This window comes from uncultured Metabacillus sp., from assembly GCF_947503125.1.
Lineage (GTDB): Bacteria > Bacillota > Bacilli > Bacillales > Bacillaceae > Metabacillus.
The window spans coordinates 115,343-173,013 of record NZ_CANNCR010000004.1 but is presented as its reverse complement, the minus strand read 5'-3'; the positions used below and the strand labels follow the sequence as shown (position 1 = coordinate 173,013).

The 57,671-nt window shown below is 37.4% G+C and carries 46 protein-coding genes and 2 pseudogenes (1 of these 48 cut by a window edge); 33 read left to right on the top strand and 15 right to left on the bottom strand.

Annotated elements, in window-relative coordinates; genetic code table 11:
* The first annotated feature begins 20 nt into the window (after positions 1 to 20).
* Positions 21 to 491: a Cys-tRNA(Pro) deacylase gene (gene ybaK, locus Q1B07_RS05260; RefSeq protein ID WP_299089630.1), complete on the top strand. Its 471-nt coding sequence runs from the start codon at positions 21 to 23 to the stop codon at positions 489 to 491.
* 56 nt (positions 492 to 547) lie between these two features.
* Here ybaK and hprK read toward each other — a convergent pair whose 3' ends face one another.
* The gene (hprK, locus tag Q1B07_RS05255) at positions 548 to 1,468 is read right to left on the bottom strand and encodes an HPr(Ser) kinase/phosphatase (protein WP_299089631.1); all 921 of its coding nucleotides are present in this window, start codon (positions 1,466 to 1,468) and stop codon (positions 548 to 550) included.
* A 208-nt stretch (positions 1,469 to 1,676) separates the two neighbouring features.
* Here hprK and Q1B07_RS05250 point away from each other — a divergent pair, with 208 nt between their 5' ends.
* A complete protein-coding gene (locus Q1B07_RS05250; RefSeq protein WP_299089632.1) occupies positions 1,677 to 1,937 on the top strand; it encodes a phosphotransferase in 261 nt (86 codons plus the stop codon).
* Positions 1,927 to 2,691 carry a phosphotransferase gene (locus Q1B07_RS05245; RefSeq protein ID WP_299089633.1) on the top strand — a complete coding sequence of 255 codons (765 nt, stop codon included), beginning with the start codon at positions 1,927 to 1,929 and terminating at the stop codon, positions 2,689 to 2,691. The genes Q1B07_RS05250 and Q1B07_RS05245 overlap by 11 nt, the downstream gene beginning before the upstream one ends.
* A 186-nt stretch (positions 2,692 to 2,877) precedes the next feature.
* Here the strand turns inward: Q1B07_RS05245 and Q1B07_RS05240 are convergent, their stop codons facing one another.
* Positions 2,878 to 3,714 (bottom strand): helix-turn-helix domain-containing protein, encoded by an 837-nt coding sequence (locus Q1B07_RS05240; protein ID WP_299089635.1) that lies wholly within the window; start codon positions 3,712 to 3,714, stop codon positions 2,878 to 2,880.
* 125 nt (positions 3,715 to 3,839) lie between these two features.
* Between Q1B07_RS05240 and Q1B07_RS05235 the strand changes: the two genes are divergently transcribed.
* The 3 genes from Q1B07_RS05235 to Q1B07_RS05225 all read left to right on the top strand — a co-directional run bounded on the left by Q1B07_RS05235 (position 3,840) and on the right by Q1B07_RS05225 (position 7,432).
* Positions 3,840 to 4,835 carry a Gfo/Idh/MocA family oxidoreductase gene (locus Q1B07_RS05235; RefSeq protein WP_299089636.1) on the top strand — a complete coding sequence of 332 codons (996 nt, stop codon included), beginning with the start codon at positions 3,840 to 3,842 and terminating at the stop codon, positions 4,833 to 4,835.
* A gap of 20 nt (positions 4,836 to 4,855) precedes the next feature.
* The gene (locus Q1B07_RS05230) at positions 4,856 to 5,797 is read left to right on the top strand and encodes an aldo/keto reductase (RefSeq protein ID WP_299089637.1); all 942 of its coding nucleotides are present in this window, start codon (positions 4,856 to 4,858) and stop codon (positions 5,795 to 5,797) included.
* A gap of 219 nt (positions 5,798 to 6,016) precedes the next feature.
* On the top strand, positions 6,017 to 7,432 hold the full coding sequence (locus Q1B07_RS05225; RefSeq protein WP_299089639.1) for a HEAT repeat domain-containing protein: 1,416 nt from the start codon (positions 6,017 to 6,019) through the stop codon (positions 7,430 to 7,432).
* A 2-nt stretch (positions 7,433 to 7,434) separates the two neighbouring features.
* On the opposite strand, the gene Q1B07_RS05220 is transcribed toward Q1B07_RS05225, so the two are convergent.
* The 4 genes from Q1B07_RS05220 to Q1B07_RS05205 all read right to left on the bottom strand — a co-directional run bounded on the left by Q1B07_RS05220 (position 7,435) and on the right by Q1B07_RS05205 (position 9,926).
* Positions 7,435 to 8,277, bottom strand: coding sequence for an AraC family transcriptional regulator (locus Q1B07_RS05220; RefSeq protein WP_299089641.1), 843 nt, complete (start codon positions 8,275 to 8,277; stop codon positions 7,435 to 7,437).
* 156 nt (positions 8,278 to 8,433) lie between these two features.
* Positions 8,434 to 8,613 (bottom strand): hypothetical protein, encoded by a 180-nt coding sequence (locus tag Q1B07_RS05215; RefSeq protein ID WP_299089643.1) that lies wholly within the window; start codon positions 8,611 to 8,613, stop codon positions 8,434 to 8,436.
* A gap of 274 nt (positions 8,614 to 8,887) precedes the next feature.
* On the bottom strand, positions 8,888 to 9,439 hold the full coding sequence (locus Q1B07_RS05210) for a DJ-1/PfpI family protein (protein ID WP_299089646.1): 552 nt from the start codon (positions 9,437 to 9,439) through the stop codon (positions 8,888 to 8,890).
* 301 nt (positions 9,440 to 9,740) lie between these two features.
* Positions 9,741 to 9,926, bottom strand: coding sequence for a hypothetical protein (locus Q1B07_RS05205; RefSeq protein WP_299089648.1), 186 nt, complete (start codon positions 9,924 to 9,926; stop codon positions 9,741 to 9,743).
* Positions 9,927 to 10,209: 283 nt separating this feature from the next.
* Here Q1B07_RS05205 and Q1B07_RS05200 point away from each other — a divergent pair, with 283 nt between their 5' ends.
* The 8 genes from Q1B07_RS05200 (at position 10,210) to Q1B07_RS05165 (ending at position 24,279) form a co-directional block, all read left to right on the top strand.
* Positions 10,210 to 12,018: a sensor histidine kinase gene (locus Q1B07_RS05200; protein WP_299089650.1), complete on the top strand. Its 1,809-nt coding sequence runs from the start codon at positions 10,210 to 10,212 to the stop codon at positions 12,016 to 12,018.
* The gene (locus Q1B07_RS05195) at positions 11,993 to 13,591 is read left to right on the top strand and encodes a response regulator (protein WP_299089652.1); all 1,599 of its coding nucleotides are present in this window, start codon (positions 11,993 to 11,995) and stop codon (positions 13,589 to 13,591) included. The genes Q1B07_RS05200 and Q1B07_RS05195 overlap by 26 nt, the downstream gene beginning before the upstream one ends.
* 9 nt (positions 13,592 to 13,600) lie before the next feature.
* The gene (locus tag Q1B07_RS05190) at positions 13,601 to 14,932 is read left to right on the top strand and encodes a sugar ABC transporter substrate-binding protein (RefSeq protein WP_299089653.1); all 1,332 of its coding nucleotides are present in this window, start codon (positions 13,601 to 13,603) and stop codon (positions 14,930 to 14,932) included.
* A 328-nt stretch (positions 14,933 to 15,260) separates the two neighbouring features.
* Positions 15,261 to 16,145: a sugar ABC transporter permease gene (locus Q1B07_RS05185; protein WP_299089711.1), complete on the top strand. Its 885-nt coding sequence runs from the start codon at positions 15,261 to 15,263 to the stop codon at positions 16,143 to 16,145.
* A gap of 36 nt (positions 16,146 to 16,181) precedes the next feature.
* A complete protein-coding gene (locus tag Q1B07_RS05180) occupies positions 16,182 to 17,042 on the top strand; it encodes a carbohydrate ABC transporter permease (protein WP_299089713.1) in 861 nt (286 codons plus the stop codon).
* 57 nt (positions 17,043 to 17,099) lie between these two features.
* Positions 17,100 to 18,710 carry an ABC transporter substrate-binding protein gene (locus Q1B07_RS05175; protein ID WP_299089655.1) on the top strand — a complete coding sequence of 537 codons (1,611 nt, stop codon included), beginning with the start codon at positions 17,100 to 17,102 and terminating at the stop codon, positions 18,708 to 18,710.
* Positions 18,711 to 18,952: 242 nt separating this feature from the next.
* The gene (locus Q1B07_RS05170; RefSeq protein ID WP_299089657.1) at positions 18,953 to 20,425 is read left to right on the top strand and encodes a glycoside hydrolase family 32 protein; all 1,473 of its coding nucleotides are present in this window, start codon (positions 18,953 to 18,955) and stop codon (positions 20,423 to 20,425) included.
* 110 nt (positions 20,426 to 20,535) lie between these two features.
* Positions 20,536 to 24,279 carry a GH32 C-terminal domain-containing protein gene (locus Q1B07_RS05165; protein WP_299089659.1) on the top strand — a complete coding sequence of 1,248 codons (3,744 nt, stop codon included), beginning with the start codon at positions 20,536 to 20,538 and terminating at the stop codon, positions 24,277 to 24,279.
* A 146-nt stretch (positions 24,280 to 24,425) separates the two neighbouring features.
* On the opposite strand, the gene Q1B07_RS05160 is transcribed toward Q1B07_RS05165, so the two are convergent.
* Positions 24,426 to 25,391 (bottom strand): formylglycine-generating enzyme family protein, encoded by a 966-nt coding sequence (locus Q1B07_RS05160; protein WP_299089660.1) that lies wholly within the window; start codon positions 25,389 to 25,391, stop codon positions 24,426 to 24,428.
* 17 nt (positions 25,392 to 25,408) lie between these two features.
* Complete coding sequence (locus Q1B07_RS05155; RefSeq protein ID WP_299089662.1) at positions 25,409 to 26,290, bottom strand: LysR family transcriptional regulator; 882 nt, start codon at positions 26,288 to 26,290, stop codon at positions 25,409 to 25,411.
* Positions 26,291 to 26,517: 227 nt separating this feature from the next.
* On the opposite strand from Q1B07_RS05155, the gene Q1B07_RS05150 reads away from it, so the two are divergent.
* Both Q1B07_RS05150 and Q1B07_RS05145 read left to right on the top strand, forming a co-directional pair.
* The gene (locus tag Q1B07_RS05150) at positions 26,518 to 27,165 is read left to right on the top strand and encodes a chromate transporter (protein ID WP_299089663.1); all 648 of its coding nucleotides are present in this window, start codon (positions 26,518 to 26,520) and stop codon (positions 27,163 to 27,165) included.
* A gap of 11 nt (positions 27,166 to 27,176) precedes the next feature.
* Positions 27,177 to 27,716 carry a chromate transporter gene (locus Q1B07_RS05145; protein ID WP_299089665.1) on the top strand — a complete coding sequence of 180 codons (540 nt, stop codon included), beginning with the start codon at positions 27,177 to 27,179 and terminating at the stop codon, positions 27,714 to 27,716.
* Positions 27,717 to 27,887: 171 nt separating this feature from the next.
* On the opposite strand, the gene Q1B07_RS05140 is transcribed toward Q1B07_RS05145, so the two are convergent.
* The 3 genes from Q1B07_RS05140 to Q1B07_RS05130 form a co-directional block, all read right to left on the bottom strand.
* A complete protein-coding gene (locus Q1B07_RS05140) occupies positions 27,888 to 28,799 on the bottom strand; it encodes a DMT family transporter (protein ID WP_299089667.1) in 912 nt (303 codons plus the stop codon).
* Between the two features lie 469 nt (positions 28,800 to 29,268).
* On the bottom strand, positions 29,269 to 30,177 hold the full coding sequence (locus Q1B07_RS05135) for a hydroxymethylglutaryl-CoA lyase (protein ID WP_299089669.1): 909 nt from the start codon (positions 30,175 to 30,177) through the stop codon (positions 29,269 to 29,271).
* Positions 30,178 to 30,312: 135 nt separating this feature from the next.
* Positions 30,313 to 31,191 carry a LysR family transcriptional regulator gene (locus Q1B07_RS05130; RefSeq protein ID WP_299089671.1) on the bottom strand — a complete coding sequence of 293 codons (879 nt, stop codon included), beginning with the start codon at positions 31,189 to 31,191 and terminating at the stop codon, positions 30,313 to 30,315.
* 150 nt (positions 31,192 to 31,341) lie between these two features.
* On the opposite strand from Q1B07_RS05130, the gene Q1B07_RS05125 reads away from it, so the two are divergent.
* Positions 31,342 to 32,043, top strand: a complete 702-nt coding sequence (locus tag Q1B07_RS05125) for a CoA transferase subunit A (protein WP_299089672.1) — start codon at positions 31,342 to 31,344, stop codon at positions 32,041 to 32,043.
* A gap of 20 nt (positions 32,044 to 32,063) precedes the next feature.
* Positions 32,064 to 32,717 (top strand): 3-oxoacid CoA-transferase subunit B, encoded by a 654-nt coding sequence (locus tag Q1B07_RS05120; protein ID WP_299089673.1) that lies wholly within the window; start codon positions 32,064 to 32,066, stop codon positions 32,715 to 32,717.
* A gap of 168 nt (positions 32,718 to 32,885) precedes the next feature.
* Here Q1B07_RS05120 and Q1B07_RS05115 read toward each other — a convergent pair whose 3' ends face one another.
* On the bottom strand, positions 32,886 to 33,779 hold the full coding sequence (locus Q1B07_RS05115) for an AraC family transcriptional regulator (RefSeq protein WP_299089675.1): 894 nt from the start codon (positions 33,777 to 33,779) through the stop codon (positions 32,886 to 32,888).
* A 633-nt stretch (positions 33,780 to 34,412) separates the two neighbouring features.
* Between Q1B07_RS05115 and Q1B07_RS05110 the strand changes: the two genes are divergently transcribed.
* Together Q1B07_RS05110 and Q1B07_RS05105 are read left to right on the top strand one after the other, a co-directional pair.
* A complete protein-coding gene (locus Q1B07_RS05110) occupies positions 34,413 to 35,528 on the top strand; it encodes a sulfatase-like hydrolase/transferase (RefSeq protein WP_299089677.1) in 1,116 nt (371 codons plus the stop codon).
* Between the two features lie 32 nt (positions 35,529 to 35,560).
* A complete protein-coding gene (locus Q1B07_RS05105; RefSeq protein WP_299089678.1) occupies positions 35,561 to 35,965 on the top strand; it encodes a sulfatase/phosphatase domain-containing protein in 405 nt (134 codons plus the stop codon).
* A gap of 255 nt (positions 35,966 to 36,220) precedes the next feature.
* Here the strand turns inward: Q1B07_RS05105 and Q1B07_RS05100 are convergent, their stop codons facing one another.
* Positions 36,221 to 37,405 carry an MFS transporter gene (locus tag Q1B07_RS05100; RefSeq protein ID WP_299089680.1) on the bottom strand — a complete coding sequence of 395 codons (1,185 nt, stop codon included), beginning with the start codon at positions 37,403 to 37,405 and terminating at the stop codon, positions 36,221 to 36,223.
* 80 nt (positions 37,406 to 37,485) lie between these two features.
* On the opposite strand from Q1B07_RS05100, the gene yeiL reads away from it, so the two are divergent.
* From yeiL to Q1B07_RS05035, 13 genes and pseudogenes are all read left to right on the top strand, one after another.
* Complete coding sequence (yeiL, locus tag Q1B07_RS05095; RefSeq protein ID WP_299089681.1) at positions 37,486 to 38,157, top strand: transcriptional regulator YeiL; 672 nt, start codon at positions 37,486 to 37,488, stop codon at positions 38,155 to 38,157.
* Positions 38,158 to 38,635: 478 nt separating this feature from the next.
* Positions 38,636 to 39,772, top strand: a complete 1,137-nt coding sequence (locus Q1B07_RS05090) for a GntR family transcriptional regulator (protein ID WP_299089682.1) — start codon at positions 38,636 to 38,638, stop codon at positions 39,770 to 39,772.
* 570 nt (positions 39,773 to 40,342) lie between these two features.
* On the top strand, positions 40,343 to 41,290 hold the full coding sequence (locus Q1B07_RS05085) for a carbohydrate ABC transporter permease (protein WP_299089683.1): 948 nt from the start codon (positions 40,343 to 40,345) through the stop codon (positions 41,288 to 41,290).
* Entirely contained in the window at positions 41,291 to 42,130 is an 840-nt protein-coding gene (locus Q1B07_RS05080; protein WP_299089685.1) for a carbohydrate ABC transporter permease, read from the top strand. It begins immediately after the preceding gene.
* Positions 42,131 to 42,163: 33 nt separating this feature from the next.
* The gene (locus tag Q1B07_RS05075) at positions 42,164 to 42,829 is read left to right on the top strand and encodes a YesL family protein (RefSeq protein WP_299089687.1); all 666 of its coding nucleotides are present in this window, start codon (positions 42,164 to 42,166) and stop codon (positions 42,827 to 42,829) included.
* 140 nt (positions 42,830 to 42,969) lie between these two features.
* The gene (locus tag Q1B07_RS05070) at positions 42,970 to 44,316 is read left to right on the top strand and encodes an ABC transporter substrate-binding protein (RefSeq protein WP_299089689.1); all 1,347 of its coding nucleotides are present in this window, start codon (positions 42,970 to 42,972) and stop codon (positions 44,314 to 44,316) included.
* Positions 44,317 to 44,419: 103 nt separating this feature from the next.
* On the top strand, positions 44,420 to 45,931 hold the full coding sequence (locus Q1B07_RS05065) for an alpha-N-arabinofuranosidase (protein WP_299089714.1): 1,512 nt from the start codon (positions 44,420 to 44,422) through the stop codon (positions 45,929 to 45,931).
* Between the two features lie 190 nt (positions 45,932 to 46,121).
* Complete coding sequence (locus tag Q1B07_RS05060) at positions 46,122 to 47,069, top strand: U32 family peptidase (RefSeq protein WP_299089691.1); 948 nt, start codon at positions 46,122 to 46,124, stop codon at positions 47,067 to 47,069.
* 106 nt (positions 47,070 to 47,175) lie between these two features.
* Positions 47,176 to 49,380, top strand: coding sequence for a dihydroxy-acid dehydratase (locus tag Q1B07_RS05055; RefSeq protein WP_299089693.1), 2,205 nt, complete (start codon positions 47,176 to 47,178; stop codon positions 49,378 to 49,380).
* A 344-nt stretch (positions 49,381 to 49,724) separates the two neighbouring features.
* Positions 49,725 to 50,642: pseudogene (locus tag Q1B07_RS05050) on the top strand (proline dehydrogenase).
* A 24-nt stretch (positions 50,643 to 50,666) separates the two neighbouring features.
* The gene (gene pruA, locus Q1B07_RS05045; protein ID WP_299089695.1) at positions 50,667 to 52,214 is read left to right on the top strand and encodes an L-glutamate gamma-semialdehyde dehydrogenase; all 1,548 of its coding nucleotides are present in this window, start codon (positions 50,667 to 50,669) and stop codon (positions 52,212 to 52,214) included.
* A gap of 164 nt (positions 52,215 to 52,378) precedes the next feature.
* Positions 52,379 to 53,792 (top strand): annotated as a pseudogene (gene putP / locus Q1B07_RS05040) (sodium/proline symporter PutP).
* A gap of 193 nt (positions 53,793 to 53,985) precedes the next feature.
* Positions 53,986 to 55,224 (top strand): helix-turn-helix domain-containing protein, encoded by a 1,239-nt coding sequence (locus Q1B07_RS05035; protein ID WP_299089696.1) that lies wholly within the window; start codon positions 53,986 to 53,988, stop codon positions 55,222 to 55,224.
* A 48-nt stretch (positions 55,225 to 55,272) separates the two neighbouring features.
* Here the strand turns inward: Q1B07_RS05035 and Q1B07_RS05030 are convergent, their stop codons facing one another.
* On the bottom strand, positions 55,273 to 55,671 hold the full coding sequence (locus Q1B07_RS05030; RefSeq protein ID WP_299089699.1) for a hypothetical protein: 399 nt from the start codon (positions 55,669 to 55,671) through the stop codon (positions 55,273 to 55,275).
* Positions 55,672 to 55,792: 121 nt separating this feature from the next.
* A protein-coding gene (locus Q1B07_RS05025; RefSeq protein ID WP_299089702.1) for a family 43 glycosylhydrolase crosses the window boundary here: on the bottom strand, positions 55,793 to 57,671 show its 3' portion. 1,592 nt of this gene lie beyond the right edge of the window; 1,879 of the gene's 3,471 nt are visible here — the last part of the coding sequence; its start codon lies off the right edge, out of view — the gene reads right to left on this strand; its stop codon occupies positions 55,793 to 55,795.

Sequence of the window (57,671 nt, the reverse complement as noted above, 5' to 3'; positions counted from 1 at the left end):
GAAAGGAAAAAGTGAACAAAATGAGCAGTAAAACGAATGCAATGAGAATTCTAGATGGGAAAAAAATAAAATACGATATTTTAACCTATGATGCACAAGATGGGTTAATACATGGAACGGCTGTCGCAGAAAAAATAAATAGAGCAATGGAAACGGTTTTTAAAACCTTAGTGGCTCATAGAGAAAAAAACCTCTACATCTTTGTTATTCCTGTAGCTGAGGAGCTTGATTTAAAAAAAGCTGCCAAAGCCGCAGGTGAAAAAAAGCTTGAAATGCTTCCAGTAAAGGAACTACAAAAATGGACGGGATATATTCGCGGCGGTTGTTCGCCTATCGGCATGAAAAAAAACTATCCGACATTTATTGATAGCAGTGCAAGCCAGGTAGATAAACTGATTGTAAGTGCAGGAAAGATAGGGATGCAAATCGAAATTGAACCTGAGCTTCTTGTCGATTGTGTAGGTGCAAAAATTGTAGAATTAACAAAATAATATCATGAAAAAAAGTTAATTCTCCTAATTATCAATATAAAAGAGGAAAAATGAGATCAGCTTGAATCAGATTCAAGCCGTCTCATAAACTCCTCTGCAGCACTGTATCCCTGCTGTTTTAGAAGCCAATTATTTGCAGCCGCTTCAATTAATCCCGCTACATCACGTCCTGGCTGGAGTTGAATTTCAATATGAGGAATTTGCACCCCCATATATTCTGTGAATTTTGGTTCGTGTTCTAATTCATTATTAAGCGAATTTTTTTGCCATTTTGTCAGTTCTATATCGAGTGCGATCCTTGTTTCATCCTGAAAAGCTTTTCTTCCATATAAACGGACCACATTCAACAAACCAATACTGCGCAGTGCAAGAAATTCTTTTGTTTTCCCATCATGGGTACCGAGTATGGTTCTTGGACTGAGCTTTTTCAACACGACAATATCATCTGCAATCAGCCTGTGACCTCTTCCTATCAAAGTGTGTGCCGTTTCGCTTTTCCCTACGCCAGATTTTCCTCGAAGTAAGATGCCAATTCCATATACATTGACACATACTCCGTGAATGGCGATTTCTGGGGCAAGTGTTTTGACCATATAAGCATCAAGCCTTGAAATAAACTCAGAAGTCGTTTGAGGCTCATTTGTGCATAACAAAGGAATTCTCTCTTCTTTACAGTATTGAGTTAAATACGTTAGCCCTTCTTGCCCGGCAGTCACGATAAAACATGGTGGGTGGTATTTGACGATATTTCCTATTCGCAGCTGACGTTCTTCAATGCTTAACTTATGTAAATAGGTAATTTCTTTTCTGCCAAGAATTTGAACCCGTTCAGTTGGAAAAAAGTCAAAGTGACCGACGAATTCCAAACCCGGACGATGTGACCGTGATTGTGTAATTGGTTGTTGGAGTTTATCTTCTCCAGCTAATACTTTTAATGAAAACGTTTTAACTAAATTTTCAACTGTTAATAATTTCACCTTTATGGAACTCTCCCTCGTTAATAACTTTCTAATTTTTACCAAAACATGGAAAAGGAGGATTTTATTTCGTTTAGATAGAATCTTTCATAAACTCCGGAAAAATTTGATAGTATAATCGTACTTTAACATCTGTATGATTTCTAGTAAATATCTTCCTTTGCATAAAAATTGAACAATTTTATCGTAAATAATTGGAGGCAAGAAAATGGAAGCAGCGGTTGAAAAAATATTTTCGAATAAAATGATAGAAATAGCCGGAAATTTTTTTGGAATCAATTCTAATCGTTTTAAAAAACTAGGTGAAGCAGAGAATTATGTATTTGAGGTTTATCGGGATGAGACACCTTATATTTTAAGAATGACACATCAATCACATCGACCAAAAGAACAGGTACTTGCTGAGTTAAAGTGGATCGAATACTTACAATACAATGGAATAAAGATTCCTAGAGTGATTGCTACGTGAAAATAATTTAGTTGAAATTGTAAAGGGGCTTGATGGGACAAACTTTTATTGTTGTTTGTTTGAAAAAGCTCCAGGTGTTCAGATAAAAATAAAAGATGAACAAGTAAACGAAGAGTTATTTTTTGCATGGGGAAAAACAATAGGAAAGCTGCATCAGAAAACAAAAAGCTACAAGCCAAACTCTGAATATAAAAGGCTTGATTGGTATGAAGAAGAATTATTACATGTAAAACAGTATCATATCGATGCTCCGGAACAGGTTGTTCGCCAACAGGAATTCATCCTAAAGCAATTGCAAGCCCTTCCTGTTCATCAGGATAATTTTGGTTTGATCCATTCTGATATTCATCACGGAAATTTTCATTATTATGAAGGAAAGATCTATGTTTTTGATTTTGATGATTGTTCATATCATTGGTTTGCTAGTGATTTGGCGATACCTTTGTATTATTTGATCTGGAGTTTAGAACGTGAAGGTGAAAAAGACCTTAAAGAATTTGCTGCGAGCTTTATGAGGGCTTTTCTAAAAGGGTATGAGACAGAAAATCAACTAACACTTCTTGATTATGAAACAATCCCGCTATTTTTAAAATTAAGGGATTTAACTTTATATAGCTTCTTTTATAAAAAATTGGATTTGAAGCGTGCAGATCCACAATTGATCAAAACCGTTCAAAACATTGAACGGAGAATAATAGAAAATCGTGCTATTGTTCATTTTGACTCGAAAATGATTTTAAGGGATAAGAGATGAACATTTTCAAAAAAAGTAGATAAAGTATTAATTCTTAGCTGCTATATCTTACCCGAGTATGTTCGGCCAGCATCTAGTTGCTCAGGACTTGATGATAGAGAACATCTTCTATTCCTGAGCAACAGCATTGCTCCTCGCGATTAGGGAGTTGCTATACTTTCTAGACATACATCCTACTCCAATGTCTTATGATGAAAAAAGCTTTCGATATTCAGTCGGTGTCATCCCTTCTTGTTCAAGAAACCGTTTATTAAAATAACTAATACTCGGATACCCCGCCTTATAAGCAATATCCTTAATTGTCATATCTTTGTGATCTAGCAGCCATTGCTTACTCATCTGAAGCCGGCATAACGTAATAAAAGCCATCGGTGTCATTTGCGTAGCCCGTTTAAATAAACGGCAGAAATAATAAGTACTCACACCTGCTTGCTCTGCCCAATAATCTAATTCAAATGGCTCGCAAGCCTTTCTTTGCATTAATGGAAGCAGAGGCTGAATCCGATCATCGAGCTCTTGTCTTCGATCAGAAGTTCTTGGCACCACGTTTGTAATGAATTCCATCAAAAACGTATAGGTAAGAGTGGACAAGCGAGACAGATGGAGAAAACTATTTTTCTCTGCTTCTAAAAGTAGTTTCTCGTGGGCATCTTCTACCGGTTTTATATGCTTCACATTCCAAAGTGAATAACGATGAAAACCTTTCTCCGATAAAAACTGATTAAGGATACTCCCATAAAAATGAACCCAGCGAATATTCCATGGATCATTCTTGCTGCTATAGTATCGCTGTTCTTGCATTGGAAAGTACAAAAAAGCGTCCCCCCGTTTTAATACATATTGCTTTCCATCGGCTTCCACAAACCCCGTTCCTGATAGAACAAAATGGATACTAAAATTATTCAATGTACCTACCTTACGATCGACATCATGCTCAGGTGCATCATAGTACCAGCCGATTGATTCAGGAAGAATCATATATTCATGGTCATTTAATGTAGGCAGTAAATATTGTCTATGCAAAGCGATCACTCTTTCATAGCAAAATTGTTTCATATATAGAGCAATAAGATTTTATTTTTATTTTAATCTTAGTCTTATATAATGACAATATAGTATTAACTAAGACTAAAAAGGAGAGGAACGGAATGAAAAAGATTCGTTGGGGGATCATGGGTTCAGCAAGTATTGCTAAGCGGGCCGTTATCCCTGGAATTCAACAGTCTGAAACAGGAGAAGTTTCTGCGATTGCTAGTCGCGGACTAGAAAAAGCACAACAAACTGCAGAAGAATTGAAGATACCAACAGCCTATGGAAGTTATGAAGAGTTACTTGCTGATCCAAATATTGATGGCGTTTACATTCCGCTGCCAAACCACTTACATAAAGAATGGACAATTCGTGCAGCTGAAGCAGGAAAACATGTATTATGTGAAAAACCATTAGCGATCAATGCTAGTGAAGCTGACGAAATGGTTGCAGCATGTGAAAAAGCGGGCGTTGTTTTTGCAGAAGCATTTATGTACCGTTATCACCCTCGTTATATGATGATTCAAGAAGTAATCCAATCAGGAGAAATTGGAGAGCTCCGCGGCATCCACGGAACCTTTACCTTTAACAATGCAAAAGCTAAAGGAAATGTTCGCTATAAACAAGAATGGGGCGGTGGCTCGCTGTATGATGTAGGGGTTTATCCAATTAGTGCAGCACGGATGCTGCTTGGCCAGGAACCTCAAGCTGCCACTGTCCACGCCTTTTTTTCTGAAGAACATGATCATGTAGATATGATGGCATCCGGCATCCTTGAGTTCGACAATGGCGTCGCTCTTACATTTGATTGCGGGATGTGGGCAGCCTTTAGAAATACGCTTGAAATTCTTGGTACAGAAGGCCGTATCGAGGTTCCTTCAGCATTTGTTGTTAATCAAGATCAATCAGACAACTTTTATGTTATATCAAAAGACGGAAAGAGAGAGGTTGAAGTTCCTCGTTTGAATCAATATTCCTTACAAGCAGATGCATTAGGGAAAAGCATTTTGACTGGTGAGCCTCTTCCTTTTCCAGCAACAGATGCCATTTCGAATATGAAGGTTCTTGATGCATGTTTAACATCGGCAAAAGAACGCCGTCGTGTTGAAATCTAATAATCTAGGAGGAATGAGTAATGAAAACAATTAAGATTCCAGGATTAGATAAACCGGTAACGACTCTTATTCAAGGGTCCGACTATTTTAGACCAAGTGTTTATGAAAGAGTATGCAGTGTATTAGATCGTTATTTTGCAATAGGCGGCAATACCATTGATACCGCTTATATCTACTGTGGCGGCGAAAGTGAAGTGGCAATTGGCCAATGGATGAAGGATCGTAATAATCGTGAAGATGTTGTCATTCTTACAAAAGGAGCACATCATGATCAAAATGGTCCACGTGTTAATCCGGAGGCCATTTCTAAAGATCTATTTGAGAGCTTAGAGCGCCTTGGAACAGATTATATTGATTTATATGCATTACATCGTGATGATCCTAATGTACCAGTCAGTATCATTATCGATGCTTTAAATGAACATATTAAAGCAGGGCGTATCAAAGCAATTGGCGGATCCAATTGGACAGTGCAACGCTTGCAGGAGGCAAATGAATACGCAGCAGAAAATGGACTTGTTGGCTTCACCTTCAGCAGTCCTAATCTAAGTTTAGCGAAAGCAAAAGAACCTTTCTGGGCGGGCTGTGTTTCAGCTGATGCCTCTGATTGTGCATGGCATAAAGAACACCAGCTGCCGATTCTATCCTGGTCTTCCCAAGCAAGAGGCTTCTTTACCGGCCGCTTTACACCAGAAGATCGAAGCAATGAAGATCTTGTTCGTGTATTTTATAGTGATGACAACTGGGAACGCCTTCGCCGCGCAGAACAATTAGCGAAAGAGAAGGGAGTTACTACGATTCAAATCGCGCTGGCATATGTATTGAATCAACCGTTTCCTACTTGTGCTCTTATTGGTGCACAAAATGAGGAGGAATTACAATCATGTTTTGAAGGCTCAAAAATTGTGTTGACAGAAGATGAAATCAACTGGTTGGAGCATGTTGAAAAAAGTGTTAGTTAGTAATCTTTAATTCTCTATACCTTTTAAACAATCAGGTACTAAATCAAAGAGAAAATGACTCTTATGGTTTAAATACCTGATTTTTTTATGGAGAACATTTAGGCAAAAAACACCTTAGTTTTGTACAAATGTAAATGAATTTTCTCTATGTTTTTCCAATTTTGCTTCTTTTATAATAATCGTGAAGCTTCAATGAATGTTAAAGGAGGCAATAAAGGGATGGCTGGTGAAAACAATCCGCTTTTATTAACAGATGAGCAAATGAGAAGATTTATAACAGATGGTTTTCTCGTTTTAAAAACCGATTTTTCTAATGAATTCCATGAAAGATTAAATGAACAGTTATTGAAAGTGTATGAGGAAGAGGGGAATCCAGGAAATAACTTATTACCAAGAGTAACAGAGCTGCAAAGAGTATTTGAACATCCGGTTATTACGGGAGCACTGACAAGTGTTCTCGGGCCTGATTATATGCTGCATGCCCATCGACATGGTCATTATAATGCCTCATCAGTGCCAGGAGGTTGGCATAAGGACAGTTATTGGGGCTATAACCGCATGCGGAACCATCATCCGTGGTGGGCAATGATTATGTATTTTCCACAGGATACACCAGCGGAATTGGGTCCTACCGGTATCCTGCCTGGTACCCAAAATTACGACTCCCGCGTCTTTGAGTCTGATGAATTGGATCAAGAGGTATTAGCATGTGGAGAAGCAGGTACATTTGCTTTAATACACTATGATATTTGGCATCGTGCCACACCAAACACACTTGGAAACCCGCGATTTATGCTTAAGTTTGAGTTTATGCGCACAAAAGCACCAACAAAGCCAAGCTGGAACAATGTTGAAAGCGCGTGGAAGCTTCCTGAATCCACTAGCGCATTATTTGCCCAGCATGACGTAATGTGGGAAGAAACTTGGAATTGGTTATCAGGGAAAATTGGCAGCATGGCATCAACTGCAACATGTTCGTCCGATTTGATCGAAAATAAGCTAAGTTCGTTAGAGGATGAATTCGAACCAGTTGCATTGAATGCTGCTTATGAGCTTGCATGTTGTGGGAAAGCTGGTGTCCAAAGCCTGTTATCAGCTTTGCAGCATGATAATAGCAATGTGTCGCGGCTCGCTGCTTATGGGTTATCGATTGCAGGAAAAGAAGCAATTCCAGGTTTAATCCAAGCATTGGATCATAGCAGAACCTCAACAGTAGTGCGCGCGATTTTTGCTCTTAGTGAAAAGAGACATCAGGCTGCTGAAGCCGTTCCTGCTCTTAACCGATTACTAGAAAATGCTTCGGTGATCGTTCGCAGATCAATTGCAGAAGCACTTGGAATGATCGGCAGTCCGGCTAAGGATGCTGTCGGCGGATTAATCCGTTGTTTACAAGATGAGGATGCACAGGTTCGCTTTATGGCAGGTCTTTCGTTATCAAGAATTGGTGCATCAGCAGACCTGGCAGTTCCTCAATTGGAAATCGCTTTGCAGGATGAAAACCGGTATGTACGTGCTCATGCAGCAGAAGCTCTTCGTTATATTGGGACAGAGCAAGCAAACAAAGCGTTGATTACGTTTTTATTTAATTCAAGATGGTGCCCGACTACGACACCGGCAAATACGTTTTATCCGTAAATCTACTTCGGATTGATCCGTGATTTTGCTGATAATTCACGAAATGAAGTTGGAGAAAGTCCTGTAAGTTCTTTAAATACTCTTGAAAAATAGGAAAGCTCCATCCCTACTGAATCGGAAATTGATGAGACATTTCGTTCACTAACGATAAGTAACTCCTTTGCTTTTTCAATTTTTCTGCGGTTTATGTATTGAATCGGCGAAGAACCAGTAAAATTCTTAAAAACGGAAATAAAATAATTTGGATGGAAGTTAGCCATTTGTGCAAGAGATTCCACAGATAAATTTCCATCCAAATGCTCTTCAATATAGGTTAAAATGACATCCATTTTATCAAATGAAGGGGATGCATTCATTTTAAAATGAATCGTCTGGCTTTTCTCAAGGAATACGGCAATGATTTCGAGCAGGATGGAATGAACACGGAAGGTGCTAGAAAGGCGATCACTATGCATGTACGAAATAAGTTGCTGGAATTTTTCTTCTAGTTCAAATTCTTCCGGCTTGATAAAAACGGGTGTCTTCATTAGTTGAAATAAATGAAAATCACCGATTTTCGCAGTGAAATGGCACCAATATTTTCCGAACGTATTGTCGCTTATTGTTCCATATGATTGAACAGAGCCCGAAGGCAGTAAATAAAGCTCACCAGCTTTAGGATAAAACGTCTCATGATTTACTTTGACGAAACCTTCACCTTCCATGATGTAATAAAGCTTATTAAAATCAGTTGTATAATTTTCATCACGCCAAGATTTAGGGACCTTTGTATAAGCTGCAATGGAAACATCCAATTGTACATTTGCGAGATTTTTCCCTAAAAATGTTCCTGCCCGATTTTCCATCTGATTCTACCACTCTCTTTCTATTAATTCTTGCAAAAATAGAAAAAACCGAATAAGGGACTCATTAATGTCCGATATTCGGATCAATGTTTTAGAAGGTATGTTGAAATAAAAACTTTAGAAAGAAAAACAAAATTTCTGGAAAGTAAAAAGAAATCAGTAAGCGTTTTCATATATGACGCCTTTAAATTTTATCTTAAGATGTGAATTGTCACCTTTCATAAAATCCTTCTTCATATCTTTAATTCGCTTCACTGCATCTGTCATACCGGCAGCATTGATTTTATGTTCTTTTGTTTCATTACCTGTATCTATTAAAAAAACAAACTGTTTCATCGTTGTATTCTCCTTAGGTGTATGATTGACTAAATTTTATTATATTATAAAACAAAATCTATTTTTTTGTAAGCGTTTTTAATGAATTTTTTTGAACAATTTGTGAGCGTTTTCGAATATAGGTCAAGTGCAAGGTTTGTTAGGTTACAGTGGGGAAATTAGCTTAATGAACGCAGTCGAAAAGGAAAATAAGTCAGCGACCTTATTATTTTGAAAAAAAGTAATAAGGTCGCTTGTTAACGTCAATTCATATTATGCTATGTGGTATCTGACATTATTTCAGTAATTTAATAAATTCCCGCATAAACCCTGGCAGATCAGGCCACGCATGACCGGAAACAAGGTTCTTATGAATGTGTAAAGTTTCTTCAATATAGGTACCGCCACATGCTATTACATCGGGTTTACAAGCAATATATGCTGTATACTCCCGGCCCTTCATTAGATCTGGTACGACCGTTAGCACTTGTGCGGCATGACAAATTGCACCAACAGGCTTATTTTCTTCAAAGAAGTGACGGACAATATTCGGCAAGGATTCGTCTAAGCGGATATATTCAGGTGCGCGGCCACCAGGAATAATTAACCCGTCATAGTCTGATGGATTCACATCTGCAAACGATAGCTGCGAATCGATGCCATAAGCAGGTTTTTCAACATATGTCTCCATACCTTCAATAAAATCATGACTGACCGTTTGCAGTTTTTTTACAGAAGGCGAAGCTATCGTTACATCAAATCCTTCTTCCAGACATCGGTAATATGGATAAAAAATTTCAAGCGCCTCAACAGCATCTCCAGTAACAATCAGTACTCTCTTACTCATGAACAAAACCTCCCGTATCTCTTTATATAGTGGGTGACACCTGACATGTACCCTTTTCATGTAATCAATTCGACAATTGTATATGATTTCCTTTTTATTTAAACGATGTTGAAGTTTGTTGTTAAGACGTTAATTATATAATTTGCTAATTTAAATGATTGATCTTACACTCACTCTTTAGTCTTCCTAGATGATTGATCGGAAAAAGTTACCTAATCTTCTTTAACAAATGTGATAATAAATAAGTAAAATAAAATGGATGCCTAAAAAGGATTTTAGACATCCAAACACTAACGAGAAGTTAGAAAAGGTAAAGCGCAAATGCAATGACCACAAGTATTCCTAAAATAATATAAATCCATGAAAGCCTGGAGATATTCCCCTTTGTTGCTTCATCGTAATTTTGATCACCTTTTCCACCTAATAAAATAGTGCCAACTAATGATAATAAACCAATAATTATGACTAAAATAATGGCTAGCTTCATAAGGGCTTCGCTCCTATAAAAGAAGTATTTGTATTATTGCTTATATCATAATAGTAGCTCAGTTTATTGTGAATTTCTATCCTTTAAAGAGTGTGATGCCAATAAACTTATCGTAAATTTGTATAAAATATGACGAAGGAATAACAAAAGGATCATATGGCAAGATGTGAGAGGCTATGATAAATTTATAAAAAAAAGATTACTGAAAATAGAGGGACTAAGTTTGAATAAGGCAAGTATCCCTTTGCTTATTCAATTTTAAGTGTTTCTCCAGGAGGGGCAAATGTTTTTTTCACTTAGAAATCGCCTGTTTATTATTTTTACGTTATTACTAACGGTGCCATTCCTGCTTTTGTCTATCATTATTCCTACTTGGTTTACATCGGTCATTGAAGAACAAACAAAAGACTCAACAGTTGAAATGATGGATCAGTACTCGCTATATATTGATTCCATTACGACCCAAGCAGAAGATCTTGGAAAACAAGTCCTTATCAATCAAGCAACTCAACAGTGGTTAAAGACAGAAAAAGAAAAGGAAAATGTATCAAGTGCGCAACGGTTATTAATAAAAAACCAATTGAAAATGCAGCTATCATCGATGATGGTTAATAATTCAAATGGAATGTCGATCTCCGTTTTTTTAAATAATGGGACAGGTACATGGGGGAATATACCGGAATTAAAAGACATGACGTGGTACAAAGATTTTTTAGACAATGATCAAAGATGGGTAAAAACTCATAAAGACGCCTTTCAACTTCATCAAGAAATGCGTGAAAAAAACATGAATAGTTATCTGATCCCTTTGTTTGATATGAATATGTTAGAGTTATCCGGAATTATTAAAGTAAGCTTTCCATCATCCTTGCTTGAAACCGCCTTAAGCAAAATCAAGCTTGGAGAAAGCGGTCGAGTCTATTTATTAGATCAACAAGGATTGAATGTTTTATCAAGCCAAGTACAAACACCTAAAGAAGTCATTAATAAAAGCTTTAAGAAAATAACCAGCGACAGTCAGGATAAAGGCTTGATCGAAACAGGCTACAATGGAGAAGATTATCTCGTATTCTATCAAAAATTAAAAGTTGGAGACTGGGTTCTCATTAGCGAAATTACCAAGGCGGAGTTATTTGGCAAAATCAATCAGTTACAAAAGAATTTGTTCATCATAAGCGCTTTAATTTTTTTGAAAACGATCATTACTTCTTATTTGCTTTCTTCTAATATTGTTAGTCCTTTAGGTAAGCTTACAAAAGCAATGAGATTTGTAGAAAGAGGAGATTTTGCCGCAGCAAAAAGAGTAATGCCTCCAATAAAATCTTATAATCATGAAGTCGGATATGTGATAAAGGTTTTTAATCGTACAATTGAACAACTCAATCATTTAATCCAAACAGAATATGAAGCAAATATTCGAAGAAAAGATGCTGAATATAAAGCGCTATTATTACAGATCAATCCTCACTTTTTGAATAATACACTCGAAATTATTGGAGGATTAGCCGTCCAAGGCAAAAAGAAAGAAGTAATGAATGTAAGCATTTATTTGGGCAGGATGATGAGATACTCATTAAACACGGAAACAGACGTTGTTAAATTAGGTGAAGAAATTACCTATATCAGAAGTTTCATAGAAATTCTAAAAATAAGGTATGAAGGTGCTCTCACATATGTAATTGAAGAAGATGAAGCAACAAGAACGATACCGATTATTAAATTTATTATCCAGCCGCTTGTAGAAAACGCTGTGAAATATAGTTTCATAGAAAAAACAAAAGCCGAAATAAAAGTTAAAACAGAATTGAAAGAAGATCTCCTTACCATTCTAGTAGAAGATAAAGGGGCAGGAATGTCTAATGTGGTGAAAGGTGACATCTTAAATATCAATAAAAAGAATGAAACAACACATGTATTAGAAAGCAGAGGCAACAGCATAGGCCTTAAGAATGTCATCAGTCGATTACATTTATATTACGGAGATCGTTTTACTTTTAACATCCAATCTGAAGTGGGGAAAGGTACAAGTATTACATTATGTATAAAAGTTGCAGAGGGGGATATACATGATGAAGGTTATCATCACAGATGATGAAATTCAAATTCGTAAAGGGCTGCGAATGAAGATTGATTGGGAAGAGGAAGGCTTTAATATTGTTGGGGAAGCTGCAAATGGAAAAGAAACACTTGAATTATTAAAGAAAATCAATGTTGATGTTGTCATAACGGATGTCAGAATGCCAATCATGGATGGGATTGAATTTGTTAAGAGATGCCATATCGAGCATCCTGATGTGAAAGTGATCGTGTTATCCGGCTATTCTGATTTCGAATATGTAAGAACATCACTCGTAGAAGGAGTAAAAGATTATTTACTAAAGCCGGTGGCTCCTGATGAATTAATTGATGCTTTAAAAAGAATACAGTATGAAATAGAGGAAGAAAAGAAAAAACAACTCGAAACCGAAAGAATGAACAGATTGGTTCATAATCAGTTAGAAGAAATGAAAGAACAATATTTGCTTCATTTAGTCAAAGAGGAATGGTCTGAGCTTACGATTGCGATAGAGAGATTACAACAGCTTCAATTAGCGGAATTTGCAAATATAAATGCGCGTGTTCAGTTTTTCACTGTAGAAATAAGAGCTTCTGATTCCAACCCAAAATTGGTTAAGGAATTATGGCTTCCGTTTACGATGTTGTGCAAGGAAATCTCTCAGGATTATAAAGGAACGTACACTTTTTATGATGCAAGTTATGCCAATATGCTTCATTTTATTCATCTGATCGATTCTGAACATCAGAATCAAACAGCCAGCATCGTTCAAATCATTCAAAGAAATGTGAAGAAGTATTTAAATGTTGAGACGGTTGTTGGAATTGGCAAGATTGTGACAGGTATTACAGAGTTTAAAACAGGTTATATTTCAGCATTGCTTTCATGGAGCCAAAGTCAGCCCGGCACATATTCCCAAGTGATTGATGGGACAATTACGAAAGAAATCGTTGAGTTTTCTTCTTCTGTTGAGAAAAAATTGGTTAATTCAATTGAAAATGTCAATCATGATGAATTTAAGAAAAATATGGAGTCGATTTTAGGTGAGAGCCATAATCATTCCATGATGTCTTTTTCATTTGTTGCCAATCGAATATTATTTTTATTAGGTTCACTTGCAACAAAATATGATCTTGATACAAACGAAATGATATGGACCTGCCAACAACGGATTTGGGAGCTTAATGCTCATAAGAGAGTAATGGAACAGTTGATTGAATTAGCAGAATTGATTATAGAGAAAGTAAAAGACGCCCGCTATTCTTCAAATGGGTTGGTTATCGTAGAAAATGTCCGCCGTTATTTGGACAAGCACTATGCAAGTGAAATATCTCTTACGACTTTATCAGAAAAGTTTCATATCAACAGTGCTTATTTATCTGAAATCTTTAAACAACATGTTGGGAAAAATTTTAGTGATTATCTCGTCGAATTGCGAATGACGAATGCCCGCGAGTTTTTGAAAGACGAACAGTTAAAAATTATCGATGTGGCTTACCTGGCAGGGTTTTCAAATTCCGGTTATTTTAGCACTGTTTTTAAAAAGCATTTTGGTCAAACACCAGCTGAATTCCGTAAGTCTCTACAGCTGAATCAAAGTGTAAGGTAAGGGGCTACTATGAAAAAAAGAACCGCTATTATTATTTTTATTGTTTTTATTACCGCAATAGCAGGATATACGTTTTCTTTTTTCAAAACATACACAAGTAATCAAGAGGATCAAGATTTGAGGCTAAATGAGAACCGGGATAAAATTGAACTTACCTTTTGGAGAAATTATGGGACAAAATTAGAAAATGATGCGTATAAAGAACTTATTGCTGCTTTTGAAGCAGCCCATCCTTCAATAGATATTCAAATGGTTTCCATTCCATATGGGGATTATGAATTGAGGCTGAGAACAGAGATCGCAGCGGGAAATCCCCCGGATATCATGTCAATAGACAGTCCGAATTTAGCTTTATATGCCCATTCCGGATCATTATTATCGATTGACCACTATATGAAGACAGAAGGAAATATTGACGATATCCCTCCTTCCACGCTCGATGGATTAAAATATAAAAATGAAATTTATCTTTCGCCAGTAGTAGAGTCAGGAGTGGCTTTATTTTATAATATGCACTTATTTAAAGAGGGTGAAGTGCCTTTTCCTTCAAAAGATCCTCATTCTCCAATGACCTGGAATGAGGTGTTGGAGATTGCTAAAAAACTTAATCATCCTGCTAAGGGTATTTATGGCATCGATCCTGCTCAAGGGTTTAACGGTGGCGAGGCACCGGCATATTTTAAAATGCCGCTTTTATGGCAATTTGGTGCAGAGGTTTTAAGTCCTGATGCGAACACTTCAGACGGTTATTTAAATTCGCAAAATGCGTTAGAAGCACTGCAATTTTATCAGGATCTCTATCATAAACATAAAGTAGCTGTCGTAGAATTGCCGCCAGATCCTTTTGTCTCAGGTCATCTTGCCATGACAGTTTTAGGTTCTTGGACATTAGCTGAATTTGAAAAGAATTTTCCGGAATTTAAGTTGGGAGAAGATTATGGAGTGGCGCCGCTGCCAAAGGCGAAAAATCAAGTTGCACCAAACGGCGGCTGGGCTTTAGGAATCTCATCAAAGTCTGAATATCCGGAAGAAGCATGGGAATTTATTAAGTATGTGACAAGTTTCGAAGGATCAAAAAGGTATGTAGAAATAACAGGTGATCTTCCTGCGAGATATTCAGTAGCTGAAGAATTTCCTGAGCTTACCACCTACCCGAAGAATATTTTTGTCCAACAAGCCCAAAATTACTCAAAGAATCGGCCTGTTACACCAGCTTATCCTGTCGTAAGTGATGCGATCAAAAAATTGTTTGAGGAAGTAGGAATTGGCGGAAAGGATATAAAAGCATCAGCAGATGAGGCTGTTGAAAAAATTAATAAGAGCTTACATGATATTCAATAGATATCCTCTAGTTATTAGACTGGGGGATTTTTTTATTCAAAAAACACCCAAAAATATTAAATATCCACATCCGAAAAAATTGAAATATTCCTTTTTCATTGTTTGATATAGTTGAAATCACAAAGAGAACATAAAGTTGGTGAAGACAAATGAACGAAAGGTGAAAATTTGAAATCGCTTTCCAGTTGATTTCTCTGAAAGTTTTCTACCGGTTCATTTTTTCACAAAGGGGGGAAACAGATTGCAAGAATTAGTAAAGGTAAAGAGTGATACCAATGTTTCAGTCAAAACCGGCAAGAACACAAAAATCAAAAGCAATATCGAGTATATGAGAAAAAATTATTTTCTCTACTTGCTCATTGCGCCGGCAGTTATTCTTACAATTATTTTTAAGTATGTTCCAATGTATGGGGCGATTATTGCGTTTAAGGATTTTAGCACGATTAAAGGGATTTTAGGCAGTGAATGGGTGGGATTTAAGCATTTTACCGATTTTCTGACATCACCAAATTTTGAAGTGATCTTTATGAGTACGCTTAAGCTTAGCTTGTATGGGTTATTGCTAGGGTTCCCAGTGCCGATTCTATTAGCCTTAATGATTAATCAAATCAGGCGAAATGCGGTGAAGAAAAATATTCAACTAATCCTCTATGCACCAAACTTTATTTCAGTGGTCGTAATCGTCGGGATGTTGTTCATTTTCTTATCACCGACAGGGCCGATCAATAACATCATTGCCTTCATAACAGGAAAGCCGGTTATGTTTATGTCAGAGCCGGAATACTTCAGGTCAATATATATTCTTTCTGGAATTTGGCAAGCTGCCGGCTGGTCTTCGATTGTTTATGTCGCTGCTTTAGCCAATGTAGATCCTGAGCTTCATAATGCTGCGACAATTGATGGGGCAAATATTTTACAAAGAATCATCCATATCGATCTGCCGACACTAAAGCCATTAATGGCGATTATCTTTATTCTCGGTGCAGGAGGAATCATGGCAATTGGTTTTGAAAAGGCCTATTTAATGCAAACGGCTATGAATTTACCGGCATCTGAAATTCTCCCAACCTATGTCTATAAAGTTGGGTTGCAAGCAGGTGATTACGCCTACTCCACTGCTGTAGGACTGTTTAATTCGGTCATCAATGTAATTTTGCTTGTTGTGGTGAATTTCGTCGTCAAAAAATTAAACGAAGGTGAAGGTTTATATTGATAGAAAGGAGTTTTCAAATTGATTAAACATACACGAATGGATCGCATCATTTTATCCTTAAATAGTGTTTTCCTATGCTTAGCTGTATTAGTGATCTTGGTTCCTTTGGTTTATGTTGTGATTGCCTCTTTTATGGATCCAACCGTGTTATTAAATCAAGGCATTTCCTTTCATGTATCTGATTGGAGTCTTGAAGGGTATAAGCGGATTTTATCTGATGATGCGATGATTAGAGGGTTTTTAAATGCGATCCTCTATTCTGTTGGTTTTTCGGTAATAACGGTTGTGGTTTCAGTGTTTGCTGCTTTTCCGTTATCAGTAAACGGTTTTGTCGGGAAAAATTTCTTTATGACGCTGTTTTTGATTACGATGTTCTTTAGCGGCGGATTAATTCCAACCTATTTAGTCGTAAAAGATTTAGGAATGTTAAATACCATCTGGGCAATCCTGCTCCCAGGGGCTGTAAATGTTTGGAATATTATTTTGGCAAGGACTTATTTTAAAGGAATTCCTACAGAATTGCATGAAGCAGCAAAGGTGGATGGAGCATCCGATTTACTCATTTTCTTTAAAATTGTGTTACCGCTGTCAAAACCGATCATCTTTGTACTCGCACTATATGCCTTTGTTGGTCAGTGGAACTCTTATTTTGATGCGATGATCTATCTTGAAGATCCTAAACTGCATCCATTGCAGCTTGTTTTAAGATCGATTTTAATTCAGAACCAAGCAGAGCCTGGGATGATAAGTGATCAATTAGCGATGGCTGAACTAGCCAAGGTTTCTGAAATGATCAAATACTCAGCCATTGTCATTTCAAGTCTTCCATTGATTGTGATGTATCCATTTTTCCAAAAGTACTTTGAAAAAGGTGTTATGGTTGGTTCATTAAAATAATGAACCAATTACTAAATAAATTTGAAAACACTTACAAAATAATAGGGGGATATTAGGATGAAACATGTAAGAAAAATTGTGTGTTCTACTGCTATTGGATTTTTATTACTATCTGGATGCAGCAGCAAAAACACATCTTCTTCAGAGGATTATGAGCTTTCCAAGGTTTCTTTTCCATTAAAGGAAGAGATGACATTAAAGTTTATCACGCAAAGCTCGCCATTAGCTCCAAAGGATCCTAACGAAAAATTAATTTACAAACGGTTGGAGGAAAAAACAGGCGTTCATATTGAATGGAAGAACTATACAAACGATGTTTTTGTTGAAAAAAGGAACTTGGCTGTTGCAAGTGGTGATCTACCCGATGCCATCATGGATGCAGGCTACAGTGACTATGATTTACTTAAACTAGCAAAAGATGGTGCGATTATTCCTGTTGAAGATTTAATAGACAACTATATGCCAAACTTAAAGAAAGTTTTAGAGGCTGCACCTGAATATCGAGCGATGATGACAGCACCAGACGGGCATATTTATTCATTCCCTTGGATTGAGGAGCTAGGAACTGGCAAGGAGAATATCCATTCAATTGATGATTTCCCTTGGATAAACGTCGAATGGTTAAATAAATTAGGACTAAAAATGCCAAAAACAACAGAGGAATTAAAACAAGTATTACTTGCGTTTAAAACAAAGGACCCTAATGGTAACGGGAAAGCTGATGAAATCCCAATGTCCTTTATCATTAACCATGGTGGTGAAGATCCGGCCTTCTTATTTGGATCCTTTGGATTGGGTGATAACTGGGATCATACGGTTGTAAGCAATGAAGGAAAAGTATTATTTACCGCAGCTGATGAGGGCTACAAAGAAGCAATTGCTTATTTTGCTGACTTATATAAATTAGGTTTAATTGATATTGAGGCATTTGAGCATGATTGGAACACCTATCTTGCAAAAGGAAAAGATGAGCGCTATGGCATGTATTTCACATGGGATAAAGCAAATATTACAGGGATGAATGATAAATATCAGTTAATGCCGCCACTAGCAGGTCCGGATGGTCATATTAATGCAACAAGAACAAATGGAATGGGCTTTGACAGAGGCAGAATGGTCATAACAAGTGCAAATAAAAACCTGGAATTAACAGCAAAATGGATCGATCAATTATATGATCCGCATCAATCCGTTCAAAACAACTGGGGAACATATGGGGATGAAAAGCAGCAAAATATTTTTGAATTTGATAAAGAAAAGAATATGTTAAAGCATTTGCCGTTGGAAGGCACAGCACCTGTTGAGTTAAGACAAAAAACAAGTATCAATGGACCGTTAGCCATTTTAGATGAATACTATGGCTCCGTTACGACAAAGCCAGATGATGCTGCGTGGAGACTGGATTTAATGAAGGAAGTCATGGTCCCTTACATGAAAGCAGAAAATACGTATCCAAAGGTATTTTTCTCACTTGAAGAACTAGACAAGCTGGCAACGATTGAAACCGATTTGTTTGCTTATGTGAACAGAAAAAGAGCGGAATGGATGACGAACGGAAAAGTAGAAGAAGAATGGGATGCCTATTTGAAAGAATTAAACCGACTAGGCTTACAGGAATGGTTGGATATTAAACAAACAGGTTATGATCGAAATCAACAAAATCAATAGATGGTGTTCAAAATAGGCTGTATATAGTTTTTGTACAAAGGTAAGAAAGCATAAAATTTTGTACTTAGTTTTAGTGTCTAGCTCCAGCGCCTAGCCCCTCTAGGGTCCAGCCACTCATGAATTGAAGGCAAAGAACGCCTTCTATTCATGAGCGTCTTATTTGCCCTAGGCTGATCAAGGCTTGCTCTTTTCTTAGTACAGCCTTTTTTTGATAAATAGTTTAATAAAAAAGGAGAAGAAAAATGGTGCAAAAATTAAAAGAACAATATCGTCCGCAATTTCATTTTTCGCCAGAAGAGAAATGGATGAACGACCCAAATGGTATGGTGTATTTTAACGGTGAATACCATTTGTTTTATCAATACAACCCTTTTGATACGATCTGGGGCCCAATGCACTGGGGACATGCGGTTAGTAAAGATCTCATTCACTGGGAACAGCTGCCGATCGCCCTGCATCCTGATGAACACGGAACAATTTTCTCTGGAAGTGCTGTTGTAGATTGGCATAATTCATCTTGTTTCTTCGAAGATGATCAGCCGGGATTAGTGGCGATCTATACAAGCAATGATACGTATCCGGATTCAGAAAGGGTCCGTCAGCGCCAATGTTTAGCATATAGCAAAGACAATGGAAGGACTTGGGTGAAATATGAGAAAAATCCAGTTCTTTCAGACCATACGAAAACCGATTTTCGCGACCCTAAGGTGTTTTGGTATGATGCTACAAAAAAGTGGATTATGATACTAGCTACTGGTCAATCGGTAACGATTTACACTTCTCCTAATTTAAAAGAATGGGAGTTTGCAAGTGAATTTGGAAGCAATGCTGGCTCACATGTTGGATTTTGGGAATGTCCGGATCTCTTTCCATTACCGGTAGAGAATGAAGAGAATAAAATCAAATGGGTCATGCTAGTTAGCATTGGAGATACAGGAACAAGCAAAGAAGGTTCCAGAACACAATATTTTATTGGTGATTTTGACGGGAAAACCTTTGTCAATGATCATGAAGATGAAACATTTTTATGGTTAGATTACGGCATGGATAATTATGCAGGCGTTAGTTGGTCTGATATCCCGGCTAAGGATGGTAGAAGGATGTATATCGGGTGGATGAGCAATTGGCGATATGCTAATCAAGTTCCAACAAAAGAATGGAGAGGTGCCATGACTCTTCCACGGGAATTATCGTTGATTTCCAATGAGAAAGGAATTCGTTTGCTTCAAAAGCCGGTATCTGAAATCAATTTGATAAGACGAGAGACAAGCGTGCAGCAAAACTTGCTCGTAGAATCTGACAATCCAGTATGCTTTGATATGAACAACCAATTAATGGAGATAAATATCGAGCTTGAAAAAATAAATGGAACAAAATTTGACCTCATTATTCAGCATTCTGAATTTGAACGTACCGAGATTCGTTACAACGTTTTACAGGAAACTTTGGTTATCGATCGAGCAAATTCGGGTGTGCATCAATTTTCAGCATCCTTTCCCGTTCTTCAAGAAGCGCCATTAACGCTGAAGAATAACAAAATAAACATGCAGATATTCTTAGATATTTCATCAATTGAGATCTTTGCCAATGATAGTGAGGCAGCTATTACGAGCCTGTTGTATCCTAGTGAAGGCCGCAAACAACTAATTTTGATTTCTCATATTGGAAGTATGAAGGTAAATACATTGGAACTAACTGAGCTTTGTACAATTTAGGATTGAGCTTTGAAGCTATTAATAGGTATTGGGATTGACGGATATATTTCCTTCAATCCTTATTATATAGAAAATGTAAACGCTTAAAATTGTTTTGGAGATGTGATGAAATGAAAAATAACCTATCAAATGCTGTGAAACTAGTTTTATTGGTCGTATTCGTTTTTTCAATTCTATCTATTGATAGCCAACTTCAAGCACAGGCATCTGAACAGAATACGGCTATATTCGGTTATTTGCCTTTATCAGGTTCTTGGACGAAAAACACAACTGGTGAAATGAAAGGAGTTAGTGAAAAGAAAAAGCCAGCTATTAACTTATCGAATACCGAGGTAGGGAGCAACTTTGTCTATGAAGCAAATGTCATGATCGATTCTTCATCCTCTAATGATGCGGCAGCCTCAGTGATCTTTCGCGCAAATCAATTTGGAACAGAAGGCTATATGCTTAGGTTGGAACCAAAAAAGGACAAAATAAAATTAGTTTCTATAAACAAAAACATAAACATTACAGAGCCTATTAAAAAAGAAATTGAAACGGGTGTTACTTATAAAGTTAAAATAACTGTTGATGGGCCAGAGATAAAAGTATTCCTTAATGATGACATGCTTTTTCATAAAAAAGATTCAAAGCATTCGAAAGGTTTTACAGGCTTCCATGTGGATAAAGGATCAGCTACTTTTAGTGACGTATCAATAAATAAAAACGTTACCAATATTGAAGGCTGGGACATGAAAAGCGGCAAATGGGTTCCTTCTTCACAAGGACTTGTTGCAAAGGCAAAATCAGAAGAAATTATATATGCCATATCTCGTACAGCTGCTGCAAACTTCAATTTTGAAGCTGATGTTAGTTTAGAAGATGCAAATGCCGCTGGAACTCTAATATTTCGTTCAAATAAAACAGGTTTGCAGGCATATGGTTTGCAAATAGATTCCAAGAATGACCTTATTCGGTTGTATGATACGAAAAATAATAGAGTCATTGCCAAAAGCAAGATGGCGATTGAAAAGGGAAATCTCTATCGTATCCGCATTAAAGCAGAAGGAACTGTTTTAAAGGTATATTGGCAAAACGGATCAAACCCTGTGATCAGTGTTAATGATGATACCTATACAAAGGGGTTCTTAGGGCTTCATGCGTACAATGGCAATGTAGTCTTTCAAAACATACTTGTTAGTGATATAAACTCGAATTTAGATGGGTGGATTTCTTACAATGGTGAATGGACACCAGACCTTAATGGAATCAAAGGCATTAGCAATGGGGCAGAAAATACGTATCGGATCGCTGAAAGGACGGAAACAAATTTCGTTCTTGAAGGAGATCTAAAGGTCGATAATGTGACTAAATATGGCACTGCCGGACTGGTTTTTCGTACGAATTCAGACGCAACAAGAGGATATATGTTAAACATTGACCCTAATTTAAATAAGGTTCGTTTATTGGATCTCAATAGCGATCGTACGGTTGGAATGGCAGATTGGGAGATTGAAACGGGAAAAACCTATCATTTTGAAGTACATGCAATGGATGAACAAATAAAGGTTTATATAGACGGATATACGGAACCCGTTATAGATGTGAATGACTCTGCTTATACAAGCGGAAAGTTTGGATTAAATGTGTATAATGGAACAGCTTATTTCCAAAATATTTATGCGACAAACTATGATGATTATTATTCAGAGATCTATCGACCGCAGTATCACTATACTCAGGCAAGAGGGGCTGCAAGTGATCCAAACGGGCTTGTATATTATGAAGGTGAATACCATCTCTTTCACCAGGATGGAGGAAAATGGGCACATGCGGTAAGTAAAGATCTTGTTCATTGGAAGCGATTGTCGATTGCAATTCCTTGGAATGAGATGGGGCATGCCTGGTCTGGATCAGCTGTTGTTGACAAAAACAATGTCTCAGGATTATTTAATGAAGAAGGCTCGGGTTTAATCGCTTATTATACATCCTTTAATCCTGCTAAACATAATGGAGATCAAAAAATTGCCGTCGCATATAGCCGAGATAAGGGGAGGACATGGGAATTTTATGAAGGAAATCCGATCATCCCTAATATTGGTGAATTCTATGGAGGAGAGGGCTGGGATTTCCGCGATCCAAAAGTTGTTTGGGATGAAGACCATAAGCAGTGGGTAATGGTCGTATCTGGAGGAGATCATATTCGATTTTTCACCTCAACCGATTTGTTAAATTGGAAAATGATTGAATCATTTGGGTATGGTAATTATGTGAGAGGTGGAGTTTGGGAATGCCCAGATTTCTTTCAGCTTCCGGTTGATGGAGATGAAAATAAGAAAAAATGGGTGTTGTCTATCAGTACTGGGGCAAACCCAAAAACGAACGGATCGGATTCTGAGTACTTTGTAGGGACATTTGATGGAAACCGTTTTGTAAGTGATCATCCTGCAGGTACTGTATTAAAAAATGAATTCGGAAAAGAAATGTATGCAGCCATGTCTTTTTCCGATATACCAGCATCAGATGGACGTCGCATCTCCTTAGGCTGGATGAGTAATTGGGACTATCCGTTTAGTTTTCCTACTTCCCTATGGCAAGGACAAATGTCCATTCCGCGTGAATTAACATTAAAGACTGTACCTGGAGAAGGTGTACGATTGTTTCAAAAGCCGATTGAGGAATTAGCACAACTAAGAGGTGAGGTTTCCTCATGGAGTGACCAAAATGTGCAGCCTAATGATACGAACTTGTTAGCTGGGTTGAACGGGACAGCATATGAAATCATCGCAGAATTTGAGTTGCCTGAAAATAACAACGCAGCTGAATTCGGCTTCAAGCTAAGAGAATCAAGTGACCAAAAAACAATTGTCGGCTATAATGTCATCGATTCAAAAATGTTTTTCGATCGAACAGAATCAGGAGAAATAGATTTTTCAGAGAAGTTTTCTACTTTCCATGAAACAGCATTAAAACCGAAAAACAACCGCGTTAAAATGCGCATATTTGTTGACGAATCCTCTATTGAGGTGTTTGGAAATGACGGCCAAGTTGTTTTCTCAAATGTTGTTTTTCCAGATGGGGCAAGTGATGGTATGAGCTTCTATACAAAAGGTGGAAAGGTAAAAATCGTTTCATTAAAGGTGTATCCATTAAGAGGAATTTGGAAGGAAGCAACTAATGATGGGACAGTGTCAAGCAAAGTTGTGATGGACCATAGCAAGCTTGAACTCAGGACTGGTGAGGCACATAAATTATCTGCATCAGTACTCCCTCTTTCTGCAAAAAAACAGAAGATTAAATGGCAATCTAGCAATCCAGCTATTGCCGAAGTGAAGAAACTAGATCATGATACAGCTGATGTAAAGATGATTGGATACGGCAGAGCAGTTATTTCGGCAACAACAAATAATGGCAAAGTTATTGGCTCAACAGTAGTGACTAGTAAAACATCATACCAAATTGTTGATGTGAATAGCGGAAAAGCACTTACTGTTAATGGAACAACCAATGGTTCAAAAGTAAAAATATTTCCTAGGGGTGCCTCCGAAAACCAGACCTGGAATTTTGAAGGAAATCGATCAGGTGTGTATAAAGTTCTTTCTCCTTATAGCAACAAAGTCTTGGATGCTTCTGGAGTCGCAAACGGTGATGATGTTCAAGTTTGGGAATATTTTGGCTATGGGAATCAACATTGGCGCATAACCGATCATTGGAATGGTACATTCTCTTTTCATGTAATGAACAGTGGGAAATCCTTGGGAGTACCTAAGGGCAGACTTGAGGATGGTACGGTTGTTGAGATTCATGATCATAATAATGAGGCCTCACAAAAGTGGAAATTGGTTGAGGTGTCCTCAAGTGACAAGATGAAATGAAGCGAAAACATGACTAAATACTTCGACTTAGAACGTAAGGAAGTAGTCTTATAGGGTTATCAAATAAAGCAGGGCTGACTCAAAGGAATCTGAACCTATTGAGCAGCCCTTTAATAAAAAGGAAATTTCTCGACTATTTTACTCGTTTACACATCCGCTACACAACGAAACCCTAGGTGCCCTGATGAACTATCTGGTGTATTCGAGGTTCGTGCTGCTACACGATAACGGTTGCAATATGATTCATGACATAAATAGGAACCGCCTCTCATCACCTTTGTGTCGCCTGTTGAAGGGCCTTGCGGATTCGTGCGTCCGCCTCTTTTATGAATGCTTCTGCTAAACCAATCAGAACACCATTCCCAAACGTTTCCTGACATATTATAAAGGCCGAACTCGTTTTTTAGAAAAGACTGAGCAGGGGCTGTCCCTTCATAGCCGTCCTCTTTTGTATTTTTTTCAGGAAAAGTGCCTTGCCAAATATTGCAGTAATGCTCACCATTAGGTGTTAATTCATCACCCCAAGGATATCTTTTTAGTTCAAGGCCTCCGCGTGCTGCATATTCCCATTCAGCTTCTGTCGGTAATCGTTTACCTGTCCACTGGCAAAAGGCAAGGGCATCATTCCAGGTTACATGGACAACAGGATGATCCATCCGTTGGTCAATCGATGAGCCGGGTCCTTCCGGCTGGTACCAGAAAGCACCATCAACAGCACACCACCATGGTGTATGAACAACCCGTTTTACTTGATTCCTAAGCTTTGAAGGTAAGAAGCTATGAAACACAAATGACCAGCCAAACTTCTCTGACTCTGTCTTATAGCCTGTAGCTTTTACAAATTCATTAAATTCAGCATTCGTTACCGCGTAACTGTCTATTAAAAATGGATTTACTTCCACCTTTCGTACAGGTCCCTCACCATCAGCTGGGAAGCCTTCCTTTTCATTTGTGCCCATTAAAAATTCTCCGCCGGGGAGATATACCATTTTCTCTGTGAACATGGTTTTACTAGGTGCCATTACTTGTGAAGTTTGTACGCTTGCGCTATTTTCCTTTCCTTCATTTTTTCTGCTAATGTTACAGCAAGATAGATTTTTTTTCGTTTTCATTTGTTCACATCCTAGGATTATTTTTGAATGAACTCAACAAAACGCGAAACCCCGTTTCGATGGAACCTTTGAGGTTTTTTTACCAACCATAAGCTTCGATTAATATGAATATCGGTAATTTTCATTTCCTTTAAAAATCCCTGCTCCAATTCTCTTGCTACTGTTAACCTTGGGAGAATACTTATGCCAAGGCCCGCTTCTACCGCGCTCTTTATTGCTTGTGTAGAGCTGATTTCCATATAACTTTCAATTTTATCGAGTATTCCATGTTCTCTTAAGGTGCTTTCCACAATTAAACGTGTGCCGGATAGGGACTCACGCCATATCATCCGTTCATTTGCCAATTCTTCAATATTAATTTCCGATCGTTCTCTCCACGGGTGGTCAGCAGGAAAAACGAGGATTAATTCGTCATCTGCAAATTTTTCAACGATAAAATCTTCATCATCAACAAGTCCTTCAACTAAGGCGATATCGATGACATCATTTGTTAAGTCTTCGAGCACACTTGGTGTATTTTTAATGGTAAGTGATACTTTTATATCTGGAGTCAGTTTTTTAAAGCGGCCGAGGAGGCTCGGCAATAAAAACTCACCAATTGTTAAAGAAGCCCCAACCCTGAGGGTAGAATTGTATTCACCTATTGCCTGCTGAATCACTTCTTTCGAACGATTAAAGTCGGTAATAATGGCTTTTGCAAAAGGATACAGCATTTTTCCGGTTTCTGTAACAATTAATTTTCCTTCTGTTCGGTCGAATAACAGGGTTCCATAAACATTCTCCAATTGGCGAATTTGTCTTGTTACCGCAGGTTGAGACACAAAGCTTAGTCTTGCTGCCTGGCTTATGCTGCCCTCATCAACGACTAAACAAAACATTTTCAGGTTTTCGATATTCAAAACAACTTCCTCCCTGATCAATAAGATCCGATGGTTTGTATATATACAATATTACCATAAGAATTCAATAGGAAGATGAGGTATAACGATCTGTTATAACCTATGCATTTGTTGCAATTTACCATCTATCGATTAACGTGATATCGTAGTAGATAAGAACAATACTTGTTTTTGAGAGTTAGAGCACATTTTTTAGCTATTAATCTAGAAGAAAAGAGGGGAAAAAGATGGGGGAAGAATGGAAAAGAATCGCACAGCTCTTTTGGATCTTCTTTAAAATATCACCGGTAACGTTCGGTGGAGGCTTTGCAATGCTGCCGATTATTGAAAAAGAGGTCGTATATAGAAAGAAATGGGCTAAACGTGAAGAGCTTACAGATGTTTTCGCTATTGCTGGAACAGTACCAGGTGCGATTGCAGTAAATGCAGCAACCTTCATTGGCCACCGTATCGCTGGTATAAAAGGGGCGTTCGCCGCAACATTAGGCACGCTGACTCCAACTTTTATCATTGTATTATTACTTACCGGGATGTTTGCTAGCTTTCAGAATAACCCTCATGTTGAAGCGGCTTTTTATGGAATTCGAGCCTCAACTGTTGCTCTAATTGTATATGCTGGGATCAAAATGTCACGAACATCATTAATAGATAAGACAACAACATTTTTAGCTGTTAGTATGTTTATTGCTATGCTCTTATTTCATTGGCACCCAGTCATTATTATACTTTTAGGCGCTATTGTAGGTATCCTCATCATCAAAGTGAAAGAAAAACTAGGCGTTTTTGTCAAATTGGAGAAAAATGATCGTGATGATAAAGTTGAAAAAAATATACTTAACCCATTAAAGGAAATGAAGCAAAAAGTAGGGATGTAGGAGGTGAGACGATGCTGTTAGAATTATTTATTTTGTTTTTTATAATAGGAACTGTATCATTTGGCGGGGGATATGCGATGATTCCGGTCATAGAAAGAGAAGTAACAAGCAGGGGATGGCTCACTACTTCTGACTTTACTGATGCAGTGGCATTAGCAGGAATGACTCCAGGATCAATTGCCTCCAATAGTGCAACAATCATTGGGTTTAGGGTTGCAGGTTTCCCGGGAGCCATGGTATCGACTATTGCAATCAGTTTACCATCATTGCTGTTGATTTTAGTGATCGCTATGTTCTTATATAAAATTCACAAAAACAGTTTTGTTAAATCAGCTTTTTATGGTCTGCGTCCTATTGTAACTAGCTTAATTCTCTATGCCGCTATTAAACTAGCGATTTCTAATGGTGTTTTATCCGCCTCACTCTCCTGGGATATGATTACCATGTTAATGATTTTCGGATTTTCTCTAACAGCATTATTATATTTTCGTGTTCATCCAGTATTGATTATTTTAGGTGCAGGAGTTAGTGGGATGTTTATATACTCGTAATTAAAAAATATTTTTGTAACTTTATAAAATAAGTGAGCATTCTCTTAAAGGAAATCAGTTAATTTTACTAGACTAACTTATAATTTGTTCTTAACGGATTAGTTACTAACATAATGAAAAGTCTGATCCTTTTAAAAGAAGATTAGACCATTATTTTTATAAAATTTTAACTTATGAGATAGACCTTGTCTGTACTTGAGCCGGCTTTTGTTTTTGAATTGCATGTTTCACATTGCCGGCCGCTATTCCGCCTAATATGAGCAGAACACCAAGCCATTGTGTCAAGCTTACATGTTCAGCAAGAATTATTGATGACATTGTAACAGCAACCGGAAGTTCAGATGCTGTCAAGATTGTGCCCAGTCCGGGACCGATTTTTGGCATGGCAATTGAAAATAACAGCGGTGGCAGGGCTACGCCAAAAAAGCCAAGCAATAATCCATACGGTGCAACTCCTGTCAGGACTGGTAAATCAAATAAAAACATTGGAGGAAACACTAGGAAAACGACAATCACACCTCCAGTAGAAATAATCGCACTTTTCATGATAGGAGGAGTCCCTTTTCCAACAGAGCCGCTTAAAAAAATGAAAGTGGTAAACGTTATGGCTGAGAGCAATCCCCAAATCATTCCTTGCCATGATATAACAGCTCCGCCAGCAGAGGTAATACCCGCAGCTAGTACTGAACCCACAAGGAGAATGAAAATAGAAATAAGTTTATTTTTTACCGGTTTTTTCTTATAAAAGATAAATTCATATAAGGTTCCAATCCAAACAAATTGAAATAAAAAAATAATGGCGAGTGAAGCATTTAATGTTTGTAGAGCTTGATAATAAAACACTCCTGTTAGACCAAACGGTATCCCTGATGCTAAAAGTTTAAAAGTTTGTGCTAATGTGATTTTTCCCCTTTTTGATAAGAGAACCATAATCCAAAGGATGAGCGATCCAAAAAAGTATTGTCCTCCAGTGACTTCAGTGACTTCAAAACCTGCCGAATAAGCAAGTTTTACAAAAGTTGATAAAATCCCGTAACAACAGCCCCCTAAAAATACGACTAACGCATAATGCCAATTTTTCATAACTATTGCCCCTTTCTTTATATTAGTGTTCAGATAGTACAAGAACAGCTTCGGTCAGGAAGAACGCTCGTCATTAGAAGACTTCCTTTGCTTTGCTGTTTACATTCATTTAACATAAAAAAGCCACACAACTGCCAAAAGGCAGTTGTGTGGCGAAAATAGAGTTACCTCTAGAAAAATCCACATCCTAATAAGGTTTTATTATTCAGTTCCATTAAGAGTATAAAATCAACTTTGAAACTTGTCAATGTGTACCTGAAGCGGATAAAAATTTTTAAATGTTTAATTAACGAGCGGCTATATCTACTTAAATTAGTTAGGGGTAGGAACCTGAATATTTTTCTTGCTGTATCCATCTACTTTATTTGAAGTTATTGAAAGAGCGTTTACGATTAAATTGATTTTCTAAAATGTTAATAAAGTAAATCCACGATTTTAAATCGTGGATATCAAGTATGTTTAATAAGACCTAATTGCAAGCCTGTAAACTATGGCTCGGTAACGGTCTTCCCACTTTTTCCTGAATGAATTTAGCTGCAGCCAATAGCTTTTCCTGATGAATCCCTGTTTGAATGCCCATTCCGTCCAGCATATACAACAAATCATCTGTTGCTACATTTCCAGATGCACCAGGAGCATAAGGACACCCTCCAAGCCCACCAATTGAACTATCGAAATTAGTAATCCCCATTTCCAGCGATACCAGAACATTTGCCATTGCCAAACCGCGGGTATCATGAAAGTGCATAGCTAATCGTTCAGAAGGAAAGCGTTTAAGAAGAATGTCTAACATTTTCTGTACCTGTAGAGGATTTGCCACACCGATCGTATCACCTAATGATATTTCTCTAACGCCTATATCAAATAGAGTTTCTGATACTCTTAAGACTTCTTCTACACAAACAGGTCCCTCATATGGACACCCGAAAACAGTAGATACATATCCGCGAACGGTTTTTCCAGCTGCTATTGCTTCTTTTCCAACTTCTTTTAAAATAGGAAAAGTTTCATTGATTGATTTGTTAATATTCTTCTTATTATGTGTTTCACTGGCGGACATAAAGACTGCAACCTCATCAATATTTGCTTCCAAACCTCGCTGCAATCCCTTCAAATTTGGGACGAGTGCTGCATAGGTTACGCCTGAGGCACGGTCTATTTGTTTTGCAACCTCATATGCATCGGCTAATGCAGGAATCCACTTTGGGTTAACAAAGGAAGTTACTTCAATATACGATAAGCCGCTTTGCGATAATTGATTAATCCAAGCAATTTTATCTTCTGTAGAAATAAAGGTCTTCTCATTTTGTAATCCATCCCTTGGCCCAACTTCATTCACGGTTACCTTTTTTGGATAGTTTCTATTAGAAACAGTCATTTCTTTACATCGCCTCCTTTTTTAAGTAACAACTTAATTGATAGGAAGAAATGATAACCCAATGCTTTGTTGTACCATAAGTCTTTTAAAGAAATATATGCTTCATTTCGAATATTAACATCTGATTATGACTTTCTATTCTCCATCCGCACCCAACATCTCCAATAACTTTCTCAAAGCAAAAGAATGATACGCACCTTTTTTGGTAATAATACCTAATTTCCAATATAGCGGTTCAGACAATGGAATAATGCAGACGTTCGGATTATTTTGCTTATTATAGATCGATTTCGGCAGCAAGGTGATTCCGAGCTTGGCAGCGACGAGTTCGATAAGTAAGTCCCATTGTGAGCTTTGGTAGGCAATCATGGGATGAAAGCCTGCATTAAAACATGCTTGTTTGATGAAATCATGGAGGGTAAATTCTTCTGAAAATAAAATAAAATGTTCGTTTTCTAATCCACTTAAGGATACTGCCGCTTGTTTAGCTACCCTGTGGTCTTTATGAACATATACAACAAATTCATCGGTGAAAAACGGGTAACAATGAAATGAAGCTTCGTTTGTTGGAAGCACAATAATGCCAAGATCAATTTGGCCATTTTCAACGAGCCCGCCAATACGTTTCGCCCCGAGCTCGACAAGCTCAAGTGATACATTTGGGTATTTTTTATAAAATCTTAGCGCAATGTCAGGAAAGAACAAGGTGCCGATTAGAGGCGGAATCCCCATCTTTATCTCACCTGCTGCAATATCCATCAGTTCGTCTAGTAATATCTTGATCTCTGACAAAGATGAAAGTGCTTTTTGACCTTGCTGGTAAACTATTTTTCCTGCATCTGTTAATCGGAGATGCCTTGTTGAACGGTCGAATAACTCTACATGCAGTTCTTCTTCCAACTTTTTAACGGCCTTACTAAAAGAAGGCTGTGACAAATAGGAATGTGCAGCGGCTTTTGTAAAGCTTTGATGATTCGTCACTTCGATAAAGGCTTTAAGATCTCGTAATTCCATATAGTGAACCCTCCTATATTTATTCCTATTATTCATGCGATCTATTCTTTTTATGTATTTTACTTATAAACAAACTGAATGTAAACTCTTACATAAGGAATATTCAAAGTATTGGTATCTTTGTCCAGTAAATAGTGGGAGGAGAAATGAATGAAAAATAGCAAAGTTATGTCTTCATTTTCGGAAGCGGTTTCAGATATTCGTAATGGCTCGACCTTAATAGTCGGTGGCTTCGGATTATGCGGGATTCCAGAAAAATTGATTGAAGCTTTACGTGATCAAGGAACAAAAGATTTAACCGTTGTCAGTAACAACTGTGGAGTGGATAATTGGGGGTTAGGTCTATTGCTTGCTAATAAGCAAATCAAAAAAATGGTTTCATCTTATGTAGGGGAAAACAAAATTTTTGAAAAGCAATTTTTAAGTGGGGAATTGGAAGTAGAGTTAACACCACAAGGGACACTCGCAGAAAGAATACGAGCCGGCGGTGCAGGGATTCCTGGCTTTTATACGGCTACAGGGATTGGCACACAAATTGCAGACGGAAAAAAAATAAAGGAGTTTGACGGAAAATCCTATTTGCTTGAGCGCGGTATCGTCGGAGATTTTGCCCTCGTAAAAGCATGGAAGGCGGATACGCTCGGCAATCTTGTGTACCGAAAAACATCACGTAATTTCAACCCGCTAGCAGCAATGGCAGGCAAAATTACCATCGCTGAGGTGGAAGAAATCGTAGAACCAGGTGAGCTGGACCCAGATGAAATCCATACGCCAAGTATATTTGTTCAGAGATTGCTAGTTGGTACAAACTATCAAAAAAGAATTGAGAGATTGACCGTGCAAGAAGCTTAACAAAGGGAGGCGTGAAGATAATGAGCGATAGAAGAATGACAATTGTAAAAAGAGCGGTTCAGGAAATAAAAGATGGTATGAATGTCAACCTTGGAATTGGAATGCCTACATTGGTCGCAAATGAAATACCTGCAAACTTCAGTGTCTTATTGCAGTCAGAAAACGGGCTGCTTGGTATTGGTCCATATCCGTTTGCTGGTACAGAGGATCCGGATTTAATCAATGCAGGAAAGGAAACGATTACAACAGTACCAGGTGCAGCTTATTTTGATAGTGCGGAGTCGTTTGCGATGATTCGGGGCGGTCATATTGATCTAGCAATACTTGGGGGAATGGAGGTCTCTGAAACTGGTGATCTTGCCAATTGGATGATTCCTGGAAAAATGGTCAAAGGAATGGGAGGGGCTATGGATCTTGTCAATGGCGCCAAAAGAGTAGTTGTCATTATGGAGCATGTAAACAAGCATGGAGAAAGTAAAATTAAGAAGAAATGTTCCCTCCCGCTAACAGGCCAGCAGGTTGTACACAGACTGATTACAGACTTAGGTGTCTTCGATTTTACACCAGAAGGTATGGTGCTTACGGAAACACTAAACGGTGCCACAGTAGAAGAAATAAAAGAAAAAACGGAAGCTGCCTTTACCGTGGCACCCGAACTAATTGGGGTTAAATAAGATGGTAAAAAAAGTCATTTTAGATGGAACACGTACTCCGATCGGTAAATTTGGAGGAGCGCTAGATTAATAGAAAAAGCCCAATTCTCAGTATTATCAATGAGATAGGGCTTTTTTGAAGATACATAAATTGTAATTCCAATTTTTGCAACGATGGGATTTGTGTTTTTATGCCTCTACAGTCCGCTTTTTGACAGGAATATAGATATCTATCTCTTTGTTCTCTGAACCGTAGCATCTTTCGTCATAAAGCTCGAATTCTACTGATCCACAATGTTCATAGCCCGATTTTGGAAACCACTCTGTAAAAATATGATTCCATGTCGACTGAATAGAAGTGATAAACGATTCTTCATTTGACTTTGGCGTAGTGAATACCGCGTATTCCAGCTCTGGGAAACTTATCGATACCATTCCTTTAGGTGCTTGGGTGTGCTTCGTTACTTCCTTCCCAATGATATAATCGAATTCACCCGTTTCAGGTTGAAAATTAGTACAAATGCCGAGCTCCACATTTTTGTGTAAGGGATTTGGAATTTTTGTGCCCAAGTTATTTTGTATATACTGCTGCCAAAATTCAGGAATATCGATTTTGTTTTGACCATTTTCATTCTTCGTTTTCAGTTCGTATCCAATGATGTGAAATGCTGGTTTAGTGATAAAGGTTGGTTCCATCCTATCTCCTCCTGGTAAGGGTTTTGTATTCAGGCAGGCTTTACCACGTAAGGGTCCAGATATTCTAGTTGCCTTTCGGTATTGCTTCGGTGAAACGCCAAAATGCTTTTTGAACGCCCGGTTGAATGACTCTTGGTATTGAAACCCTACATCGAGTGCAATCGTTATTACCTTTTCATCTGTATAGAATAATCGTTCCGCTGCATAAGTGAGCCTTCTTTTTCTAACATAATCCATCACAGACTCTCCGACCATTGCTTGGAATACACGATGATAATGAAAAGGAGAAAAACAAGCAATCTCTGCTAATTTCTCTAAAGTTATTTGTTCATGCAAGTTCTCCTCAATGTAATCAAGCGTTCGTTGTATACAGATCACATAATCCATTTCCCTTCACCTACCCTACATCCACTATAACAGCAAACAAATATTCGTTCTTAACAATTTTTGCTACAATAAATTTACTTTTATTTTTAAAAATAGTCATCCTTCATGTTGCATTTGTAGTAAAAGGCGGCTAATTACATCTTCAATGGGAATATGGATAGGGAATTATTTTAACTTTCTGTTTAATTTCGTTTAATGATACAACTAATTTAGTTTAATTTATATTTATTAAAATATAATATGGATTTTTACAGTTTTTTCGCTGTTTAAAAACAACCTGAAAACCTGCATGACTTTATTAACTATTTCATTTATATAAAACCAGGTGACAATAGAGGAGCTTTATCTATAAGAACTCAGAGATGTTTTGGGTGTTTTAAAAGAAGGCTCTTTTTTAGTACGATTAAATAGAAATAAAAAAATGAAATAGTTGATAATACAAATATGTAAACGTATTCTTTTAACTAAAGTTACATAATATTTGTAACTAAACATATTATCGGTATCTTTTAACGTCCTATTTTAATGATTTATTTCTTAATTTAAAAAGAATACATCAATGATAAAAGCGATTAACGATTCTACTAGATTATCAGAATTGGAATCGTATAAAAAAGTTGTGGAGGGATAAGTATGGCAGTTGACAAGCCAAATATTTTATTGATACTCGCAGATGATTTAGGATTTTCAGATTTAGTCTGTTTTGGTGGTGAGATTAATACACCAAATCTAGACCAACTTGCGACAGATGGTCTCCGTTTAACACAAATTTATAATTCGGCTCGTTGTTGTCCAAGCCGTGCTTCACTGTTGAGCGGATTATATCCACATCAAGCTGGGGTAGGAGAGATGACAGAGGATCGTGAAACTCCAGGATATCGCGGCCATTTGAAAGACCAGTGTGTTACTCTTGCTGAGGTTTTAAGAGAAGGTGGTTATCACACGTATTTATCGGGTAAATGGCATGTTGGTAAACATGGTCCAATTGATAGAGGATTTGATGATTTTTATGGTATTTTAGGAGGTTTTACAAGCTTTTGGGATAAAAGAGAATACATACGTTTGCCTGATGGCCGACCAGAACGCAGTTACAAAGAAGGTGAATTTTACGCGACAGATGCAATTACAGACCATGCATTAGATTTCCTTGAGGAATCATGTGAAGATGAACGACCATATTTTCTTTACCTCTCATATAATGCACCTCATTTTCCATTACAGGCTCCGAAAGAGGAGATTGCTAAATATGAAAAGGTATATGAAAAAGGCTGGGATAAAATTAGGGAAGAGCGTTTAGAACGGATGAAAGAGCTGCAAATTGTTGATGAAAATACATCATTAACACCGAGATCTGAATATTGGAATAGGGATAGGGATATTCATGGAACAAATCCACCATGGGATTCCATAGATCCTGATCGTCAAAAAGATTTAGTCAAAAGAATGGCCATCTATGCTGCGATGATCGATCGTATGGATCAGAATATCGGTAGAGTAATTGAAAATTTACTTGAAAATGGGGAATTAGACAATACGTTAATCTTATTTTGTTCTGATAATGGAGCCTGTGCTGAATGGGATCCATGGGGATTTGATGACTGGATTACAACCTCTAATTTTTTACATCGCAAAGAGGATTTAAAGAAAATGGGTGGCCCTGATACCTATCATAGTTACGGCTCAGGATGGGCGAACGCGTGCAGTACACCTCTTCGTTTATATAACACTACGGTCATGAGGGAGGAATAAGTACGCCATTCATCGCTCATTGGCCCCAAAAGTTGAAGCGTAAGGGAGAAATTGATCATCGTCCAGGACATTTTATCGACTTTATGGCTACTTTTGTTGAGATTACAGGTGTTTCTTACCCTGCAACATATAAGGGACATAACATTCTTCCGATGGAGGGCGAAAGTTTAATGCCGATCTTCACAGGAGAGAATACTCTGCAAAGAACACTTTGCTTTGAGCATGAGCATCATTGTGGGATCCGTCAGGGAGAATGGAAACTATCAAAAATAAGAGAAAAAGATTGGGAACTTTATAATATTAAAAATGATCGAACAGAAATGCATAATCTGAAGGATGAATATCCAGTACTTGTAAATGAAATGAAAAAAACATGGGAAGAATGGGCTGAAAGAACAAATGTCTATCCTCGTAAATTATTAAAAATAAAAAGTTAATACTGCATGCAAAGGAGAGGTTGTTTATGGTATAAAGAATATTTGATGCCAGAAACAGAAAAACATATTTATTTAGAAAATACTCATCGAAATCCGTTATCTGACGATGAACTAGCAAAAAGGTTAGCAGAAAAATTCTTTGAAAAAATAAGCATACAGTTCAATTGGTTGATCGAATGATAAAAAGGTTATGAAAAACAGACAGAAAAAATTTTTTCTGTCTGTTTTTAAGATTAAAAAGGGTCTGGTTCGCCTTTATCTGGTACTAACCATTAGGCGAACTTCCTTTTTATGGTGTTCAAATTTTCGATATAGAAGGGCAATCATCATCGATGGAATGGTACAAATAATCATCCCAAGGAAGGCGTATTTTGGCTCGATTTCGTATAAATAACCTCCAAAAATCGTAAAAGCTGCAGTGCTCCAGCTAAGTGCCAGCGCTGAATAAATTCCTTGTGCTTTCGGAATCTGCTCAGGAGGAATATGTTTAATTAAGTATTTCATAAAGGCATAATGCCCCATTGCGAATGAGCATGCATGCAATGTTTGCGCGATACAGAAAACAATGACATTTGGAAAGGCAAATACTAAAATCCAACGTACCGTTGCACCAAATGCCGCTAGTGTGAGTAAGGACCCGACTGAAAATTTATGAAAGCTCTTATCTGCAATCAAGAAAAATATAATTTCTGCGATCACGGCAATGTTAATAATCGTCCCGATTAGGTATTTCGGTGCATGGATTTCTTGTAAAAAGATATAGCCATAATTGTAATAAGAGGCGTGTGCAGATTGTAGTAAAATCACAATAACGAGTACCAAACCAAAGTGTTCAACCCTAAATAAATCCAGTATGCCGCCATTTTTTGTTCGATCTGCTTGCGTTTTTTCCGATAAAATAGCCGGTGCGCGCATAAAACCAAGAAGAATGAAAACCGATATGCCAAGTAACAGCGCCCATAAAATCACTTCATCTCCAAGCGCCCCTGTAAAAAAGGTTAAGATCATGCCAGCCACGACAAATCCGATCGATCCCCATGAACGGCTTTTCCCGTAATGTTTTAATTGTTTACTTTGTACAAGGAAGCCTGCCGCACTATCTAGAGCAGGCATTAACGTTGGGTAAAAAAAATGTAAAATAAACGTTACTACAAGTAAACTAGCAAAGGAATTTGCTGGAATATAACACAAAATTGAAAGAATTGTCCCGACTGCCATTCCATTTAATAAGGTTTTGCTACTATATTTTCCCGATAAATAAGGAAACGCAACTAAAGTAGAAAAACCTCTTGCAATTAAGCCTATGCTCATAATCAAACTGGCTTGTGATACCGAAATCCCTTTTGTATAAATCATCCATCCTGTCCAATAGGGTAGAAAAATTCCCCATGTCATATAAAAACTGAAAAATTGTCGACTCATCCAGCGTTGTGTGTTCAATATGTATCCCTCCATTGTTTGCATGATATCATGGAGTCACATACAATAATATGAGATATCTCATATTTTTGAGGTGGGTTATGAAAAATTATAAAAATGAGAAAAGACAACACTATTTGGATAAGTATTCTATTGCCCATTTATTTTCTTTTCCAATTGAAGAGTATATCCAAGTGCATGAATACAAACGTGACGAATGGATTATTCAAGAAGGCATGCGCCCGGATTTTTTATTTTATGTCATAGAAGGAAAAGCGAAAATTTATGTAACACATCAAAATGGGAAAGTTTCCTTACTTAATTTTATTAATGCGAATGATTTTATTGGGGAAATGGAATTATTGAATGAAGTGTACTATACAAAAGGGATTCAAAGCTCAACCAAGACGGTTTGTTTTGCGCTTCCCTTTCACCACTTCCGCACCAAAATGTTGGAAGATGTGACATTTCTGCGTGAACTAACCAAGTTTTTAAGTATAAAAGCAACACAAATGGCTGCAAAGTATTCCCAAAGTCTTGCCTTTCCTCTTGAAAACCGGCTAGCGGATTTTATCTTGCAAACCGCTGATGAAGAAGTCTATAAGGAGAAACACGTAACCGTCTGTGATTTTTTAGGTGTCTCTTACCGACATTTATTGCATGTTCTTGCCCAATTTTGTGAAAACGGGTATCTGAAAAAGGAAGGACGTCACTATTGTATTCAGCAGTACAATCGATTGGAGGAACTTGCCGAGAAGTTGAAGAATAAATAGCCAAGCAGGTAAAAGACAACTAGTAATTGTTGTTAAACGATGGTCGAACTCAAGCTGCTCTGGTGATATAAATGTCTACTATATATCCCGTACTATACATTAGTACGGGATATACTTGTTTAAGGTTTCTGGATTAAAAGTCGTATTAACAATTTTGATTTGAATAACCAAGACCTAATCGAGAAGATTAACAAAAATGTAAATGTCAGAAGGTGTTAATTTTCTCATAAATTGTTTGAATATACGTACAATTTATACTATTATTAGGTAATAACTAAACACTTACGTATAAGAAGAGAAAAGAAGGAATTTGAAGGGTTGTGTAAACGGTTTCTTAGTTCCTGCAATTGAAGTATATGTTTCTTTTATAATAATTAGAGTAAATATTCGTACATGTAATTTATTTAAGATCATAATTTGAATCTTTTTTCTAATTTAAATTAAATCCAACAGCTACTAAACAATAAGAGGTGTTTTTATGGCAACTAAACATGATATTGTGAAGCAAGAAATTAAATCTAGAATCCTTGATGGAACTTTTCAGCCTCATCAAAAAATACCCTCAGAAAGCGAATTAATGAAGCAGTTCGGTGTTAGTCGTCATACTGTTCGTGCTGCTATAGGCGAGCTTGTGAATAAAGGGTGGCTCTATCGTGAGCAGGGAGCAGGCACATTTTGTGCGGATCGATCAAGTGATAACCGGTTAAAAAGCGGGGGTAACCAAAGAAATATAGCGATAATTACAACTTTTATTTCAGATTATATTTTCCCTTCCATTATTAGCGGAGCTGAAGCATATTTAAGCAAACATGGCTACAATGTAAATCTTTTTAGTACAAATAACGATCATGAAAAGGAGAAAAGGGTCTTAGAAAAAATTTTAACCGAACCCTTTGAAGGCGTGATCGTAGAACCTACAAAAAGTGCTATCTCCAACCCAAATATCAACTACTATTTGAATATTGAACGTTTAAACATTCCTTATGTTATGGTTAATGCTTATTATGATGAATTGGAGCCTTTAAGTATTACAATGAATGATGAAAAGGGCGGTTATATCCAAACCGAGCATCTTATTCAATTGGGACATACAAATATAGCCGGATTCTTTAAAACAGATGATCTTCAAGGTGTAAAAAGGATGAAAGGCTTTATTAAAGCACATCGAAAATATGGTCTTCCTATAAATCCGAATTTTATCGTCACGTATAATTCAAATGAAAAAACAACAAAGTCGGTTGAAGAACTTACTAAGCTTTTATCCTTAGAGCAAAGTGTTCAGCCAACAGCTATTGTTTGTTATAACGACGAGTTGGCGATCAGTCTGTTAGATGTTTTAAGAGAGAAAAACATACGTGTTCCAGAGGATCTATCTCTAATTGGCTTTGATGATTCTTTTATGGGGAAATTAACGGAAGTAAAATTAACAACGATTTGTCATCCCAAATTCAAAATGGGAGAAAAAGCTGCAAATATGATCGTAGACCTATTGAAAGAGAAAAACGGTCAATCCAAAAAAATGGCTGAAAAAGTACAATCTGTTGTATTTGAGCCAGATCTCATTATACGTAATTCAACAAAAGAATTAGACCTTAACAAATTAGTGAACCAATAGAGATTTTGGGATTAATGGCTGATTTTTCAGTAAAGTTGATTTCGAATTTTAAAAAAATTAAAAAAACTATTGAAACTAATAAAATACTCTCATATAATAGGCAATAGAAATATATGCGTACGAGTTTATAAGATAAAAAACTTAAAGACGTTCGTACAAATTATAAGGAAAAGTAGAGAAAGCTTACGCAGTTATTTTTTTAATCGATTGTGTAAGCGTTAACAACAGGCAGAGGAGGTGTATCAAGTTCAAAGTATGTTCTTTAAATCATCATGTTTTTTAACAGATGGTTACAAAATGAAAAGCACATAGTTCTAAAAATATTCGCCCACAAATTACCTCATATTTCTAGCAACTAAGATAAGACTTAAAATAACAAGCTGCTTAGCTAAAAAATGGTCATTGAAAAGTTGAGATCGGAAATGCAATAATCTTAAATTTTCAAAAATTCTTTTCATCAATGAATTTTATCGAATGATTTCATAGTTCCTATTTAATTTTATCAACAATATTTAATAGACAAAGGTTTAAAAATTTAGCGTTATAAGTATTTTCTGGGGAGGGTTTTTTATGTTACCTGAATCAAGGATAAAATCCCAAGAACTTGCAGCACCGGTTAAAAGTCAGAAAAAATTACTTAGTTTCTTAAATTCAAAAAAAGTTGTTCCTTATATTTTTGTTTCTCCTTTCATTCTTTCATTTTTGATTTTTTCTTTATTTCCGTCAATCCAAGCTATTATTATGAGCTTCCAAAAAGTACTGCCAGGTCAAGTTACATTTATAGGGTTAAACAATTACTCAAGAGTATTCAATCCAACTTTTTATAAAGCGCTTTCAAATACAACGACTTATGTTATTTTAACAGTCTTAATTTTAACCATTCTCCCAATTGTTTTAGCCGTTTTATTAGATTCTAAGTTAGTAAAATTAAAAACAATTTTCCGGGCTTCATTATTTTTACCAGCTTTAGCGTCCACAATTGTTTCTGGTATGGTTTTTAGACTAATGTTTGGTGAAACGGATACTGCAGCAGCTAATCAAATTCTAAACTTTTTAGGATTTGAATCTGTTGATTGGAGATACCAAGCATGGTCTGCGATGTTTTTAATGGTTTTACTTTGTTCTTGGAAATGGATGGGGGTAAATATCCTTTATTTTTTGGCAGGGCTTCAAAATATTCCAAAGGAATTATATGAAGCTGCAGAAATAGATGGAGCAACAACGTTTAATAAATTCTATCATGTCACTCTTCCGTTCCTAAAGCCAGTAACGATATTTGTCGTCACCATTTCAGTGATCCATGGATTTAGAATGTTTGAAGAAAGTTTTGTATTTTGGGAAGCTGGATCACCAGGAAATATTGGGTTAAGTGTCGTTGGTTACTTATATCAACAAGGTATTCAACAAAATGATATGGGATTCGGTGCAGCAATTGGCGTTATCTTGATGCTAATCATCTTTGTTGTTAGCTTTATCCAATTAATTCTTACTGGAGCATTTAAAAAGGAGGGTCAATAAATGAAAAAGAACAATTCTAAAGTCTTAATTTGGGCTACAAACATCGGATTTGTTATTATTTCCTTTATTGCTCTATTCCCTATTTTAAATCTATTAATTTCATCCTTTAGACCCTCATCGGAATTAATGAGGAACGGGATTAGCTTAGTCTTTGATCCAAGTACGATGAGTCTTGATAACTATTTGTATATTTTTACTCAAGGGGGAAATTATTGGAGTTGGTTTACGAATAGTTTGGTGATTTCTGTCATCACGATTGTTTTATCATTATTCTTCTCCTCAATGGTAGGGTATGCATTGGCACTCTACGATTTTAAAGGGAAAAATCTTATTTTTGGATTCGTTCTATTTATTTTAATGGTTCCATTTGAAATACTCATGCTTCCACTATTTCAATTAATGATTAATTTAAACTTAATCAATACTTATACAGCTGTTATTCTTCCTGCAGTAGTTGCGCCAGTAGCCGTATTCTTCTTTAGACAATATGCTCTTGGTCTACCGAAAGAATTGATGGATGCTGCTAGAATAGATGGTGCAAATGAATATGGTATTTTCTTTAAAATTATGTTGCCGCTTATGGCGCCATCAATGGCAGCGATGGCTATTCTTCAAGGTTTAGGAAGCTGGAATAACTTTTTATGGCCATTAATTGTTTTGAGATCGAATGATATGTTTACATTACCAATTGGACTAGCAACTTTATTAACTCCTTATGGGAATAACTACGATATTTTGATCGCAGGGTCAGTCATGACAATTGTCCCAATTATCATTCTATTTATCTTCTTCCAGCGTTACTTTGTTGCTGGTCTTACAGTTGGTGGAGTAAAAGGATAATTTCATTCAGCGTAAAAAGAGGTGGTAAGTCATATGAATGGAAACCAGCTTGTCACAAAACTAGATAACATGCTCCATTGGGTGATACGCCTTGTCATGTTGAATATACTTTGGTTTATATTTTCTATCCTTGGCTTATTTGTAGCCGGAATTTTCCCTGCTACGGCTGCTGTGCTAGGTATTGCAAGAAAGTGGCTAATGGGTGATAAAGTAAAAATTTGGACTACGTTTAAAGACATTTACCTTCATGAATTTAAGGCTGCAAATTTGATGGGCTGGACCTTATCAGTAATGGGAATCATTCTTTATTTCAACTATCGAGTGATTGTTAGTAATAATAGTGAAATGATCTTTATTGTGCCATTTGCGTTTTACTTTATTATTTTTTTCTATACGATACTCGTAATCTGGTCCTTTCCATTACTTGTACACTATAAGGCTACCTGCCTCCAACATTTTAAAAATGCACTCATTATTGGACTATCTAAGCTTCAATATACGATCGTATCTGGTGCAATAGTTTTATGTCTTGTATATGGTTCGCTTAGTTATCCAGGTGTAATCCCTTTTTTTACAGTTAGTGCAATTGGAATTTGCTGCATGTGGCTGCCATTACAAATCTTTAACCAGCTTGACCAGAGACAACAAGTAACTGCTAAAACAGAGAGAACAACGCATTTATCTGCTGAAATAAATTAATGATTTAAACGTTTAAGTAGTAAAAATGTAAGCGTTAAACTTAGCCTTCAATTCCAGTCTCCTTAAGGGAGGTGAAGTATTTGCTGTATTAAATAAGTTATGAACACTGCAATTTTAAAAATAAATTAGGGGGAAAAAACATGAAAAAGAAAAGTTTGTTAGCTTTACTTTTAAGTTTAATGACAGCCCTGCTAATGGCATGCTCGGGCGGTGGCGGTGGAGAATCAGCCGGTGGTGAAGCGACTGAGTCTGAAGTAACAGGCGGAGACATCGAGAATGCCACTGAATTAAAATTTTGGACTTTTGTTGAATTGCACATGGAATTCTTTAAAGATGCAGCAAATCGTTGGAATGAAGAAAATCCTGATCGACCAATCAAACTGGTTGCTGAAACCTTTCCTTATGACCAAATGCACAATAACTTATTATTAGCATTACAATCTGGTGAAGGTGCACCTGATCTTGCCGATATCGAAGTTGGCCGTTTCCCAAACTACTTACAAGGTGAACCACAATTATTGCCAATGAATGAATACGTAGAACCTGAAAAGGCTAATTTTATTGAATCACGGCTTAACCTTTATGCTAAAGACGGGAACTACTATGGGATGCCAACACATGTTGGAGCAACTGTCATGTTCTACAATAAAGAAATAATGGATGCTGCAGGCGTTGATATTGAAACCATTAAGACTTGGGATGACTATGTTGAAGCAGGTAAAAAAGTAGTTGAAAACACGGATGCTGTAATGACGACTGTACAGACAGGAGATATGATTAATTTTCAGTCGATGATTGCGCAGCAAGGCTCAGATTTTATTGATGAAGAGGGAAATATTACGCTTGATAATGAAACGAATATCAAAACACTGCAATTTTTAAGTGATATGGTTGACAAGCATAAGATTGCTGAACTTACTCCAGGCGGAGAAGTGCATGCTGAGGAATTTTATGCATACATGAATGAAGGAAAAGCTGCTTCCATTTCTATGCCTTTATGGTATATGGGCCGTTTCACAGACTACATGCCAGACCTAAAGGGTAAAATGGTGATCCGTCCGATGCCAGCTTGGGAAGAAGGTGGAGATCGTTCAGTTGGTATGGGGGGAACAGGTACAGTCGTTACGAACCAAACAGAACATGCTGAGCTTGCAAAAGAGTTCTTAGCATTTGCCAAGCTTTCGAAGGAAGCTAATATTCAGTTATGGAAGGTTTTAGGTTTTGATCCGCCACGCTGGGATGTTTGGGAAGACCCTGCTGTTCGTGAAGATAACAAGTTTTATCAATATTTTGGTAATGATATCTTTGATACATTACTAGAAATTAAAGATGAAATTCCAAATATCAATGTGACTGAACATTATCCTGATGTTATCACTGAATTAAATACAAACACTTTTAACAATGTTCTTAGACAGAAATCACAATCTGCTGAAGAAGCTTTAAAACAAGCGCAAGAAACAGTAGAAGCGAATATAGGTCAATAAGAGAGTGCAAAGGGTCAGGCACATTTGCTTAAAATAGCTTTGACCCTTTTCTTTCTAGTATATTTTCCAATTCCTACTATATTTACATATTGAAAGGAGAAACATTATGAGCAAAAAAGCAAAAATGATTTTAGAGAAGGACTTTAAAGTTTCTGAGATTGATAAACGAATTTATGGTTCCTTTGTTGAACATTTAGGTCGTGCCGTATATGGCGGTGTCTATGAACCTGGACATCCACAAGCAGATGAAAATGGTTTTCGCCAAGATGTCATTGAAATGGTAAAGGAACTTCAAGTACCGCTTATTCGTTATCCAGGCGGAAACTTTGTATCGGGATATAACTGGGAGGATGGAGTAGGGCCGGTAGACCAGCGTCCGCGCCGTTTAGATCTTGCATGGCGTACAACGGAAACAAATGAAATTGGAACGAACGAGTTTATGAAATGGGCACAGCTCGTTAATGCTGAAGTAAACATGGCTGTAAACTTGGGAACACGCGGTATTGATGCAGCTAGAAATCTAGTTGAATATTGCAATCATCCAGGTGGTTCTTATTATAGTGATCTCCGAATCTCCCATGGTGTCAAAGACCCTTATAACATTAAAACCTGGTGTCTAGGAAATGAAATGGATGGGCCATGGCAAATTGGACATAAGACTGCAGCTGAATATGGCAGAATTGCCCAAGAAGCAGCAAAAGTTATGAAATGGGTTGACCCTTCAATTGAATTGGTTGCCTGTGGAAGCTCAAACCGCAGCATGCCAACGTTTGCCGATTGGGAAGCAACCGTTTTAGACCATACCTATGATCATGTTGAATTTATATCTTTACATCAATACTATGGTAACAAAGACAATGATATTTCTAACTATTTAGCACTATCTATTGAAATGGATGATTTTATTAAATCAGTTATTTCGATTGCCGACTATATTAAAGCAAAGAAACGCGGCAAAAAGAATATTAATCTTTCGTTTGATGAATGGAACGTTTGGTACCATAGCAGAGAACAAGATAAGTTAATTGAACCATGGAGTATTGCGCCTCCACAGCTTGAAGATATTTATAATTTCGAAGATGCATTATTAGTTGGTTGTATGCTGATCACGTTATTAAAGCATGCGGACCGTGTGAAAATTGCTTGCCTTGCTCAGCTAGTAAACGTTATTGCGCCAATTATGACTGAAGATAATGGAACTGCTTGGAAGCAAACGATTTTCTACCCATATATGCATACATCTGTTTATGGTAGAGGGGTAGCCCTTAATCCGGTTATTTCAAGTCCAAAATATGATAGTAAAGATTTTACAGATGTTCCATTGCTAGAGTCTACAGCAGTATATAATGAAGAAAATGAACAATTAACGATTTTCGCTGTAAACCGTGATTTGAATGATGGCTTACATCTAGAGTGCGATATTCGTAATTTTGAAGGCTATAAGGTCATTGAGCATATTGTTCTTGAAAATGATGATCTTAAACAAACGAACTCTGCTGAAGGTACACCTGTTGCTCCTCATTCAAATGGAAATGCTGAACTTGAGAATGGAGTAGTAACTGCAGTATTACCTAAGCTTTCTTGGAATGTAATTCGCCTTGCTAAACAATCATAATTAGTAAAGGTGTTGGAAATAAGGCTTCTCTAATGGAGAGGTCTTATTTCTTATATAATTCAATTACCTGATCTTGTATAAAAGAGGCTGAATGTTCTTTATCGGATTCTTTTCTTGAGAGCTGTTTGTAAGCGATTTCTCTTAATGTCGAATTACTTTTCAAAAATTTTAAGTTCAAGGAGTGACGATAATGAAGGATTCAAGAGATTTTCTGGCATCATTAGGCTATGCACCAGGAGATTTATATGATCTTCCAACCTCAACTAAACGCTTTCCTGATGGGGCGCAATACCGTGTTGAGATTCCAAGTGTTGAAGGACCAAAAGCTTTAGAGGCGACTCTTGATGAAATCGAGAAATTAAACCTGACTGTTCACCGTGTTTCGCAAGGAAGCGGCATTATGTTGTTAACCGACGAAGAGATTAAGCAAATGTGCTTAATGAGTGCTCAAAAACAAATGGAACTAAGTCTTTTTGTCGGACCAAGAGGCACTTGGGATATAGGTGCACAGCCGTTGACAAGTGCTGGAAAGGTAATCGCACTTCGTCATGAAGGGGCAGATCAGCTTGTTTATGCGATAGAGGATTTAAAAAGAGGCGCAGAGCTTGGTTTAAGAGGTGCTTTAGTTGCGGATGAGGGCTTGTTGTTATTAACAAAGGAAATGAAAAAACAAGGCATTCTTCCTCAGAATTTTGTCGTAAAGGTGTCAGTTCAAATGATGGCGGCAAATCCTGTGTCCATTAAATTAATGCAGGATATAGGAGCGGATACATATAATGTTCCAACTGCTCTAACATTACCGAAGCTGGCAGCGATTAGACAGGCAATTGACATCCCAATTGATCTATATGTTGAAGTACCGGATAATTTCGGGGGATTTATTCGGCATTATGAAATTCCGGAGTTTATTCGCGTATTAGCACCTGTCTACATTAAATTCGGACTACGTAATCATCCAGATGTTTACCCTTCCGGCACCCATCTCGATGCAACAAATATAGCACTATGTAAAGAAAGAGTTCGCAGGGCACAGCTTGGCATGAAAATGATTGAACGCTATTATCCAGATGCCATTATGTCTAAGCCTGGTGCAAAAGGATTAGGTATTCCGGCAGTTAGTGAAAAAGCTACATTTTAGTAGGAACAGTCCTATAAGTAGAGAATACTGCTAGAGAGGTTTACTTATAAAGGGAGAGGAGAAATGGTTGACATTCCCCCCTATACAAAAGGAGGAAATATTAATAATGTCCATCAAGTACCCATATATCAACAACTCAATTAACCCTTACCGCGACAATGTTCAAGGAAAAGCAAATGAGCCGATTTGTGTTGCTGGTTTACTTGATCGTTCAAAACAAATACTTGGATCTGCATATGAGGGCGGAAAGCCTGATTGGACTTTGGAAGAGGTGTATAATCGCTTACATGAAAATGCACCTAGAATCGCTATCATTGGCGGATCTTCTGACCATCCTGCACATATTATGGATTTTCAAACCTCTGCAAGAGCAGCGATCCGCATTTGGCAAAATGGCGGTGTGCCTTTTTATTTTTCAACTCCTGTTATGTGTGATGGAACTGCCCAAAGTAATCAAGGGATGAGTTATTCTTTGCAAAGCCGGAATGCTGTTGCACAAATGGTCGTTAATCAGCTAGAAGCACATAGTTACCATGGTGCATTTGTGATTCAAGGCTGTGATAAACAGCCATTGGGAGTGGTCAGTGCGCTTGCTCATTTAGATCGTGTCAGACAAGATCGCGGTGAGGCGCCATTTTTTGCCAGCTTTGCTCCGGCACATGTCCTCCAAGGAGGGACTATTCCGGAAGAATTGTTTGCTGAACTTGAGGAAGTGGCAAAACGTGCAGAAGCACAAGGAGCGGAGGATATTGCCTTCGACCTCCGTGATACGATGGCATATATCCTGCAATGCTCCTCAAATACAGCGTTTCAAGGTGTCCTGCAGCGGGCAAAGGAGCATGGGTTTATTACTCAAACCGAACATGATGAATATGAAAGACAGCTTGCGGTACATACATGTGATGGCCAAGGCGGTGTTTGTGCATTTAATGGAACTGGCAATAGCTCACGCCACCTCGTTGCAGGCATGGGACTTGTCCATCCGGCATTAGAACTGCTTACAGCACCTCCTACACAAGAACAAGTTAATCAATCGCTGGATTGTTTAGCAACAATGATAAATGATCCTGTTTACGGCGTTTCAAATATTATGGCGGCAAATATTAAAAATGCCATCCGTATCCATAGTGCTTCAGGAGGTTCAACCAACCTTATGATGCATATTGTGGCAGCTATGTTATATGGAGGTTACAAATTCAGCCTATGGGATTTGGATGAGATCCACCACGAGGTTCCAATACCAGATTTATTTAATTATAGTTTAACAGAAGGCCGGGATATTTTTGCTTTGGCTACCCAATGCTGCTCAGGATCTAGCCGCGGCATGGAGACACTTTTCCATGAATTGCTTGAAAATGGTGTCCCAATGGATGTTGAAGCACCTACTGTTACTGGTACAACCTGGCTTGATCGCTTATCAACTAAAACAGGCGCATTATCTGCTGGTAATGTAAAAGAAAATCCAATCATTTTATCAACTCCTAGACGAGCATTCAGCGGTGTTGATGTTCTTAAAGGAAACTTCTTTGAAAGCGCTGTTGTAAAGATTAGCGGCATGACAACACATCAGCTTAATATGTTTGATAAAAAGTGTGCATTTGTACTTTACTATGAAAATGAAGATGAGGCAAATAAAGGTTTATTAAATAGCAAGCTATTAGATGAGCTAAGAGATAACCGCAGCTTTTCCTTCGAAAATTTACTAGCGATGCTTCTTCATAACACACCTGAATTATATGAATCTTACAAACAATTAGGCTATGAAGAGCTATTTGATGTCATGGTGAAGGAAGGAAGCTTAAAAATCTCAATCATAATATCCGGGCAGGGTCCTGTAGCATTTGGTATGCCGGAAATGTTTACTCCGATGCAGCATATAAACGCCAATCGAAAGCTGAAGCGTTTAGCTACTCTGATTAGTGATGGCCGCTACTCAGGTGTAACCTATGGTGCTGCAGTTGGTCACATGACTCCAGAAGCAAAAGATCGTGGAGGAATTCTCTATTTAAAAACAGGTGATTTGCTCTATCTAAATTTCCGTGAGGGGAGACTCGAGTTTTTAGATCAAGAAGCATTTCAAAATGGAGAGATAAGCTTCTCCTTCGATACAATAAAATCAACCCGACACGACCTTGGAGAAGAGCGGCTGTCAAGAATTAAAAAACGCCAAAAACTAATAGCTGCAAGCAATCGCATGCTAGGGCACACCGATGCAGCACACGGGGTCGTTCCACTTGCCGTTTCATGTGATGCAGAGCTTGATTATCGGCTGGATATACTAATCCCTAGTGAAAAACAAGAGAATAGGTAAATCATAAAGATGGATTCTACTGGGTAGGATCCATTTTTATTCATCACAGATAAATTCCTTATTATCGAAGGTAGGTAAAAAGACCGAATGATTGGAAATGACATCATTTGTTTAACCATCCCCAATCTGTGGAACAAGTATTATATAGACCACTTAGAAAAGTGGTAAAGTATAAGATTCTAGCACTTTAAAACGTTTACACAATAAATTGTGTTTTATACACAAAGACAAGGCCAAATCTTTGTATTTCCGCTACATTGTTACAGTTTGGTCACAATTGTAAAATTATCATTAAGGAAACATTATGAAACTCTTATTAGCTTGATCCTATGGGGGTGTATGCAGTGCAGGTACTTACTAGAGATTTTTTCTTATATCTATCCAAAAATAAAGCGTTAAATAAAGCAGCCCAAAATTGGGGAGGAAATATTGCAGCAGGTAAGATTGTCGGTGGTCTTGATTTTCCTAGCTCCATAAAATTTATAAAAGAATTAAATGAAGAGGGGCTTTCGGTTACAGTTGACCATTTAGGTGAGTTTGTTACTAATGAAGCTATTGCAAGGGAACGTACAGAAGAATGCATTCAAACAATTGAAACGATTGCTGCACAAAACTTGGATTCTCAAGTTTCATTAAAAATGACGTCCTTAGGCTTAGACATTGATGAAAACCTTGTCTTTGAAAATATGACGAGAATTTTGGATAAAGCTGAAAAGCACAAAATAATGGTTACGATCGATATGTAGGATGAACAACGATGCCAAAAAACACTTGATATTTTCAAAGATTTTAAACAACGCTACACCTATGTTAGCACAGTTTTACAAGCATATTTATATCGAACAGAAAAAGATCTCCAAGATTTAAATCAATATAAACCTTTTTTACGATTAGTAAAAGGAGCGTATAAGGAATCAGCAAAAGTAGCCTTTCCAGTGAAGGCAGATGTTGATGAAAATTATAAAAAGCTCATAAAAATGAATTTATTAAATGGAAATTATACAGCCATTGCAACACATGATGATGCAATGATTGAATATACAAAAAAATTGACAAAAGAACATGATATCCCAACCACTCAATTTGAGTTTCAAATGCTTTATGGGATGAGAACAGCAACACAAAAGGAACTAGTCAAGGAAGGCTATAAAATGCGAGTCTATGTTCCATACGGAAATGACTGGTATGGCTATTTTATGAGAAGACTTGCAGAGCGCCCGGCAAATATTGCGTTTGCTCTAAAGGGAATGACAAAAAAATAACCAAACGAAAAGGAGTCGATTATTATGACAACAGCTTACAAACACGAACCATTTACAGATTTTAGTATTGAGGAAAACCGCATCGCCTTTGAAAAGGCACTAGCTAATGTAAACGAAATAATGGGAAGAGATTATCCGCTTGTGATAAATGGTGAGCGAGTTTCAACAGAAAATAAAATTATATCCTATAACCCCGCTAATAAAGAAGAAATTGTCGGAACTGTTTCCAAAGCGACAAAGGAGCACGCTGAGATGGCGATCCAAGCTGCAGCAGAAGCTTTTGAAGAATGGCGTTATTGGAATCCGGAAGAGAGAGCAAACATCTTGTTTAGAGCAGCAGCCATCGTGCGCCGTAAAAAGCATGATTTTTCTGCACTGTTAGTGAAAGAAGCAGGAAAACCATGGAATGAGGCGGACGCTGATACAGCTGAAGCGATTGATTTTATGGAATACTATGGCCGCCAAATGATCGAATTGGCAAAAGGCAAGCCTGTTAATAGTCGTGAAGGTGAAATCAATAAATATATCTACACGCCTACAGGTGTTACAGTTGTGATCCCGCCTTGGAATTTCTTATTTGCGATTATGGCTGGTACAACAGTTGCTCCAATTGTGACGGGAAATACAGTCGTTTTAAAACCAGCTAGTGCAACACCAGTAATCGCTGCTTTATTTGTAGAAGTCTTAGAAGAAGCAGGGTTGCCAAAGGGAGTTGTAAACTTTGTTCCAGGCAGTGGTGCTGAAGTTGGGGATTATTTAGTTGATCATCCAAAAACAAGCATTATTACCTTTACTGGTTCTCGTGAAGTAGGTACTCGTATTTTTGAACGCGCAGCAAAGGTTCAGCCAGGTCAAATGCATTTAAAACGTGTGATTGCTGAAATGGGTGGAAAGGATACAGTTGTTGTCGATAAAGACTGTGATTTAGAGCTTGCTGCACAAGCTATTTTTACTTCGGCATTTGGTTTTGCCGGACAAAAATGCTCAGCAGGATCACGCGCTGTTGTACATGAAGATGTGTATGATCAAGTTCTGCAACGTGTCGTAGAAATTACAGAGCAAAAAATTACTGGCAATCCAGAAAAGGCAGAAACCTATATGGGGCCGGTTATTGATCAAGGCTCATTTGATAAGATTATGGATTACATTCAGATTGGGAAAGAAGAAGGCCGTTTAATGAGTGGGGGAAACGGTGATGATTCGAAAGGCTATTTTATTGAGCCGACAATCTTTGCCGATCTTGATCCAAATGCTAGAATCATGCAGGAAGAAATCTTTGGACCGGTGGTTGCTTTTGCCAAGGCAAAAGATTTTGATGAGGCTCTTAAAATTGCCAATAATACAGAATATGGGCTAACAGGCGCGGTGATTACCGACAACAGAAAGCATATCGAACGTGCCAAACAGGAATTCCACGTAGGAAACTTATATTTTAATCGAAACTGCACAGGCGCAATTGTTGGCTATCACCCATTTGGCGGCTTCAAAATGTCAGGAACAGATTCAAAGGCAGGAGGTCCGGATTACTTAGCACTCCATATGCAAGCAAAAACAATTAGTGAAATGCTGTAACCATTATTAATGGAAAGCAGATCAAAATCTGCTTTCTATTATTTTTCTACTTTTATAGTATATTTATAAAATATTTTATATAAAAATTGAAACAAAGTAGTGGATGGGGGAATAAAATGGTTAATTTGCAGCTAATTTTATCGATTTGTGTTTATATGGTTGGGATGCTTTTAATCGGCTATTATGCCTATAAACGTACGGCAAACCTATCAGATTATATGCTTGGAGGAAGGAATCTTGGTCCGGCAGTGACAGCATTAAGTGCTGGTGCATCTGGTATGAGCGGCTGGCTTATGATGGGCTTGCTGGTGCCATGTATGCGACAGGTTTATCGGCTTCCTGGATTGTGATCGGTCTAACATTGGGGGCATGGGCTAACTGGCTTTATGTAGCACCACGCTTACGTACTTATACGGAAATGGCGAATAACTCCATTACAATTCCAGCCTTTTTAGAAAACCGCTTTAATGATAAAACGAAGATCCTTCGCTTGTTTTCAGGTCTTATCATTATTATCTTTTTTACTTTTTATGTTTCGTCTGGAATGGTATCAGGCGGTCTGCTGTTTAATAGCATTTTAAATCTTGATTATCATACAGGGTTATGGCTTATTGGCGGGGTCACTGTAGCCTATACATTATTTGGGGGATTCCTGGCTGTTAGCTGGACTGATTTTGTACAAGGAATTATTATGATTGTTGCGTTAATATTAGTGCCGATAGTGACATTGCTCCAAATTGGCAGTCCAACAGAAGCAATCTCGGAAATTCGTTCAATTGATCTAGAGCTGTTGGATATCTTTCAAGGAACAAGCTTCCTCGGCATCATTTCATTATTTGCATGGGGGCTAGGCTATTTTGGACAACCGCACATCATTGTCCGCTTTATGGCGATTACGTCTGTAAAAGAAATCAAAAGGGCCCGTCGAATTGGGATGAACTGGATGATTTTTTCCACGATTGGTGCCATGTTAACAGGTTTTCTGGGTATTGCGTATTATTCGAAAGAAGGTATGAAAATTGCTGACCCTGAAACGATTTTTATTGAATTAGGAAATATCCTGTTCCATCCAATTATTACTGGCTTCTTAATATCTGCAATATTGGCAGCGGTTATGAGCACTATTTCCTCACAATTACTTGTTACATCAAGTTCATTAACTGAAGACATCTACAAGACCTTTTTCCGCAGGTCAGCTTCTGATAAAGAGCTTGTTTTCATGGGGCGATTATGCGTATTAGTTGTTTCAATTTTAGCTTTATGCCTGGCATGGACTCAAAACAACACGATTCTAGGGTTAGTTAGCTATGCTTGGGCTGGCTTTGGGGCATCATTTGGTCCAGTCATTCTTTTAAGCTTATATTGGCGAAGAATGACAAAATGGGGTGCGCTTGCAGGAATGGTTACAGGAGCGATCATGTGATCGTTTGGTCGAAGTTAGGGCTGTCCGATTTTCTGTATGAAATGGTACCAGCGTTTGCAGCAAGTCTTTTAGCTGTGTATATTGTTAGTTTACTTACTAATAAGCCTTCTGCACAAGTTAGTGAGAGGTTTTCTGAGTTTACAAAATCAATGTAATGATAACAATTGAAATTTAATGATTTATAAAGATAAAAGTAAAATCCCCTGAGCTTTCAGGGGATTTTTACATTTGAAGGGCAGATGAAATCCTTAACGCAAGAAATCTCGGAAGATTTCTTGCCAATTGAACTATACTTTCATCCAATTGCAAAGTATGATAAGGATAAAACGAAGTAGGAGAACGAGGCCTATGAACGAGTTATTAGAACGAATCTTCTCTTTATCAGATCTAAATGATATGGTCGATCATATAAGCAATGGATTAAAAAAACCGGTGATTCTTGAAAGTGATCATTTTTTTCTGCTAGCTTACAATTCCTATTATGTGGATCACTTTGATCAAGCGAATCAGCAAACGATTTTTGCCAAAAAGTGCCCGCTTAATATTTTTGAAAGATTTGTTGAAACAGGAATCATTGATCAATTAAAAACTATTCCGACTCCGTTTAGAATTAATGAAATGAAGGAAATTGGCTTAAACCAGCGCGTAGTGGTAAGCGCAAAATATAAAGATATGATTATGGGGTATATTTGGGTTCAAGAAATAGAAGAGAATCTTACAGAAGAAGAAATGGAGTTTTTATATGAAGTCTCCTTTCATGTAGGGAAAACCATTTATAAAAAGAATAAGATTAAGCAGCAGAAGGAAGAAGAAATCGAACGCTTCTTTAGAAAGGCGATTAATCATGGATTTAAAAATGAGAAGGAGCTAAGATGGGAAGCGGCTCAATTGGATATCGTCCTGCCGTCGATTTTCACCATCATGGTGGTGAATGCTGTGAATGCGGAGGAAGAGCTTGTTGAGGAATTAAAAGAAACGATCAAATCCTATCTGAATTTAAAGGATAATACCAGTCATGTTCTAATTAATCAATCAAATATTGTCATGATTATCGGCTGCTACTCCCTTAAATATTCCCCGACAGCAGCAGGCTTACTGATCATTGAAAATTTATTAACCAATTTTGATGAGAAGCGCTATTCGAATATTTATATTGGGATTGGAAATGAATATCAGGATATTAGGCTGCTATCCTCAAGCTATGAAGAAGCTCTTGAGGTTGTGGAGATTGCTGACCAATTGGGCACGCAGGAAAATGTCCCATATGAATATGAAAAGCTGGGAATTTTCCGATATCTTGATGTTATCAAAGAAAAGAACAAGAGAAGAAATTACCAAAATAAATGTTTGCATATCCTACAAGCAAAGGATCAAGAGAGTCAAACAGAGCTATTAAAAACACTTGAATATTTCCTAGTAAATAATTGTAAGTTAAAGACAACTGCAGAGCAGATGTTTATTCATCCTAACACCTTAAATTATCGAATTAGGCAAATAACTGAACTCACTAATATAGACTTTTCTGACTTTAATCAAAAATGTCAGTTATATCTTGATTTGATGCTGCTTAAAAGGGAAAGGGAATAGCTGAAAAAAAGGTACTGGTCTCTAATTTTGAGCCAGCACCTTTTTTCATTAATCAAAGTAACCTTGCCGTTTCTTCTTTCGAACCATCGGTGAGTCCGAATATGTTTTTATCTCTTCACAACATTGTATCAATTTCGTGGTGACATGATCTAAATTACTTAAAACATAGCAATATTCAAGATCGGAAAGATCATCTTTCGTTAGTCTGACTAAATGAAGTATTGCTCTAAACATAAGATTGAGATCTGAGGTATGTATTTCCACCGTATCCCTCGTATATAAAAATGTCTCCTGTGCAACGGAAACCAATTGCAGCAACCTTTGTTTTGCTGTCTCATTTTCAAACATTTCAATTTGCAGTAAAGGATCTTTCGTCATTTTGGCAATCTTCATTCTTTTCTCTAAAAAATCTGGATCTTCCACGTAATACTTTTTATCATGTAACATAAACAAACTCTCCTAAAAGCTTTTTATTACAATTATTTACATTATTTTGAAAATTTATTCAAAAGCTAGGGATTGAATAAGAAAAAGGACCAGCTTTACTCTGATCCTTCATTCAATATTATTATTTTAGATTAGCTGCCAATGAAATGAGCAAATCAGCATGTTCAGTGGTAATCGACTTCCCGCTTTGTGCAGCAACTTGATTTGTATAGGCCTTAAGTTTTCCCGCCATTGCTTCACGATTCCCTATAGAAGCTGCTTCTTTAGCTGATGCTAATTTCTTTGTAAGAGAATGGGCAATACCATCCTGATTAACAAAGCTTTCAGTTAACCGGCTTAAGCTGTCAAAATCCACTGTGACTGTAAATACGGTTTTTATTTCAGTTGTATTTCCTGCTTTGTCAGTTGCGGTAGCCGAGATTTTATTTTCTCCGAGTTTAAAGCTGTACGCAGCACCATTTGCACCTGGGCAATCAAAATGTTTGATTCCCGACAATTCATCAACAGCTTGACAGGAAATAGCGATTTGTGAATCGATGGTATAGTTTTCCTCATTTCCTGTAAACTTAATGACTGGCCCGGTTGTATCTAATGTGATTTGTTTTTGCAAGGTTGTGCTTATATTGCCAGCTTTGTCTTTTAATTGCATAGTAACAGTTTTCTGCCCATCACCAGCTGGTAAAACAAACTCTTTCGTTGAATCAAAAGCTTCCCAATCACTCCAATTCTCCCCGTCAGAAGAGAGACGAACCTGATCAACTCCGCTTAAATCATCTTCAGCAGTAAGGGAGAGAGTGACAGTTTGTTTATTTGTGTACTCTGCCCCCGAATTAATTGTAAAGTCACCAGCCGGTGCGGTTGTATCTTCTTCGACAATCATGATCCAGCTAATCTGAGGGTCAGGTGAACCAGGTACTCTTCGAACAGTTAGATCAAGCTTTCCATCGGTAATTTTCACGTGTTCGTATTCAAGTACATCATAGGAATCAGTAAAGACATAACCGCTTGTTTTTGTAGCTCCATTAAGCAAGATATTCGCTTTTCTGCTGCCTCTTGTTGATGAATACCAAGGGTCATAAAGCCCGGTATAAACAGTATAGTTTCCGTTTTTCAGGTTAAAATTATAAGTCAGATCATCTCCAGAGTCCCTTAATAGGTAGCGTAATGCTGAGAATAAATCCCCGCCCTCACTGCCGGCTGGTCTTGTCCGATCACCAACATATCCCCATGTCAATCCTTTTTCAGGAGCATATTGTTGGTCGATGGTGTCTTTATTTATAAGTGTTTTTTGCATATAAGAGGACCAAAGCTTATAATCGCTTGTTGCTGCTCCGCCTGCATGAACGAAGAATCGAACATTGTCTGGAATAACGAGAATTTTTGTTCGTATCATCTTGTTCGCTAATTCAGGTAAGAGCCCCTCAACTGTAACCGTACCCGGTTTTGAAAACGCTTCTGGTTTAATGGTCCATTTTACTGGTGTATCCATTTGTTTTCCTTGTGTATTTGTAACATTAATAACATTTGGCAAATTAGGTATTTGATCAATTGCAACCTTTTCAAGAAGATCCGTATTGATGGTAACTTTCCCCATTCTGTCTAACAGATCCAGCTTCCATTCATCATACCATTGCAAAATAATTTCATCGTCCTGGCCAAATTCAATTGGCAGCCAAACATATCTTGAATTACTTAAGTCATTTTTGTTCCATCTGTCACCCATGAAAATGAACTTTCCGTTTTCCGGATCAACAGGTATGACATTCGTGCTTTGTGAATCAAAGGTTGTCGATGCTTTCTCTCCTACAGCTGGATTGCGCAGCGGCTTCCATTCTCCAAATATATTATCGGCAACTGTATATCGAGCAGGGTTAGGATCCCAACCGGTTGCACCAGATGTAATCATATAGTATTTTCCATCATATTTAAACATCGCAGGAGCTTCGCGTTGTGCACCAGGAAAAACTCGAATATAATCTTCGCCATAAACAGCTTTATAG

Excerpts from the sequence above, each read along its gene's own strand:
- Q1B07_RS05250 (WP_299089632.1), top strand. The coding sequence starts at position 1,677 with ATGGAAGCAGCGGTTGAAAAAATATTTTCGAATAAAATGATAGAAATA.
- Q1B07_RS05035 (WP_299089696.1), top strand. The coding sequence starts at position 53,986 with ATGAACGAGTTATTAGAACGAATCTTCTCTTTATCAGATCTAAATGAT.
- Q1B07_RS05235 (WP_299089636.1), top strand. The coding sequence starts at position 3,840 with ATGAAAAAGATTCGTTGGGGGATCATGGGTTCAGCAAGTATTGCTAAG.
- Q1B07_RS05180 (WP_299089713.1), top strand. The coding sequence starts at position 16,182 with ATGGATCGCATCATTTTATCCTTAAATAGTGTTTTCCTATGCTTAGCT.
- Q1B07_RS05125 (WP_299089672.1), top strand. The coding sequence starts at position 31,342 with ATGAAAAATAGCAAAGTTATGTCTTCATTTTCGGAAGCGGTTTCAGAT.
- Q1B07_RS05055 (WP_299089693.1), top strand. The coding sequence starts at position 47,176 with ATGTCCATCAAGTACCCATATATCAACAACTCAATTAACCCTTACCGC.
- Q1B07_RS05115 (WP_299089675.1), bottom strand. The coding sequence starts at position 33,779 with ATGGATTATGTGATCTGTATACAACGAACGCTTGATTACATTGAGGAG.
- Q1B07_RS05110 (WP_299089677.1), top strand. The coding sequence starts at position 34,413 with ATGGCAGTTGACAAGCCAAATATTTTATTGATACTCGCAGATGATTTA.
- Q1B07_RS05160 (WP_299089660.1), bottom strand. The coding sequence starts at position 25,391 with ATGAAAACGAAAAAAAATCTATCTTGCTGTAACATTAGCAGAAAAAAT.
- Q1B07_RS05195 (WP_299089652.1), top strand. The coding sequence starts at position 11,993 with ATGATGAAGGTTATCATCACAGATGATGAAATTCAAATTCGTAAAGGG.
- Q1B07_RS05220 (WP_299089641.1), bottom strand. The coding sequence starts at position 8,277 with ATGGAAAATCGGGCAGGAACATTTTTAGGGAAAAATCTCGCAAATGTA.
- Q1B07_RS05170 (WP_299089657.1), top strand. The coding sequence starts at position 18,953 with ATGGTGCAAAAATTAAAAGAACAATATCGTCCGCAATTTCATTTTTCG.
- Q1B07_RS05075 (WP_299089687.1), top strand. The coding sequence starts at position 42,164 with ATGAATGGAAACCAGCTTGTCACAAAACTAGATAACATGCTCCATTGG.
- Q1B07_RS05225 (WP_299089639.1), top strand. The coding sequence starts at position 6,017 with ATGGCTGGTGAAAACAATCCGCTTTTATTAACAGATGAGCAAATGAGA.
- Q1B07_RS05175 (WP_299089655.1), top strand. The coding sequence starts at position 17,100 with ATGAAACATGTAAGAAAAATTGTGTGTTCTACTGCTATTGGATTTTTA.
- ybaK (WP_299089630.1), top strand. The coding sequence starts at position 21 with ATGAGCAGTAAAACGAATGCAATGAGAATTCTAGATGGGAAAAAAATA.
- Q1B07_RS05190 (WP_299089653.1), top strand. The coding sequence starts at position 13,601 with ATGAAAAAAAGAACCGCTATTATTATTTTTATTGTTTTTATTACCGCA.
- Q1B07_RS05140 (WP_299089667.1), bottom strand. The coding sequence starts at position 28,799 with ATGAAAAATTGGCATTATGCGTTAGTCGTATTTTTAGGGGGCTGTTGT.
- Q1B07_RS05135 (WP_299089669.1), bottom strand. The coding sequence starts at position 30,177 with ATGACTGTTTCTAATAGAAACTATCCAAAAAAGGTAACCGTGAATGAA.
- Q1B07_RS05120 (WP_299089673.1), top strand. The coding sequence starts at position 32,064 with ATGAGCGATAGAAGAATGACAATTGTAAAAAGAGCGGTTCAGGAAATA.
- Q1B07_RS05230 (WP_299089637.1), top strand. The coding sequence starts at position 4,856 with ATGAAAACAATTAAGATTCCAGGATTAGATAAACCGGTAACGACTCTT.
- Q1B07_RS05185 (WP_299089711.1), top strand. The coding sequence starts at position 15,261 with ATGAGAAAAAATTATTTTCTCTACTTGCTCATTGCGCCGGCAGTTATT.
- Q1B07_RS05070 (WP_299089689.1), top strand. The coding sequence starts at position 42,970 with ATGAAAAAGAAAAGTTTGTTAGCTTTACTTTTAAGTTTAATGACAGCC.
- Q1B07_RS05145 (WP_299089665.1), top strand. The coding sequence starts at position 27,177 with ATGCTGTTAGAATTATTTATTTTGTTTTTTATAATAGGAACTGTATCA.
- Q1B07_RS05085 (WP_299089683.1), top strand. The coding sequence starts at position 40,343 with ATGTTACCTGAATCAAGGATAAAATCCCAAGAACTTGCAGCACCGGTT.
- Q1B07_RS05080 (WP_299089685.1), top strand. The coding sequence starts at position 41,291 with ATGAAAAAGAACAATTCTAAAGTCTTAATTTGGGCTACAAACATCGGA.
- Q1B07_RS05200 (WP_299089650.1), top strand. The coding sequence starts at position 10,210 with ATGTTTTTTTCACTTAGAAATCGCCTGTTTATTATTTTTACGTTATTA.
- Q1B07_RS05165 (WP_299089659.1), top strand. The coding sequence starts at position 20,536 with ATGAAAAATAACCTATCAAATGCTGTGAAACTAGTTTTATTGGTCGTA.
- Q1B07_RS05150 (WP_299089663.1), top strand. The coding sequence starts at position 26,518 with ATGGGGGAAGAATGGAAAAGAATCGCACAGCTCTTTTGGATCTTCTTT.
- Q1B07_RS05215 (WP_299089643.1), bottom strand. The coding sequence starts at position 8,613 with ATGAAACAGTTTGTTTTTTTAATAGATACAGGTAATGAAACAAAAGAA.
- Q1B07_RS05130 (WP_299089671.1), bottom strand. The coding sequence starts at position 31,191 with ATGGAATTACGAGATCTTAAAGCCTTTATCGAAGTGACGAATCATCAA.
- Q1B07_RS05210 (WP_299089646.1), bottom strand. The coding sequence starts at position 9,439 with ATGAGTAAGAGAGTACTGATTGTTACTGGAGATGCTGTTGAGGCGCTT.
- pruA (WP_299089695.1), top strand. The coding sequence starts at position 50,667 with ATGACAACAGCTTACAAACACGAACCATTTACAGATTTTAGTATTGAG.
- yeiL (WP_299089681.1), top strand. The coding sequence starts at position 37,486 with ATGAAAAATTATAAAAATGAGAAAAGACAACACTATTTGGATAAGTAT.
- Q1B07_RS05090 (WP_299089682.1), top strand. The coding sequence starts at position 38,636 with ATGGCAACTAAACATGATATTGTGAAGCAAGAAATTAAATCTAGAATC.
- Q1B07_RS05205 (WP_299089648.1), bottom strand. The coding sequence starts at position 9,926 with ATGAAGCTAGCCATTATTTTAGTCATAATTATTGGTTTATTATCATTA.
- Q1B07_RS05060 (WP_299089691.1), top strand. The coding sequence starts at position 46,122 with ATGAAGGATTCAAGAGATTTTCTGGCATCATTAGGCTATGCACCAGGA.
- Q1B07_RS05030 (WP_299089699.1), bottom strand. The coding sequence starts at position 55,671 with ATGTTACATGATAAAAAGTATTACGTGGAAGATCCAGATTTTTTAGAG.